The organism is Pseudomonas sp. PAMC 29040 (assembly GCF_003994535.1).
GTDB classification, from domain to species: domain Bacteria; phylum Pseudomonadota; class Gammaproteobacteria; order Pseudomonadales; family Pseudomonadaceae; genus Aquipseudomonas; species Aquipseudomonas paraversuta.
Map to the genome: position 1 here is coordinate 57,672 of NZ_RZAA01000011.1, position 57,671 is coordinate 115,342.

At 56.8% G+C, this 57,671-nt stretch carries 49 protein-coding genes (1 of these 49 only partly in view); 22 read left to right on the forward strand and 27 right to left on the reverse strand.

Going from position 1 to position 57,671, the window contains the following annotated elements; all coding sequences use genetic code 11:
• The first annotated feature begins 1 nt into the window (after position 1).
• Positions 2–358 (forward strand): MmcQ/YjbR family DNA-binding protein, encoded by a 357-nt coding sequence (locus WG29040_RS19110; protein ID WP_127196686.1) that lies wholly within the window; start codon positions 2–4, stop codon positions 356–358.
• A gap of 157 nt (positions 359–515) precedes the next feature.
• On the opposite strand, the gene WG29040_RS19115 is transcribed toward WG29040_RS19110, so the two are convergent.
• The gene (locus WG29040_RS19115; RefSeq protein WP_127196687.1) at positions 516–1,406 is read right to left on the reverse strand and encodes a LysR substrate-binding domain-containing protein; all 891 of its coding nucleotides are present in this window, start codon (positions 1,404–1,406) and stop codon (positions 516–518) included.
• Between the two features lie 115 nt (positions 1,407–1,521).
• Here WG29040_RS19115 and WG29040_RS19120 point away from each other — a divergent pair, with 115 nt between their 5' ends.
• Both WG29040_RS19120 and WG29040_RS19125 read left to right on the forward strand, forming a co-directional pair.
• Positions 1,522–1,962 (forward strand): PACE efflux transporter, encoded by a 441-nt coding sequence (locus tag WG29040_RS19120; protein WP_003447699.1) that lies wholly within the window; start codon positions 1,522–1,524, stop codon positions 1,960–1,962.
• A gap of 50 nt (positions 1,963–2,012) precedes the next feature.
• Positions 2,013–2,543: a hypothetical protein gene (locus WG29040_RS19125; protein WP_127196688.1), complete on the forward strand. Its 531-nt coding sequence runs from the start codon at positions 2,013–2,015 to the stop codon at positions 2,541–2,543.
• A 185-nt stretch (positions 2,544–2,728) separates the two neighbouring features.
• Here WG29040_RS19125 and WG29040_RS19130 read toward each other — a convergent pair whose 3' ends face one another.
• Together WG29040_RS19130 and WG29040_RS19135 are read right to left on the reverse strand one after the other, a co-directional pair.
• The gene (locus tag WG29040_RS19130; protein WP_127196689.1) at positions 2,729–3,151 is read right to left on the reverse strand and encodes a MarR family winged helix-turn-helix transcriptional regulator; all 423 of its coding nucleotides are present in this window, start codon (positions 3,149–3,151) and stop codon (positions 2,729–2,731) included.
• Complete coding sequence (locus WG29040_RS19135; RefSeq protein WP_127196690.1) at positions 3,141–4,019, reverse strand: alpha/beta fold hydrolase; 879 nt, start codon at positions 4,017–4,019, stop codon at positions 3,141–3,143. Before WG29040_RS19135 ends, WG29040_RS19130 begins: the two co-directional genes overlap by 11 nt.
• A gap of 484 nt (positions 4,020–4,503) precedes the next feature.
• Between WG29040_RS19135 and WG29040_RS19140 the strand changes: the two genes are divergently transcribed.
• Positions 4,504–4,956, forward strand: a complete 453-nt coding sequence (locus WG29040_RS19140) for a hypothetical protein (protein ID WP_003447689.1) — start codon at positions 4,504–4,506, stop codon at positions 4,954–4,956.
• 236 nt (positions 4,957–5,192) lie between these two features.
• On the opposite strand, the gene WG29040_RS19145 is transcribed toward WG29040_RS19140, so the two are convergent.
• Both WG29040_RS19145 and WG29040_RS19150 read right to left on the reverse strand, forming a co-directional pair.
• Entirely contained in the window at positions 5,193–6,239 is a 1,047-nt protein-coding gene (locus WG29040_RS19145; protein ID WP_127196691.1) for a S9 family peptidase, read from the reverse strand.
• A gap of 84 nt (positions 6,240–6,323) precedes the next feature.
• Complete coding sequence (locus tag WG29040_RS19150) at positions 6,324–7,217, reverse strand: LysR family transcriptional regulator (protein ID WP_003447685.1); 894 nt, start codon at positions 7,215–7,217, stop codon at positions 6,324–6,326.
• A gap of 128 nt (positions 7,218–7,345) precedes the next feature.
• Here WG29040_RS19150 and WG29040_RS19155 point away from each other — a divergent pair, with 128 nt between their 5' ends.
• Genes WG29040_RS19155 through WG29040_RS19165 form a run of 3 tightly spaced genes read left to right on the forward strand, consistent with a single transcriptional unit; the run spans position 7,346 to position 10,109 of the window.
• Positions 7,346–8,524 carry an MFS transporter gene (locus tag WG29040_RS19155; RefSeq protein ID WP_127196692.1) on the forward strand — a complete coding sequence of 393 codons (1,179 nt, stop codon included), beginning with the start codon at positions 7,346–7,348 and terminating at the stop codon, positions 8,522–8,524.
• 27 nt (positions 8,525–8,551) lie between these two features.
• Positions 8,552–9,055, forward strand: coding sequence for a cyclophilin-like fold protein (locus WG29040_RS19160; protein WP_127196693.1), 504 nt, complete (start codon positions 8,552–8,554; stop codon positions 9,053–9,055).
• Positions 9,056–9,080: 25 nt separating this feature from the next.
• A complete protein-coding gene (locus WG29040_RS19165) occupies positions 9,081–10,109 on the forward strand; it encodes an alpha/beta hydrolase (protein WP_127196694.1) in 1,029 nt (342 codons plus the stop codon).
• Positions 10,110–10,805: 696 nt separating this feature from the next.
• Here WG29040_RS19165 and WG29040_RS19170 read toward each other — a convergent pair.
• From WG29040_RS19170 to WG29040_RS19185, 3 genes are all read right to left on the reverse strand, one after another.
• The gene (locus WG29040_RS19170) at positions 10,806–11,105 is read right to left on the reverse strand and encodes a hypothetical protein (protein ID WP_003447680.1); all 300 of its coding nucleotides are present in this window, start codon (positions 11,103–11,105) and stop codon (positions 10,806–10,808) included.
• Between the two features lie 730 nt (positions 11,106–11,835).
• Positions 11,836–13,206, reverse strand: coding sequence for an aromatic acid/H+ symport family MFS transporter (locus tag WG29040_RS19180; protein WP_127196696.1), 1,371 nt, complete (start codon positions 13,204–13,206; stop codon positions 11,836–11,838).
• Positions 13,207–13,289: 83 nt separating this feature from the next.
• On the reverse strand, positions 13,290–15,665 hold the full coding sequence (locus WG29040_RS19185; protein WP_127196697.1) for a cytochrome P450/oxidoreductase: 2,376 nt from the start codon (positions 15,663–15,665) through the stop codon (positions 13,290–13,292).
• A gap of 106 nt (positions 15,666–15,771) precedes the next feature.
• Between WG29040_RS19185 and WG29040_RS19190 the strand changes: the two genes are divergently transcribed.
• The 3 genes from WG29040_RS19190 (at position 15,772) to umoC (ending at position 17,982) form a co-directional block, all read left to right on the forward strand.
• Positions 15,772–16,467, forward strand: coding sequence for an IclR family transcriptional regulator (locus tag WG29040_RS19190; RefSeq protein WP_003447676.1), 696 nt, complete (start codon positions 15,772–15,774; stop codon positions 16,465–16,467).
• 294 nt (positions 16,468–16,761) lie between these two features.
• Positions 16,762–17,103, forward strand: coding sequence for a hypothetical protein (locus WG29040_RS19195; protein WP_003447675.1), 342 nt, complete (start codon positions 16,762–16,764; stop codon positions 17,101–17,103).
• A 369-nt stretch (positions 17,104–17,472) separates the two neighbouring features.
• Positions 17,473–17,982, forward strand: coding sequence for a lysozyme inhibitor LprI family protein (gene umoC / locus WG29040_RS19205; RefSeq protein ID WP_127196699.1), 510 nt, complete (start codon positions 17,473–17,475; stop codon positions 17,980–17,982).
• Positions 17,983–18,203: 221 nt separating this feature from the next.
• On the opposite strand, the gene WG29040_RS19210 is transcribed toward umoC, so the two are convergent.
• Together WG29040_RS19210 and WG29040_RS19215 are read right to left on the reverse strand one after the other, a co-directional pair.
• Complete coding sequence (locus tag WG29040_RS19210) at positions 18,204–19,898, reverse strand: penicillin-binding protein 2 (protein WP_127196700.1); 1,695 nt, start codon at positions 19,896–19,898, stop codon at positions 18,204–18,206.
• Between the two features lie 252 nt (positions 19,899–20,150).
• Positions 20,151–21,044: a LysR substrate-binding domain-containing protein gene (locus WG29040_RS19215; protein WP_003447660.1), complete on the reverse strand. Its 894-nt coding sequence runs from the start codon at positions 21,042–21,044 to the stop codon at positions 20,151–20,153.
• 109 nt (positions 21,045–21,153) lie between these two features.
• Here WG29040_RS19215 and phnD point away from each other — a divergent pair, with 109 nt between their 5' ends.
• From phnD to WG29040_RS19240, 5 genes are all read left to right on the forward strand, one after another.
• Entirely contained in the window at positions 21,154–22,023 is an 870-nt protein-coding gene (gene phnD / locus WG29040_RS19220; protein ID WP_127196701.1) for a phosphonate ABC transporter substrate-binding protein, read from the forward strand.
• A complete protein-coding gene (gene phnC, locus WG29040_RS19225; RefSeq protein ID WP_010656068.1) occupies positions 22,020–22,823 on the forward strand; it encodes a phosphonate ABC transporter ATP-binding protein in 804 nt (267 codons plus the stop codon). Before phnD ends, phnC begins: the two co-directional genes overlap by 4 nt.
• Positions 22,820–23,638, forward strand: coding sequence for a phosphonate ABC transporter, permease protein PhnE (phnE, locus tag WG29040_RS19230; protein WP_127196702.1), 819 nt, complete (start codon positions 22,820–22,822; stop codon positions 23,636–23,638). Before phnC ends, phnE begins: the two co-directional genes overlap by 4 nt.
• A gap of 136 nt (positions 23,639–23,774) precedes the next feature.
• Positions 23,775–24,953 carry an iron-containing alcohol dehydrogenase PsrA gene (psrA, locus tag WG29040_RS19235; RefSeq protein ID WP_127196703.1) on the forward strand — a complete coding sequence of 393 codons (1,179 nt, stop codon included), beginning with the start codon at positions 23,775–23,777 and terminating at the stop codon, positions 24,951–24,953.
• Positions 24,954–25,285: 332 nt separating this feature from the next.
• Positions 25,286–25,855 carry a YceI family protein gene (locus WG29040_RS19240; RefSeq protein ID WP_003447651.1) on the forward strand — a complete coding sequence of 190 codons (570 nt, stop codon included), beginning with the start codon at positions 25,286–25,288 and terminating at the stop codon, positions 25,853–25,855.
• A 128-nt stretch (positions 25,856–25,983) separates the two neighbouring features.
• Here WG29040_RS19240 and WG29040_RS19245 read toward each other — a convergent pair whose 3' ends face one another.
• The 3 genes from WG29040_RS19245 to WG29040_RS19255 form a co-directional block, all read right to left on the reverse strand.
• On the reverse strand, positions 25,984–27,030 hold the full coding sequence (locus WG29040_RS19245) for an alpha/beta fold hydrolase (RefSeq protein ID WP_127196704.1): 1,047 nt from the start codon (positions 27,028–27,030) through the stop codon (positions 25,984–25,986).
• A 259-nt stretch (positions 27,031–27,289) separates the two neighbouring features.
• A complete protein-coding gene (locus WG29040_RS19250; RefSeq protein ID WP_127196705.1) occupies positions 27,290–27,562 on the reverse strand; it encodes a hypothetical protein in 273 nt (90 codons plus the stop codon).
• A gap of 122 nt (positions 27,563–27,684) precedes the next feature.
• The gene (locus WG29040_RS19255) at positions 27,685–28,254 is read right to left on the reverse strand and encodes a hypothetical protein (RefSeq protein ID WP_256681562.1); all 570 of its coding nucleotides are present in this window, start codon (positions 28,252–28,254) and stop codon (positions 27,685–27,687) included.
• Positions 28,255–28,600: 346 nt separating this feature from the next.
• Between WG29040_RS19255 and WG29040_RS19260 the strand changes: the two genes are divergently transcribed.
• The 3 genes from WG29040_RS19260 (at position 28,601) to WG29040_RS19270 (ending at position 32,128) form a co-directional block, all read left to right on the forward strand.
• Positions 28,601–30,082, forward strand: coding sequence for an MBL fold metallo-hydrolase (locus WG29040_RS19260; RefSeq protein WP_003447642.1), 1,482 nt, complete (start codon positions 28,601–28,603; stop codon positions 30,080–30,082).
• A 39-nt stretch (positions 30,083–30,121) separates the two neighbouring features.
• Positions 30,122–31,501 (forward strand): DUF1329 domain-containing protein, encoded by a 1,380-nt coding sequence (locus WG29040_RS19265; RefSeq protein ID WP_127196706.1) that lies wholly within the window; start codon positions 30,122–30,124, stop codon positions 31,499–31,501.
• 195 nt (positions 31,502–31,696) lie between these two features.
• Complete coding sequence (locus tag WG29040_RS19270; protein WP_127196707.1) at positions 31,697–32,128, forward strand: GFA family protein; 432 nt, start codon at positions 31,697–31,699, stop codon at positions 32,126–32,128.
• 325 nt (positions 32,129–32,453) lie between these two features.
• Here WG29040_RS19270 and WG29040_RS19275 read toward each other — a convergent pair whose 3' ends face one another.
• Both WG29040_RS19275 and WG29040_RS19280 read right to left on the reverse strand, forming a co-directional pair.
• Complete coding sequence (locus WG29040_RS19275) at positions 32,454–33,752, reverse strand: hypothetical protein (protein ID WP_256681563.1); 1,299 nt, start codon at positions 33,750–33,752, stop codon at positions 32,454–32,456.
• 402 nt (positions 33,753–34,154) lie between these two features.
• Positions 34,155–34,850 carry a tRNA (adenine(22)-N(1))-methyltransferase TrmK gene (locus WG29040_RS19280; protein ID WP_003447634.1) on the reverse strand — a complete coding sequence of 232 codons (696 nt, stop codon included), beginning with the start codon at positions 34,848–34,850 and terminating at the stop codon, positions 34,155–34,157.
• Positions 34,851–35,318: 468 nt separating this feature from the next.
• Here WG29040_RS19280 and WG29040_RS19285 point away from each other — a divergent pair, with 468 nt between their 5' ends.
• On the forward strand, positions 35,319–35,849 hold the full coding sequence (locus tag WG29040_RS19285) for a glyoxalase superfamily protein (protein ID WP_127196708.1): 531 nt from the start codon (positions 35,319–35,321) through the stop codon (positions 35,847–35,849).
• 434 nt (positions 35,850–36,283) lie between these two features.
• On the opposite strand, the gene WG29040_RS19290 is transcribed toward WG29040_RS19285, so the two are convergent.
• The 10 genes from WG29040_RS19290 to iolC form a co-directional block, all read right to left on the reverse strand.
• A complete protein-coding gene (locus WG29040_RS19290) occupies positions 36,284–37,312 on the reverse strand; it encodes an ABC transporter permease (RefSeq protein ID WP_003447631.1) in 1,029 nt (342 codons plus the stop codon).
• 61 nt (positions 37,313–37,373) lie between these two features.
• Positions 37,374–38,939, reverse strand: a complete 1,566-nt coding sequence (locus WG29040_RS19295; RefSeq protein ID WP_003447629.1) for a sugar ABC transporter ATP-binding protein — start codon at positions 38,937–38,939, stop codon at positions 37,374–37,376.
• 94 nt (positions 38,940–39,033) lie between these two features.
• Complete coding sequence (locus WG29040_RS19300) at positions 39,034–39,960, reverse strand: sugar ABC transporter substrate-binding protein (protein WP_003447628.1); 927 nt, start codon at positions 39,958–39,960, stop codon at positions 39,034–39,036.
• 152 nt (positions 39,961–40,112) lie between these two features.
• Positions 40,113–41,144: a Gfo/Idh/MocA family oxidoreductase gene (locus WG29040_RS19305; protein ID WP_003447626.1), complete on the reverse strand. Its 1,032-nt coding sequence runs from the start codon at positions 41,142–41,144 to the stop codon at positions 40,113–40,115.
• A 119-nt stretch (positions 41,145–41,263) separates the two neighbouring features.
• On the reverse strand, positions 41,264–42,301 hold the full coding sequence (locus WG29040_RS19310) for a Gfo/Idh/MocA family protein (RefSeq protein WP_003447624.1): 1,038 nt from the start codon (positions 42,299–42,301) through the stop codon (positions 41,264–41,266).
• A 39-nt stretch (positions 42,302–42,340) separates the two neighbouring features.
• Positions 42,341–44,278 (reverse strand): 3D-(3,5/4)-trihydroxycyclohexane-1,2-dione acylhydrolase (decyclizing), encoded by a 1,938-nt coding sequence (gene iolD, locus WG29040_RS19315; protein WP_127196709.1) that lies wholly within the window; start codon positions 44,276–44,278, stop codon positions 42,341–42,343.
• A 94-nt stretch (positions 44,279–44,372) separates the two neighbouring features.
• On the reverse strand, positions 44,373–45,875 hold the full coding sequence (locus tag WG29040_RS19320) for a CoA-acylating methylmalonate-semialdehyde dehydrogenase (RefSeq protein WP_127196710.1): 1,503 nt from the start codon (positions 45,873–45,875) through the stop codon (positions 44,373–44,375).
• A gap of 18 nt (positions 45,876–45,893) precedes the next feature.
• Complete coding sequence (iolB, locus tag WG29040_RS19325; protein ID WP_010656080.1) at positions 45,894–46,703, reverse strand: 5-deoxy-glucuronate isomerase; 810 nt, start codon at positions 46,701–46,703, stop codon at positions 45,894–45,896.
• Positions 46,700–47,593: a myo-inosose-2 dehydratase gene (gene iolE, locus WG29040_RS19330; RefSeq protein ID WP_003447616.1), complete on the reverse strand. Its 894-nt coding sequence runs from the start codon at positions 47,591–47,593 to the stop codon at positions 46,700–46,702. The genes iolB and iolE overlap by 4 nt, the downstream gene beginning before the upstream one ends.
• Before the next feature lie 301 nt (positions 47,594–47,894).
• On the reverse strand, positions 47,895–49,832 hold the full coding sequence (gene iolC / locus WG29040_RS19335; protein WP_003447611.1) for a 5-dehydro-2-deoxygluconokinase: 1,938 nt from the start codon (positions 49,830–49,832) through the stop codon (positions 47,895–47,897).
• 286 nt (positions 49,833–50,118) lie between these two features.
• Between iolC and WG29040_RS19340 the strand changes: the two genes are divergently transcribed.
• The 3 genes from WG29040_RS19340 to WG29040_RS19350 all read left to right on the forward strand — a co-directional run bounded on the left by WG29040_RS19340 (position 50,119) and on the right by WG29040_RS19350 (position 53,192).
• A complete protein-coding gene (locus WG29040_RS19340; protein WP_003447610.1) occupies positions 50,119–51,039 on the forward strand; it encodes a MurR/RpiR family transcriptional regulator in 921 nt (306 codons plus the stop codon).
• Positions 51,040–51,229: 190 nt separating this feature from the next.
• Entirely contained in the window at positions 51,230–51,940 is a 711-nt protein-coding gene (locus tag WG29040_RS19345) for an HPP family protein (RefSeq protein WP_127196711.1), read from the forward strand.
• A gap of 178 nt (positions 51,941–52,118) precedes the next feature.
• Positions 52,119–53,192, forward strand: coding sequence for a GGDEF domain-containing protein (locus WG29040_RS19350; RefSeq protein ID WP_029612454.1), 1,074 nt, complete (start codon positions 52,119–52,121; stop codon positions 53,190–53,192).
• A gap of 34 nt (positions 53,193–53,226) precedes the next feature.
• Here the strand turns inward: WG29040_RS19350 and WG29040_RS19355 are convergent, their stop codons facing one another.
• Together WG29040_RS19355 and WG29040_RS19360 are read right to left on the reverse strand one after the other, a co-directional pair.
• Positions 53,227–54,669, reverse strand: a complete 1,443-nt coding sequence (locus WG29040_RS19355; RefSeq protein WP_127196712.1) for an efflux transporter outer membrane subunit — start codon at positions 54,667–54,669, stop codon at positions 53,227–53,229.
• Positions 54,666–57,671, reverse strand: the 3' portion of a protein-coding gene (locus WG29040_RS19360) for an efflux RND transporter permease subunit (protein ID WP_003447604.1). The gene runs 102 nt beyond the window's last position; 3,006 of the gene's 3,108 nt are visible here — the last part of the coding sequence; its start codon lies beyond the right edge, outside the window — the gene reads right to left on this strand; its stop codon occupies positions 54,666–54,668. The genes WG29040_RS19355 and WG29040_RS19360 overlap by 4 nt, the downstream gene beginning before the upstream one ends.

Below are 57,671 nucleotides of genomic sequence, written 5' to 3' on the forward strand. Positions count from 1 at the left end.
CATGTCATCCAGAAAAGCAGTGTTGAGCCATGTTGCGAAAACGTTCGATATCCAGCCTGATTACCCCTGGATCAAATTCCCGAAATACGCCGTCCTGAGGGACCCGGGATCTGAGAAATGGTTTGGAATAGTGATGAACGTACCCAAGGAAAAGCTGGGGCTCGCAGGCGAGGGAGAGGTTGATATTCTGGATGTGAAATGCGATCCGGACAAAGCGGGTTCACTTCGTCAAATGGAGGGTATTCTTCCGGGTTACCACATGAACAAAGAGCACTGGATCAGTGTGGTGCTGGACGGCTCGGTAGCAACCGAACACCTACACGAACTCATTCAAGATAGTTACGAGTTAACTGAGTAGCGGTTCGAACTGACAAATCATGGTTACTCGGTTGCACAGATTTTATCTGCGCTCCCCCATCGGGTGGTGTTTGGCTATTTTGACCGATTGCAACCTTGCACGAACGTCTGCTTCTGGCCGATTGCAGCCTGTCGTAAGAGGCAGCAAAGAAGTGTCGTCATCCATCCTGTAGTGCGGCACCTGCCAGCCACAGCAAGAAAGCATTCACATGCATCTGCCGCTCCCACCCTGGCACGCACACAGCAACATAACGCGGCCCGGGCAGGCTTACTTCTGGTCTATAGGTCACTAATTTTCCATGCCTGAGGCTGTCGGCAACCAGTACATTGCTTGCCAGCACCAGTCCATGACCCGCGATAGCAGCGCTCAAAGCAAAATGCTCATCGTCTAACTCACGCATCTGCGCCGTTTCAAGCCAGGCCTGGCATTCTGCGGCCGCGCACCAGCTTTCCCAGTTGATTGAAAATACGCCCGGAGTTTTCCAGTGCACGTTGATCAGTTCGATCTGATTTACGTTTAGCGAGGCAACCAGATTCGGGGCACCGTAAACCGAAAATTGCTCGTTCATGAGTTCCTGACGGAACAACTTCGGGTCATCGCGGCTGACCGAGCGAATAGCAAGATCGATACTGGAATCACGCAGCAGATCGACTAGTTCGTTACGTGTATCAAGCCTCACATTGTATTGTGGAAAGCTCCGATAGAAACCACCCAACCGTGGAATCAGCCAGGCTGCCGCCAAGCCCGGAGTAGTAGAAATGGTCAGGGTTTGGGGAGCAGTGTCCGGATAGAAAGCCTCCAGACTGCGGCGAATGTCTGATAATGCGCGATGAGTCTGGCGATATAGCATCTCGCCCTCTTCGGTCAACACCACACCTTGTCCAGATCGCATGAACAGCATTGCTCCGAGGCGGGCTTCCAGTGTCCTGACCTGATGGGAAATGGCCGCGGGGGTGACTGAGAGCTCCTCAGCTGCCGCTTTAAAGCTGCCCAGTCGCGCAGCCGCCTCGAAGGTGCGCAGCGCGTTGAGTGGAAGAGTCGAAAACACGCCTAGTTTCCTGGATGAATTGAATTGATGAGTATTAAATTTATCTCATTTTCCGTGGTGCGTACGGAGCGATACCGTCGCAGATATTCGATCCACTGCCCCTTCGGAAAACACCATGCAAGGACCTTCGCGGAAAATTCTACAAGCCATCCTCTATGAATCAATCGCTGTTGCGGTGCTGTCGCCCAGCATCTCGTTTATATACGACGAAGGTCTGGCTCATGCGGGTGCGCTGTCGTTGATGTTGTCGGTATGCGCGCTGCTGTGGAACGTGCTGTTTAACTATGCTTTTGAGTTCTGGGAAGCGCATCAGCCACAGCGTGCTCGCACGTTGGGCAGACGTTTGCTCCACTCACTGGGTTTTGAGGGGGGGCTGGTTCTGCTGTTGGTGCCACTGGTGGCATGGTGGCTGAAGATTTCTTGGTGGGCTGCACTGGTCACCGATCTGGGGCTGTTCGTTTTCTTCTTTTTTTACGCGCTGGTGTTTCAGTGGGTCTTCGACAGAGTATTCGATGTACCAAACTCCGCGAAGGGGGAAGCTTCGGTTAACCCATAATCCGCTCGGAATTCCGATTAGCCTACCTGTAGCAAGACTAGGATTTGAGTATGAATAATGCCACTAAAGCGATTGAACACTACATCTTCGGCAAGGACGGAAATCGGCCTGACTTGTTGCGGCATGCTTTTAGTCTGGACGCATCTCTTAACGTGAGAGTGCAGACAAGCACCATCCTGTTTCCCCCTTGCGTCAGCGGGCGCGAAGCTATTGCTGAAGTACTGGTGCGCAGCTTTAGCCAGCAATATGAGAACGTTTATACATTCTGCTTCGGAGACCCTCCAAAGCCCGAGGCAAATGTTCATAAGTGCAAATGGCTGGTTGGCATGTCAACAAAAGCGACTGGAGAGTTACGTGTAGGCTGCGGGGAATATCATTGGGTCTTTTCACCGCAAAGCGGCCTGGCCATTCAACTGTCCATCACTATCGAACACATGCTGGAGTGCCCTTCTGAACATAGGCGAAAAATAATGGATTGGCTTCAAGGTCGCAGCTATCCATGGTGTGAGTCTACCGACATGCTTGATTCGGCACCTTCGCTCAATTGCCTCCAGCCGGTTCTTGTCTACGTTGCTACTTGACCCCTATCAATGTAAGCGTGCGCGAGCATTCGTGCTTGGCCGAGAACTGCCCATCACGAAGGGCAACTCCCGGCCAATAGCGGTCATTCAGCACAGCTGAAAATGGCCGGGAGCTGCCAATCGCAGCCCCATTGGCCTTGCTTTACGAATACGGGATTTTGGGTAGTTGCAGGCCGTGCATACAGTCATTGGCAACGTTGATGCACAGCGGTTAGCCAACGGGAAACTACCTCTAACTCCTTGTCGGTAAATTCTTCCGTCAATCTCGCGTTCAATGGGCCTAATTCGGTCGTCGCCAGTAATGCTGCTTCTAATCCTGCCTCTGTTAGCCAGAGCCGGTAGCTGCGCTTATCTTGTCCATCGACTCGACGATCGATCAACCCTGACTTCACCATTCGATCCGCTAACCCCGTCATGGCCGATGGCGCGATATCCAAGGCAGATGCCACTTCTCCGCTAAGTGCCCCATCTTGGGCGCGGATTACAAACAAAGCTCCGGCTTGAGTTGCACTGATGCCTGCGGTATTGGATACGTGCCGTTCAATATGCCTGGATAAACTTTTTTGAGCTGAGTTCAATAGATAAATGTAGCGACGATCATGTCTCATATTGATTTTCCGGCAATTGGGTATTCAGCCAAGCGACTACTATCGGCCACAGTTTGTCAGCATGCCGATGACGGAAGAACCCCAAATGGCCGATAGAAAATCCTTCACTGTCTTCGGGGCCTAATTGGCGGCGTTCAACAGTGCACTTAGTTAGATGCCCCATCATCAGGTCGATAGCTTGCGCCGGTGCCCAAAGATCATCATTGAAACCTAACGCCAGAATAGGTAACGAAGGTCGAGAAAATCTGGCAGCTGCGTTAACTGATGGGTCATCAAAAAAGTAATTGCGAAGGCTTGTCCAGCGTGACCACTCGAGCATGACATTCGCAGGAATATCCTCTCCGAGGCCCAGTCTGCGACCCGGAACGTAACCGAAGAGTTTGGCGGTTAGAGGCCCTATGATTTTCAGCAGAACCGATACTTTCAAGCGCTCCATGCCTGGCTTTATAAATCTGAGACAGCCTGCATGTGAGCATATAGTCACAGCTGCACGCAGCTTGCGACTGCTAGCACTCAACCCGATGGCGTGGCCACCAAAGCTGTGGCCTACAGCCAAATGGGCAAGGCTTGGGTAATGCTCAGACACCCACTGCGTTACGGCCTCGACATCGTTGTCAGCCCACGACGTAAATCCGGCTTTAACATCCTTCGGATGTGGCCCATCCCTACCGACGCCCCGGTAGTTGTATGTGATGACAGTGAAGCCATTCTCTGTCAAAAATTGTGCAAAAGCGAAATACATTCGTTCGGTGACAGCCGTCGCAGGATTGATTTGAACGACTGCTTTAGCAGCGCCAATCGCCTCGTGAACATGGAGCTTTACAGGACTACCATCAGGGCAAATAGCTGTGTTTTGTACTGGGCTCATAGGATTATTTCGCATGTGAAATAATATACTTAACATGCGAAATACACACTCATCAAGCCATTGCTACATGTCGCGCTTGTCTTAGGGCTTGTGGCAAGTTAGATCTGGCTAGTTTTTCTCACGACGGTTGCCGTTTGAATTGATCGCGGAAGGACGTTGGTGACCGCTTCTGGCCGATTGTAGTCCCTCGCAACAGGCTGCTATCGGCCACAAGCTGCCGGTCAGCACGGGCGGAAAGCGGCCAATAGCTGCCTCAAGCCCTTTCCGCGAATGCGTCGCCCGCGGCCTAATACTCACTCGCAGAGAACGATAACAATCAGCGTTGATGGAGGCTGTCGAGGTGCACATTCAGCCACGCATTACGAATAAATTCGCTCCTACTGCAGCGCGAGTGACTGCCAACAAAGCAGAACAGATATCTTGGACTAGCTTTATCTGAATCACTGAAGCCTCCGACCACAACTCAACCAGGCCAAAGTTCGTAATGCTCAAAAAAATCGATTTGACGATCACCCACGATTACCTCAATCCATTTGCCTCGCCGGACGCACCCAAACTTAGCCCGGAGCTGGCGGACTACCTGTTGGATAGTGCCTGGTACTACCCCAAGCTGTGCCTGCAGATCAACTGCCCCGAAAATGAGCGAGAACGCCTACAGCAAGCTATCAGCAATACCTTTGCAGAAAAGAGCGAGCAAGTCAGAGGGGATATTCTCATCCTACAGTTGGAAGCGCTGACACTCCTGGGCCTGGCACTGGCGGTGGGGCTGATAGGCAATGCTCTAGGCATTGAAAGCACCATCCCAGTGGCAGTATTTACCGTTACGGTGTGGATGCTGCTCTGGCGCAGCGCAGAGATATTTTTTCTGGATATCCGCAGCGCTTATCGGGAGTTGCGTAAGTACCGGCGTATAGCAAGCGCAACAAAGCAGTATTGATTGAAAGTGTTGATTCGCCGCTGATTTAATAAGTACCCTCGAAGACCAGCTCTTGGCAGATTTCAATCCCTCGTGGCAGACAGAAACGATACCATCAAGCAGTCCACGAAAATGGGAGTGGCCGATAGCAGCCTTTCATGACAGGCTGCTATCGGCCAGAAGCAGTCACTCAAGACTTTACAAAAGCAGGGGCGATTCACTTCAGGCCCACACTGAGTGAGTAGCGTATCTGCTGGTCAGCGTGCCTCCGTTATGCCCGCTCTTGCATGAACCCACTCGGTTATCGTTTCAAGGGCACCAGGGGCGTAGGCATGACGACCCTCCATCAGGAATCTCAGCATGGTTAGCCAGGTCCATTCGCTGGTTAGTTGTGTGTTATAGGGAACCGCCCTCAGGAGTCCATGACTTGCATCCGGTATGACTTCTATCCGATTGGCGGGATGGTTGCCCCCTACAGTCTTTCGGTAAATATCTGCATTGACCTCAGGATTAACATTCAGATCGTCCGCCCCCCACAACGCGAGCACTGGAACCTCGAGCTCTTTCAAATCTTGGGTTGCATCTTCGTGAAGATTTCGTCGCACAAAAGCCCACCGCTCCGGGCTCATATCGCCCAGAAGGGTTGCTGACGGCACTTGCGAAGAGGCAAACAAACGTTCGTCAGCTGCGGCTATCTCCGCCATCGCCCGTTCAATGTCAGCCGCAGACATCCCTGTGCGCTGCAACCGCTGCCTGGTGTAATAGTCTCCTTGCCGTTGCCAAGATACGGCGCCTCCGACAAGTACAATAAAGTCCGCACCATTGGGCCTAAGGCGGGGCACGACCCAACCGGCTTGCGAAAACCCAAGAACACCAACAGGGATCCCTTGCAACTTGCTGCGCAGGGTAGAAATCGCGCTGCGCACGTTAACAGAGCGGTCACTCATCGACTGATTGAGCCAATTCCCCTGCGAGTCGCCAATGCCCGGTTTATCCCACGATACAACCGCAATGCCTGCATCAAGAAGAGCGTTGATGAGTGGATCGTACCCCTGCTGCGATGTGCGATCTTGTGGGCCATCACCGTGAACCAGAACCACTGCCGCGGTTGCAGTTTGGTCAGGCAGCCAGAGCGTACCCGCCAGGAGCAGTCCATTTGCTTCGAATGTAAAAGGCTCACTTACTCTGCGATCCAGACCATAGGTATCAAGACGGGATAGAACAAAAAAAACGATGACCGTGGCGAGGCAAACGACAGAAATCAACCATCCGCGATTACGCTTCGTGCGGATTACTTTATGCATAGTCACTACCTTTTCGTTTCATGAGCTGCGGCCAACTTGCGCAGACTTCAGACCCACTGTATCTACACCAGAAGAGCGCCCTCTCTACCCGGCTTTGCGCAATGCGTTGGCAACCAGTGTGAAGGCGGGAGATGGCTGTCGACGGCTGGGGTAATACAAATAGTAGCCAGAGAACGGTGGGCACCAATCTTCCAGCACCCGCTCCAGCCTCCCTTCACGCAGGTGCGGCTCAAACTCCTCCTCTGGCAGGTACGCAATGCCCAGTCCGGCCAGGGCCGCATCCACGATATGGCTCGACGTGTTGAAAATGAGCTGGCCGTCTACACGCACGTTTACCTGCTTGCCGCGCTGCTCAAAGTCCCACACATAGAGCCCGCCAGATGTCTGCATACGCTGGTTGATACAGCTATGGTTCATCAGGTCGCGCGGGTTTTCGGGAGTGCCACGGCTGGCAAAGTACCCTGGCACGGCGACAACAGCCATCCGCAATGGCGGGCCTATCGGGACTGCGATCATGTCTTTGTCGATAGTGTCACCCAGGCGCACGCCTGCATCAAAACGATCCGCCACAATGTCCCTGAATCCGTAACTCACGTCGAACTCAACGTTGATGTCCGGGTATTCGTGGAGTAGCGCGGTGAGCTTGGGTAGCAACGTGGTACGCAGAACATGATCGCCGCAAGTGATGCGTACGGTGCCCGCAGGCTTGTCGCGCATTTGCGTCAGGTTATCCAGCTCTGCCTCGATTTCATCGAAGCGATTACCGATTGCTTGCAGCAGTCGCTCGCCCGCGACAGTCGGCGAAACGCTGCGGGTGGTACGCGTCAGTAACCTGATTTGCAGGCGCGCTTCCAGACCACTGATGGCCTGGCTCAGTGCCGACTGGGTAACGCCCAGTACCCCCGCGGCACGGGTGAAGCTACCTTCGCGCGCCACTGTCACGAATGAAAGCAGATCGTTGAGGTTTCCTCTGACCATGGTATGCAGCACCTTTCACAGCTATTAATTAGCTCAGCTTATAGCCTTGTTAAGTATTCATTAGCTAGTCCCGGGAGTGATCGTTCGTCACCATTACCGCTATGAATACGAATAACCGCGAGGCCCCGATGGGCACTGTTTCAACCAGCAACCAGGCGCCTGCCTACTGGAGCGGTGTCTTTGCGATGACGCTGTGTGTTTTCGCCCTGATCGCTTCTGAGTTCATGCCTGTCAGCCTGCTGACGCCGATGGCCGTTGATCTTCAGATTAGCGAAGGAATGGCCGGGCAAGGCATTGCGATTTCGGGGGCATTTGCCGTGCTGACCAGCCTGTCGATCTCGTGGCTTGCCAGAACCCTCGATCGCAAGCTGCTGCTGTTGGCACTGGCCGGGTTGATGGCTGTCTCGGGCTTGATCGTCGGGCTGGCCCCCGACTATCAAACTTACATGGTCGGCCGTGCGCTCATCGGTGTAGTCATTGGCGGTTTCTGGGCGATGTCCGCGGCGACGGCCATGCGCCTGGTACCCGCTGCGCAGGTGCCGAAGGCATTGGCCATCTTCAATGGCGGTAACGCGCTGGCGACCGTAGTTGCCGCACCGCTGGGCAGTTATCTGGGCTCCATTATTGGCTGGCGCGGGGCTTTTTTCTGTGTGGTACCCGTCGCGGCGATTGCTCTGGTCTGGATGCTCATCAGCCTGCCGCCCATGCCGGTGGAACCGCGCAAACCGGGCTCCGGAAATGTATTCAAACTGTTCAAAAATCTATCCGTGGCGCTGGGCATGGCCGGTTGCGCAGCCTTCTTCATGGGGCAGTTTGCGCTGTTTACCTACCTGCGGCCCTTCCTTGAAACGGTAACCCGTGTCGATGTATCCACGTTGTCGTTGATCTTGCTGGTGATCGGTGCGGCAGGCTTTATCGGCACCCTGATCATCGGCCGGGTTCTGAGGGGCCGCCTGTTCCAGACGTTGACAGTCATTCCGGTCTTGATGGCCTTGATCGCGCTGGCACTGATCCCTTTTGGCCACTCGATCATCGCTGTTGCTGCACTGCTGGGCTTATGGGGGCTGTTGGCGACTGCGGCCCCGGTGGGCTGGTGGAGCTGGATCGCACAGGCCATGCCGAATAATGCCGAGGCTGGCGGCGGCCTGATGGTAGCCGTGATTCAACTGTCCATTGCTCTGGGCTCAACCGTGGGTGGAATGCTGTTCGATAGTCACGGCTATCAGAGCACGTTTGTCGCTAGTGCAATTGTGCTGCTGGGTGCCACGGTGACCGTACTGGCGGCTACCCACGCTCGAACCGCTTGAACCACGCAACGATCCTGGAGACGGGTCATGACCGGGAGCATTCACCCCGCCGCAAATACCCCGCAGCGCGAAGGCTGGGGCAAGCGGTCATTTGGTTGGCCTGGCGTGCTGTATTCAGCTCTCGTGCTTGGCAGTTACATCCTAATGAATGATGCCGCGTCGGCGTCCTCGATCACGGAGAAATATCCCATGTGGATGACAGTCGGCGAACAACGCTTCGCCATCACCTTGGCCGACAACACAGCCGCTCGGACGTTTGCCACGCTCCTGCCACTCACGCTGGAGATGAACGATCTCAACAGCAATGAAAAATACGCCAGCCTTCCTGCAGCCCTGCCCTCCAATGCGAGCAAGCCGGGAACGATCCACGCGGGTGATCTGATGTTGTATGGCAATGACACCCTGGTTGTTTTCTATATGACCTTTGAATCGAGGTACGCATACACACGCCTTGGACATGTGGACGAAAACGCGAACCTTGCACAAGTGCTGGGCCGACATGCCGTGAAAGTAACTATCTCCCAAAACTGACTACTCTGCTTCGATAGGGCTACCAATGAAAAAGCTCATGGTTTTACTCACCCTTCTTGTCAGTTCACTCTCAGCAACAGGAGCCGATATGTCCAGAGGCGCGGATAATTTCTATACCAGCGACAAAGTGACAGTGCAGAAGGTCAATTTCAAAAACCAGTACCAAATGAACGTGTCAGGCAATCTGTTCATCCCTAAAAACCTCGACGCCAACACCAAAAGCCCTGCGATTGTTGTTGGTCACCCGATGGGCGCGGTCAAGGAGCAAAGCGCTAATCTGTATGCCACTAAATTGGCAGAAAAGGGCTTTGTGACACTGTCACTGGATCTTTCATTCTGGGGCGAAAGCGAGGGGCTGCCACGCAATGCAGTTTCGCCGGATATTTATGCCGAAGACTTCAGTGCCGCGGTGGATTTTCTTGGCACCCGGCCTTTTATCGATAAAGAGCGGATAGGCGCACTCGGCATCTGCGGGAGCGGCAGCTTTGTTATCAGCGCAGCCAAGATCGACCCACGCATGAAAGCCATTGCAACGGTCAGCATGTATGACATGGGCGCAGCCAATCGTAACGGCTTGAAGCATGGGCAGACGCTTGAGCAGCGCAAAGAGACCATCGCGCAAGCCGCACAGCAGCGGTATGTAGAGTTCACCGGCGGTGAAACGCTCTACACCAGCGGCACGGTCCACCAACTGGACGAAAATACTCACCCGATTCAGCGTGAGTTCTATGATTTCTATCGCACACCCCGTGGCGAATACACACCAGCCAGCTCGTCCAGAGAGCTGACCACGCACCCAACGCTTACTAGCAACATCAAATTCATGAACTTCTACCCTTTCAATGACATCGAGACGATTTCACCTCGTCCGATGCTATTCATTGCCGGAGCCGATGCCCACTCCAGAGAGTTCAGCGAAGAAGCTTACAAGCTTGCGGGTCAACCCAAGGAGCTCGTCATCATTCCTGGCGCTGGCCATGTTGACCTTTATGATCGCGTCGATCTCATTCCTTTTGAAAAACTGACGAGCTTTTTCCAGAGTAATTTGAAGTGATGACAGTGAAGTCGAATTAACCATTCGGCTTGAACGGTGTTTGTCCAAGGTCCGCTTCTGGCCGATTGTAGTCCTTCGCGACAGGCTGCTATCGGCCAATAGCGGACAGTTAAGATACGAGTTCAGCTACCGTTTTGCAGTAGTGCGGACAGCGCAATATGCCGGCTTGATCTACGCACTTGAGTGAGAGGTGGCGTCCTATGAAAAGGGGACACATTTATTTTTCTAACGGTTTTCGATATCAGGACAGGGATCATTGCCGACCAAGCAGCCTTGAGAGCGGTGCAGACGTATACCAGGGATGTCTGCCAGCGACCCTAAAAGGCCCGGGTTTCGCTTTGTCTTTTGCGGCCAGTTCATTTTGACGGTTCTTCTTATCCAACTGGCAGCCCAACCAGAGTGTTGCGATACCGAAAACAAACAGTAGTACTACCTGATATATGGGCACTATTTTCTCTCTGGAAAATTAGATGCGCAGAAAAATTTGGCTGCATCGTGCACTATTTTTTCGAAGCGCTCAAATGAGTGACGAGTGAGCAGCGTTTTGATGGTGGGCTGATAGGGCTTAAAGAAAATAAAGACCTGCGAGCAGGCCATGATGGCCTGCTGCAGTAATATTCAGGAGTAGCGAGGGCAATAGTGTTTTTGTTTTTGTAGAGTCCTGGGTCGCTACTCTCTTGTGTTGCTTTATTGTTTTTAAACTGCGCTTCGGCAGCTCTCGCAGCGCCATCCCTTATAACTTTCGGAATTCTCAAGCGCTGTAACCAAATCACGACCGCCTATACTATTTTTGCAGTTGTTATGTTTTTCATTTGGTTGTTTTATCCCCTCGCATTGTTTTTTCAGGAAGGGGTTTACCACCGCTTGCTGCCTTGACGAAAGTGCTCTAAATCCCTTGTCTACCGCTAGCTGGGCGAAGCTATGTACGCTTGGCTTTTCACCTTGAAATGCGTTCTGCGCGATAAGGGCCGAGAAAATCTCTCGCTCGATAGTCATTCGTTAATCCTTTATTCAATCAACAAGTTTGCTCATGTTTTTTCTTGTTCTGAGCAATGCGAAAGCATACGTTACCATTGGGTGTGGTTTTATTGAACTGGGTTTCCATCCAGCTATAAAAGGCAAGGCTTCTCCTTTTTGGTCGGTAAATATTGGTTTCTTGGTGTTTAGAATATTTCAACAGGCCTTTGTTGCAATTTATTTCTTGTTCGAGAGAGTGAGGAAGTTTCGCTTAGCACACAGTACCTGCCGTGGGAGACTCCTGTCTGTCGCACTAAATTTATGAATGACGATACTGCTTATGAAGTTCTATAAAGTTCGGCGATTCCCTATTCCGGGCTGTCGACAAAATCTCCACGGCAGGTACTGTGTGCGAAGCGACCTAAACGGCCTTGACTAACTAACAGGGGGGCGAAATTCTCAAGTCTCCACAGAAGTGGCGGTACGTTTGTGGCTAGAGGCTGAGTCTCTGGTCGAGTCGGTTCGGGAGTGCCAACACAAAGCCTTAAGCGATGAGGGCGCTACTCATCATTTAATCGGATGGATCCGCTCAGGATGAATTGCCCCGACTTTCCTGGACGCCTTTGAGCGACTGCTTCTGGCCGATTGTAGTCCCTCGCGACAGGCTGCTATCGGCCCATATCTGCCGGTCGCAGCCGGCAGATATTTACCCAACGAACCGTCGATGGATTTATGCCCCATTGGCCTCAAACCGCTCTTCGTGGCGACCTCAAAGCGGACTGCTTTCCTTGGCCTGTCCTTTCCACTCGCGGACTTCATCCTTCGCCTTGGGTGCCTTCACCTGAGATATGAACAGCGCCGCCAGAACTGCCGGAATAGCGCTGAGGATGAAAATTTGACTGACCGGCATCTGCATACCGATAAACAGGCTGCCGAACAGTGGCCCCAGAATCGAACCAAAGCGCCCTACTCCCAAGGCCCAACCGGCCCCTGTAGCGCGGCAATGGGCCGGGTAGAAGTTGCTGCTGAACGCGTTAAGTGTCAGTTGTCCGCCTATCACACACATACCGGTGGCGAAAACCAACCCGATCATCACGACCTTATTGTCGTGAAACAGCCCAATCAGGAAGGTGAACAATCCAGCTGCGGCAAGCACCACACACAATAGTTTTGCCTTGTTGGTGACACGGTCGGCAAAGTAGGACATCGCGCCTGCGCCGATCGTCCCGGCAAACAGGAACAATGACGTGATCAAGTTTGCTTCACTGAGGTTGACGCCGTTCTGTTTGAGCAAGGTCGGCAACCAGCTCACCATGAAGTACAGCAAGATCAACGCCATAAAGAACGTTGCCCAGATCATGAGCGTGGGGCGGGCATAGCCATTACGGAACAGCTCGACCACGGCAAAGCGACTGGGGGATTGAGACGCCTTCGACTGCGCATCCCATACCGGCACCGGCTCCCAGTCGAGTTTCATTCTGCGCGTCAACTTGCGCAACCGAACAAAAGGGGCTCCGTCTTTGAGCAACCTTGGCAACGACTCCGGCAGGAACAAGAGCAACGCCGGCAAGAGCATCAAGGGGGCGATACCGCCGGTGAGAAATACCGACTGCCAACCAAATCGGTCGATCAATGCTGCGGCCACGAAACCGCCCATTGCCCCGCCCAGGGAGAAGCCACATGCCGCCAGCGTTACCATCAATGTGCGCTGGCGAGGTGGCGAGTACTCGGACATGAGCGCCATTGCGCAGGGCATGGCACCACCCATGCCGATTCCGCAAATGAAGCGAACCCAGACCAACCCCTCGATGGAGTTGACCAGCGCCGTTGTCAACGTCAGCAGGCCATAGACCGATACGCAGCCTATGAGTACAACGCGAATGCCGATTCGATCGGCCAGGGGCGTGACCAGCAGTGATCCAAACGTCAGTCCCAGCAAGTTAGCGCTGAACACCGGGCCGAACAGTACTTTATCTACGTTCCATTCCTGAGCCAGTGCCGGCACGACGTAACCAAGCCCGAGCGCGTCGTAGCCGTCGGTGATCAACAGCAACGTCAGTAACAGTAATAGCCGCCATTGAAATCCTGAGATCGGGTGGCGATCCAGGGTCGCACGAAAATTCGAGATCTGATCCTGCATGGTTGTTTACCTGATTATTATTGTTTGGGTAAGCAATGGGTGACAGCGCGCGGGTGTGCGAATGCCAACCGCACCTTGAAGCCCTAAAGCTTCAATACCAGTCGGCCGGTCCTGGCTCTTGAACAGCAGGCCATCATTCGATCGTTTACCTGCCGTTCCGAGGGGGTCAAGACCTGATCCCGGTGATCCACTTCACCCTGAGCAACGCGCACCTCGCATGAGCCGCAGAGGCCTTCGCCACAGTCACTGGGAATATCCACGTTGAAGGCTTGAAGGGCCTGCAAAAGCGTTTGCTCGGGGGCCACCTGGATGGTCAGCCCGGAGTCTTGCAAATCGACCGTGAAGCCCTTTTCAGTGCTCGCATCAAGCGGCTTGAGCGCGGCACTGAAATGTTCGATGCGCAAGGTCAGGTCTGGCCTACAGAGCACCTGCTCTTGCAAGTGAGTCAGCAGCCGCTCTGGGCCGCAAGCGTATAGCTGGGTCCCAGCCGCAGCCGTATCCAGCAGCGAGCTGACCTGCAGCCGCCCCCCTTGTTCCGCGGAATAAAACTGCACACATTCCAGGTGGTCACGCGTGAGTCTCTCGATAAAAGCCATTGATTGCAGTGAGCGCCCGGCGTAATGAATGCGATATCGCTTACCCAATTGTTTGAGGCGGTCTGCCATGCTGATGATCGGTGTAATGCCGATACCGCCTGCTATCAGCAGGTAGTCATCCGCCGTCTCATCCAGTCGAAAGTGGTTCCTCGGGCCGCGAATTTTCAGCGCCATGCCTTCGGCGACCGTTTGATGGATAAAGGCAGAACCGCCTCTGCCGCTTCCCTCCTTGAGAACAGCAACTCTCAGTTCGTGGCCATTGTGCAAAATGCCACACAACGAATATTTACGAACATAGTCACCTGCGATCACATCGATGTGGGCGCCCGGCGTCCAACCCGGCAGCTTACTCCCGCCTGGATCGGCCAACGTGATACCCAAAACGCCGTCGGCTTCCTCCTTTACTTGCGTAACGATCACATGGCGGTAAATATCGGCCCGCGCGGGTGGACCTATTTTCAGTGGAAGGTGACTGTCAACGATCCCTGGTACGGCCCGTTCCGGATTGCGCTCTGGATCCCACTCAACCCACAAGTGCTCCGGCCCGTGGAATGAAATATTCGGGATGCCTTCAAACTTCTGGTTCTCCACCAGCCGCATGTGAGGCAGACGCTTGGTAAATTCTTCAATGAAAATGCGCATTTCCATACGCGCCAGATTCTTGCCCAGACACTGGTGGCTGCCATAACCAAACGATAGATGGTCGGTGGTGTTGTCTCGGTAGATATCCAGCTCGTCGGCGTTTTCGAAGTGTCGCTCATCATGGTTGGCGGAGGCCATGACCACCATCAACCTGGCACCTTTGGGGATCTCGACATTGCCAATGCGCGTCGATTCGGTCGCCAACCGCCGCCACGCGACAATCGAGCCGGAAAAACGCAGGCACTCCTCCACCGCATTGGGAATCAATGCGGGATCGGCGCACAGTTGATCCCAGGCCGTACGGTGGGTCAGCAATAACTTCAAGGCATTGGCTGAAGCATGCGCGGTGGTTTCATGCGCAGCGACGATACCGGCCATCATCATGGAGTGCAGATAAGAGTCGGTCACGATCTCGGGGATATCCTTCTGCCGCTGAAGGGCATAGCCCATCCAGCCTTCGCCCGAATCCTCCTTGCGCATTTTTTCCAGTACCTGGCCGGCATACCGCCAGAATTGTCCAACCGCTTCGGCGACGGCCACCTGCTCTTCTGGAGAGGGCCTGCCCCATGTGTTCACGGTATGGGCGATCGAGTACTTGCGCAGAGTGTCCATGTCCTCTTCGGGGACGCCCAGAAAATGCAGCGCTACCGTCAGCGGCAATTCCCAGAGCATTTGATCCACCAGATCGGCCTTGCCGGCATTGATGAAGCGATCGATGTAATCGCGCGTTAAACGCCGCACCATTGGCTCATGGTGGGCCAACTCCTCTACCGAAAACGACCCCATCAGCGCCCGGCGTCTATCCATGTGCGCCGGTTCATCTTCATTGACCAGTGTTCTATCCATGGCGTAACCGTGACCCATCAGCACGTCCTGTGCCTCCTGGGCAAAAGGTGTGACCTTTTCCAGTGCGTTGGCGGGCGAGTAAATCCGATTGTCACGAAATATCGCTTTCACATCCTCGTAGCGGCTGACAATCCAGTGACCCATCTTGTCACTGTAAAACACCGGCTCCTGATCCCTGAACCAGCGCAAGGCACTGGCAGGATCCAGCTGATACGGCTCGTCGAAAGGATCAAAGCTGGCCGCCGCCTCAGAGAACGGACACCCCGCACTTGCAGCGGGTTTCATCTGGCCATGATCGAACGGACATTTTCCGGCACTGACTGATTGACCGGCTTCACGGGATGCAGTCTTTTCCGGCGCACTGGGCTGAGACATGGTTGACCTCTTATTGTTTTACTTTTATCGCACAACTGTGTACTAATATAGAAAAAGAGCATATGCCGTTCTTTTGTTTGCGTCAAAGAACCTGGAGCGTCCTCCTATGGAAAAGAGCAAGAACACCCTGCAAACCCTCGATCGAGGGCTTCAGGCTTTAAGCATCATTGCTCAACAGGACAGCGGTATATCCATCGCCGAACTGGCCGCTCGCCTTGAGGTGCATCGGGCCATTGCCTATCGAATCGTGACCACGCTGGAGGATCACTTTCTGATCAGTCGCGGGGCTGAAGGTGTTATCCGTCTTGGCGCTGGAGCAACTCTCCTTGCAGCTCGCTTCGAACCCCGGTTGAGGGCTGTAGCACAGCAACCGCTGTTCGACCTGGCCAAACAGTCGCAAGCCAGTGCTTTCATTTCCGTTACTCAGGGCAATGAATGCATGGTGATCATGGTTGCCGACCCCGAAGAGTCGTTGATGCGCGTCGGGTATCGAATCGGTAGCCGCCACCCTCTTCACCAGGGCGCGGCCGGGATTGCGATTCTTTCTGGCCGCAAGGCGCATCCCGAAGACTCGGAGGCCGTCATACAGGGGCGTGAACTGGGCTATAGCCTGACTCACGGTCAATTGCAGCCCGGGGCCATTGGCGTGGCGAGCCCGATCAGTCGCCCTCACAACCAGCATTTTTTTGAAGCCTGCGTGGGTGTTGTTGCCTTGAACTCGCTGGATCTGGATATCGCCACTCAAGCTGTACCTGAAGCGGCGGCGATCATTAGTCAATTGCTCGGTGCTGCCACGGCATAAGCTGCACAGACGTAACTCGGCAAGGCCGCGCCACGGTCTGTCAGAGAACGCTTCTGGCCGTAAGCAGTCCTGCGTGAAAGGCTGCTTGCGGCCAACAGAAGACGTTCGCAAAGCCGTAGAAGCGCGCTGGCTAAATCCTTACACTTGAAGCCAGCTACAACAGCGTCCCCACCCAACCGGCCCAACGAACTTGAACTGGCGGTGGCGCGTTTCAGAATGCAACGCGTGCCCGATACTCTTTGAGCAGTTGTTGAGACGAACTGTGCTTGATTGATCCTTCTTGAGGCAGTGAACATGCAAAAATTATGGATGCGCTACTCGCAATTGCTCGACAAGGATCTCAATGCCAAGATCTTCGACAATTTCAAAAATATGGTTCTGTGCGCGCTTCTGTTTGCAGCGGGTACGAACGCTTTGCACAGTGATCACAAGCTCTTTATGAGCATCACGGCCACCAACATGGCTGGGTGGGGGGTGATCACCATATCTGGAATACTCATGCTGCTGAACGTCAGTGATGGTATTCGCCGCCTGGCCCAACTGCGCTACCACCTCGTCTTTCAGCTTTTGATAGTGCTCGTCTATATATTGATTTCCGCACGGGTGGTGGAAATGGTCTGGAGCTACCGCGCGTAACGGATGGAGCTCTCCCGGCCCCGAGATTTGAAGTGCAGCACACTGCTGTGTGGGTGGCTGATTAAATCCACGGGCCCCCTCGCAACATCAAGAGCCAGAGCAGATTCAACTCTGCCCCTCTCTGCGACCATGGTTGACCCAAAGGCTGACCCTGCCACTTCAGTCCGCCCATCCAATGATGCTTCACCCTGATTTGCAATTCCCGGCATCTCCCCCCGACCTTTATGAACAGTTTGCCCAAGATGCAGTCAAACAGGCCTTGGGCTGTGAACGCCATTAGAGCTAGTCTTGCAGACGCAGTACACAATTGGCCAAGCATCAAAAGTTGTTTCTTGCCCCTCGAAAAACGCCTTCCAAAGGATAGATAAATTGAGAAAACTCATTTCGGTGGTTGCTGTAGCGACTACATTTGCCATGGGTACTGCATTCGCTCAATCCCCCGCGAAACCAGATGTAAACCCAATCGCAAATAGCGCTATCAATACCGCAGTTGCGCCTGGTACTGGCGCAGCAAAAATTGCAGTGGCCAACGATGCTCAAACCGGAGCACTGAACGAATGCAACAACTCCATCGGCGATCAGCCCCGGACAGCTTTGCAAAGCTGCCTTGAGGGCAAGACTCGCGAAATCACTTCACAAATGAATATCGCCTACAAAAAACTGGAAGCTCAAACAAAAGAAATCGATTCGAGTGCGACGGCCAAAGCCCTTGAATCGCTGCTCGCCTCTCAGAAGGCCTTTGAAAAATTCAAGGATGCACAGTGCCAATGGGAAAGTGATTCCATGATGGGGGGATCGGGCTCTGGAGATATTTTAAGTGCTTGCAAAGTCGATTTGATGCGCTGGAGAACGAAGCAACTTTCCGAGCCAGGGGCGTAGTCAAGCTCACAGGTCGTGAGCCACTCCATGCGGGCATGGCCAGTATCGCAGTCAAGGCTCAACTCAATCCATCTGCAGTCAGGTGACTGTCAATACTGGTCCAGGGCAAATAAACCGCATTCAATCAAGGGCAGTAGCAGCTGCTCACACTCAGTTTTGCCAAAAGCAGCAGTCGTACGGGGTATTAAAGCCGACCCTGACTGCTGCAACAGAGACAGCGCCTACTGAACGATTGGGGCCAGTGCTGCTGGAAAGACTTCACTTGCATTGCCAGGTATATTCCTGACCCGAAGCACATCTTCAATTATTTCCTTGAAAATCGGCGCTGCAATAGCGCCCCCAAAGTAACCATTTGCAGTTGGCTCATCCACGACTACAGCCATAATGAATTCAGGCGCGTTGGCCGGAGCGATACCTACGAACATGGCTCTATATTCATTACTTTTATATCCACCGCTGGATGCCTTGCGTGAGGTCCCGCTTTTACCCGCAATGACATAACCTTCGATTGCTGCGCGCTTTCCACCTGCTCCGGGTCCATCCACGGCATGTACCATCATGTCCAGAATGTTGTTGGCGACCTCCGGGCTTATGACATTGCGTGGCGGCTGCCTCTTACCCTTGATTAGCGATAGCGGTATCAGATCCCCATCATTGGCAAATACGGTATAGGCTTGAACCAGTTGCGCCAAGTTGACCGACAAACTATACCCGTATGAGAGACTCGCCGTAGCGATATCTGACCATACCCTCCTGACGGGAACTGTCCCAATACTTTCCCCTGGAAAGTAAATCGCAGTATTGTTTCCGAACCCCAGATCAGTAAGCAATTGCGAAATCACTGCTCCTCCTGTCGGAATAGCCACCTTGCTCATGCCGACATTTGAAGAGCGACGGATGATTCCCGCCAAGTCTAACTGGCTGTCTCTGCCTACATCCCGAATGGTATATCCATTGATTTTTATGAAACCCGGCGCTATTGGGATAATGGCATTTTTGTCAATTACATTAGCTGTCAGAACGGCGGCCATACTGAATGGTTTTATTACCGAGCCTGGCTCATACACATCAGTAAACACACGATTTCGAATAAGCTCCGCGTTGAAACCTCTACGTGCGTTTGGATTGAAGGAAGGCATCGTAGACAGTGCCAGTATTTCTCCTGTTCTGGCGTGTATGAGAATTGCACTTGCCGACCTGGCTGCATTGTTCTTTACCCCTTTGAGCAAAGCTTTTTCAACATAATATTGAAGTGTCGAGTCAATTGTTAAATGCAGATTTTCTCCGGGGGTAACGGGCTTGTGCACCAGGATCTCACGGGTGACTCGCTTGTGTAAGTTCAAGGTACGTTCTTCCAGGCCAGGCTTGCCAGAAAGCTTTTGGTTGTACATCAACTCGATGCCTTCGATACCCTGCTGGTCAATATTAGTGAAGCCTAATGTCTGGGCAAGCATCGACGTTTGAGGGTAAAACCTTTTGTATTCCTGGCGCTCATAAACACCTGGAATAGATAACTTCATGATCTTGTTCGCGCGCTCAGGATTAATTCTTCTGGCCAAATAGGCAAAAGATTTACCTTGTTCACTCAATGTTAACGCCCTGATCCGCGAGGCATCAATATCAAGCTGTTCATCCAGGATGACTGCCTGCCGATTCGTTGGGGCAAACTGCCTGGGATTTACCCATAAGGTACTCACGGGTGTGGAAACTGCCAGGGGCTGATTAAACCTGTCAAATATAGTCCCGCGAACGGGAGCTGTTTCAATCAACCGCATTGAGCGTTTACGACCCTCATTGCTCAAGAACTCATGAGAAAAAACCATGAGGTAAGTTATTTTGGCCGCAAGCGCCATTGAGAGGGAACAAAAGATAGCGATCACGATGGTAAATCTTGGATTTGTTGCTAGGGAACTCACGCTGTACATCCTGATTTATACGTTCAAAACAAAACCACCCTAACTAAATTATTATCATCCTGCTTTGTAATATTAAGAAACATCATTGCGTCAGCGATTGATCTCCAGTGTATTCGGTGGAAAATCTGGCTGTAAGATTTAGCACCACTGGATAGTTATCATTGGCGCGACTGTTGGCAAAACAAGCTCCTTGCCAGGTTTTACTAATTCTCCTGATTTTCCTGGCGCCTCCAATCGGCCAATCGCGGACTTTCAATATTCGCCAGCCGAATGTGAGTCGTTCACCTGCGCCGAAAGAACCACATCAAAAAACGATGTAATGAGTCGACTGGAGCGACGCTCGGCCAGGCAATAAAGATAGGTTTCGGTGTAGAGCGGATCCCCCTCGATGCGGATCGTGCGAATACGAGGATCGGCGATGAACTCCGCTTCGGAGACCACCCCCAGCCCGATCCCACGCACCACAGCTTCGCGCAATGCCTCGCGGCTGCCGATTTCCATGGCGATGCGGGGCACAACTTGTGCCGCCAACAAGGCCTGTTCCAGGACCAGACGAGTAGTGGAACCGGGCTCCCGTTGCAGTAGCCGCTGGCCGTCCAGTTCCTCGAGTCGTACTGACTCGCGTTTTGCGAAAGGATGCTCATGGTGGGCAAACAGGATGATGGCGTGACGTGCGTAATGCACGGCGCAGAGTCCTGGATCTTCGTGCCATCCGGCCAATACCGCAATATCGGTCACGTAACTCTCAAGATCGGCCAGCACCTGCGCCGAGTTGCCAACCCGTATCGAAACATCGATACGCGGATGCTGCTGAAAGTAATTGTCGACCATCTCGATCACATGAAAAGGCCCCACCGCCCCTATCTTGAGCTGGCCACTGTCAAGCCGCCCGGAGTCACGCAGCAAGTTGTGCGCGTCCAGATCCAGCGCAGCCATCGCTTGCGCAATGGGCAGTAATTGCCGGCCGACATCGGACAACTCAATGCGCCGCCCGCGACGGTGAAACAGCTCCAGATTGTATTGCCGCTCCATGCTCTGGACTTGTGTGGTGAGCGTCGGCTGGCTGAGCCCAAGGGCCCGTGCGCCGGCACTGAAACTTCCGTGACGTGCCACGGCGAGGAAGGCACGCATCCTGGCGGTCGACATCCATAGACTCCATCAATACTTAGCTGCGAAAACCTATATTGAATTGATCGTATGACTGTCACGTGACATTTCTAGCCTGAGGTCACTCCAACCAATCGCCTGGAATGCCATGAACAATTTCTCCGGATTTTTGCGTGTCGCCGCTATTGCCTGCCTCTCCATAAGCGCTGTCTGCCAAGCAGGAGCGAACGAGAAATTGAGAATTGGCCTGATCCCGTCGGAAGACTCCCAGGCGATGATCGAGTCGAGCAAGCAAGTGCTCAGCAGCCTTGAAGCCAAACTGGGCATGCCCGTCGAACCCTTTGTCGCCACGGACTACAACGGCATCATCGAAGCGCTGCGTGCAGGCAAACTGGATGTGGCCTACCTTGGCCCTTTCTCCTATGTTCTGGCAACGTCGGTAGCAGAGGTCGAAGCGTTCGCAGTAGCCGTCACCCAAAAAACCGGGCAAAGCGCCTACAAGAGCGTGATCCTTGCTCGCAAGGACAGCGGCATTCAGCAATTGTCCGATCTGAAAAATCACACCTTCGCGTTTGTCGACCCCAGCTCTGCTTCTGGCCATCTGTTCCCCAAAGCCGGGCTGGAACAGGCCGGTTTTGATCCCGCAACATTGTTTTCGCGAGTGGTGTTCTCCGGTTCCCATGACGCAAGCATCCTCGCTGTAGCCAACGGCAAGGTAGATGCTGGCGCCGTCGCCGACCGCATTCTGACCAACGCCGTGGCCAGAGGACTGGTGAAGCAGGATGACTTCCAGGTGGTGTGGAGTTCGCGTCCGATCCCGGAGTCTCCAATGGTCTGGCGGCAAAACCTCGACCCGGCACTCAAGAAAAAAGTCGCTGCCGCCCTGGCTTCGGTGAAGGACGTGCCTTGGGGTGACCAGGGCCAATTGGATGGCTTCCAGCCCACTACCGATGCGGCTTACGACGTCGTCCGCGAAACCGCCAAGGTGCTCAATCTCGATTTGCGGAGGCTCAAATGATCAGCATCCGCCAACTGACCAAGCACTACGGCCCAAACCCGGTTCTACGCGGGATCGACCTAGAGGTGGCAGCAGGGGAATTCGTGGTGGTGCTGGGCCAGTCCGGTGCGGGTAAATCTACTTTGCTGCGGTGTATCAACCGACTGGTCCAGGCCGATTCCGGAACACTCTCAGTGGCAGGCATTGACGCACTGGCCTGCCGCGACACCAGCGTTCTGCGACGTCAGGCGGCAATGATTTTTCAGCACCACAACGTCGTACCGCGTCTGAGCGTACTGAAGAATGTACTCACCGGATGCCTGGGCGCGGTGTCAACGCTCACCTCCATCATGCAGTTGTTTCGGCGCGAGGACGTGGCGCTGGCCATGCAATGCCTGGAGCGCGTCGAGCTGGCGCACAAAGCCCGCGAACGGACCGATTCGCTCTCCGGGGGGCAGATGCAACGCGTGGGCATCGCACGTGCCCTGGCGCAGCGCCCAAAAGTGATTCTGGCCGACGAGCCGGTGGCCAGTCTCGACCCGAAGACTGCGCGCCTGGTGCTGCAATATTTGCGCGACGCCACGCGGGAGCTGGGTATCACGGTGTTGTGCAACCTGCACCAGGTCGATTACGCCCGGGAGTTTGGAGACCGGATCGTAGGCCTGGCCCACGGAAAACTGGTGTATGACGGTAGCGCTTGCAGCATGACCGAAGACGACTTGCAGCGCATATACCCCGGCCAGACAACGGCCCCCCAGGGCGCCACTGCGAGAGCGGACGAACTGATAACCCCCGTCGCGCAAGTGAGGGCTCAAGCATGAAACAGCAAAGTTATCTGTGGACCGTGAGACTGCCTCGCGGACCGCGTGGGTGGCTGTCCACTGGCGCAATCGTGCTGGCGGTCATTCTGACACTGCACTGGAGTGCCACTGGCGCGCAATTAAGCGTGGCTGAACTGGCGGCAGGGTTGCCACAAATTGGTGATTTCCTTGCACGCACCGTCCCACCCGACCTGAGCATTGTTCCTCGACTGTTGGCGCCTGCCGTGGAGACGCTGCAAATTGCCATTTGGGGCACATTGCTCGGCGTGTTGATGGCCATTCCGCTGTCATTTCTTGCGGCCCGCAATCTGAACAAAAACCGGTTGGTGTTCCACGCAACCCGGCAGTTTCTTAATTTCACTCGCAGCATAAATGAGCTGATTCTGGCCCTGATATTTGTCTCGGCGGTAGGCCTTGGGCCCTTCCCCGGCGTGCTGGCGCTGGCGTTGCATGGCCTGGGCATGCTTGGAAAATTCTTTGCCGAGAGTATCGAGGAGATCGACCAAGGCCCGATTGAAGCACTCCAGGCCACCGGCGCACGGCCCTTGCAGGTCATCGTTTTCGGGGTACTGCCGCAGGTCATCACGGCCTGGATTGCAGTGGTCCTTTACCGCTTCGAAGTCAATTTACGCTCGGCGACCGTACTCGGCATGGTGGGTGCGGGGGGGCTTGGTTTTGAGCTGGTGAGCAGCCTGAAACTGTTCAAGTACCAGGAGACTGCCACCTGCATCATCGTCATCACGCTGATGGTGATCGTCGCTGATGCGGTGTCGGGTCGATTGCGCAACGCGATCCAGCGTGGCGCTCACAACTGAACATCCCTGCCCCAGGCACTCACATTGAATCAAGTATCGGTTCTGCCGATTAATGCCTGCGAATTATCGATTTGAGCTGTTGGAAAAGCCCCCCGAGTATGGGGCCACTTCCAACAACAAAAATAAAGGACCCGCCATGATTGCCCGATTCCACAATCCCGTTGATACACGATTCGGCTGGGGCAGCCTGCTTGAGCTTGCCGACATCACTGAAAACCAGAAAGTCGCGCTAGTGACCTTTCCCGAAGCGCGCGGGCTGGGATTGGTTGATCGCATTCAGGATCTGCTGGGCGACCGTCTGGTGTATGTGATTGAAGATGTCCAGCCTAATCCTGACGTGGCCCGGCTACGGGACACCTATGAGCGATTCTGGCAGCAAGCCGGCGATTGCCATGCGGTCATCGCAGTAGGCGGCGGCAGTGCCATCGACACCGCCAAGGCGTTGATCGTGGGCACTGAATCGGGGCACTTTGATGAATTGCTCGCATTGCTGGCAACCGGCAAACCCTTCGTCCCGGCGCGCAGCAAAATACTGATCGCGGCGCCCACCACGGCGGGTACCGGCAGCGAGGTGACGCCCTGGGCGACGATCTGGGATTCGGCCAGCCATAAAAAATACTCGCTGCACCTTGAATGCACCTGGCCGAAAGTCGCGATTATCGACCCGCAACTGATGCTGACCGTGCCTGGCGGCGTCACCGTTTCTACCGGGCTGGATGCCTTGTCCCATGCGCTGGAGTCGGTCTGGAACATCAATGCCAATCCGGTTTCCGACACCTTCGCCATCTCCGCCATTGCGGACATTTTCGAATGCCTGCCGCAGCTGCGTCGTGATCTCACCAACAAGGAACTGCGTTCGCGCATGGCACTGGCCGCCCTCAAGGCAGGATTGGCGTTTTCCAACACCAAAACCGCCCTTGCCCACTCGATCTCTTACGAGATGACGCTGCAATACGGCCTGGCGCATGGCATTGCCTGCTCCTTTACATTGCCGCTGGTGCTGGGCCTGGCCTGGGGTCGCGACGCAGCGCGCGACCGTACTCTGCAACGAATTTTCGGCAACGACCTGGACAAAGCTCAGGATCAGTTGCGCGAATTCCTGCATAGCCTGGGTGTGAAAACGGAATTTTCCGACTATGACGTAACGGCGGAGCAAGCCGAGCAAATGATTCTGTGCGCCATGCAGGGCGCAAGGGGCAAAAACTTTATCGGCTCTCAAGCCGCCTGGCCCCTGCCAACACTCGACAAGTACTGTCAGCGGCATGACGAGCCGCGACGATTTCCTGCTGCCCTCGCAAAAGAGAGCGGCCGCTAATTGACAGTGGCAGTCCCCGGACAGCTGCAACCAAAAGCAGCAAGCGAGGTGCGTCATGCTCGACGCCCCTCCTTCTCCCCGGCGCCATTGGCTGCCACTCGTTACTGAGGGCATCGGGGCCTGAGTGTTTAAAACGCTTTCTCGAACACTGCTAAGATTCCTGAAGGGCGCATTCCGAGGATAGCGTCACCCCTGCCAACACCCGGCAGGCGTTGGTACGCAGCCAGGTAAAAGTTGAGCCCTCTGCGGGTTGCAACAAACGGCCAGTCTTTGCTTCACCTCAGCTACTGCCACACCTTTCGACCCATAAGGGGCCAGTCCTGGAGAGTGCAATGAGTCCTCGATCTCTACGTACCACCGCACTGGCTGTCACTTTTACCCTCGGCTTTTTTCCCGGAGCTGATGCCGTCGAATACACCCACGTCAATCCCGCCGCCAGTACCATAAGTTTTACCTACCACCAGATGGGCTCGAAGGTGTATGGCACGTTTGGCAAGTTTGTCGGGACCCTCGGTTTCGACACCGAACACCCCGAGGCGGCTCAGGCCAAACTGACCATCTACCTCGACAGCATCGACGCCGGCAGCGAAGACGCCAACACTGAATTGCAAAAACCTGCCTGGTTCGACACCACTGCTTATCCAGTGGCGACCTTTGAATCGACGCGCATTAAAGACCTGGGCAACAACCGCTACCAGATCATTGGCAACCTTACACTCAGGGGCCTTACCAGGGAGGTAACAGTGCCGATGCTTCTGAAATCAGAGCGAAGCATCGGCATTTTCGACGCAGAGCTGGTGCTCAAACGCAGTGATTTCAACGTCGGGGCTGGTGAGTGGTCTGACAGTCTGGTTTCCAACGATATAGACATACAGTTTCGGATGGTTGCACCGGAACATTGATTAGACTGCGGCCTGAGACCCTGGCTCGCATTCCTCAAGTCAATATCCCTTGATTTGTGGTGGCTGGCGTCCGGTCTCCGCTGCCCTCATCACCGGCAGTATCAACTGCCTGCAATGAGGGCAATCCTTCAGCCTGCTTTTTGCCAGGCGCATATATCCAGGGTTGCGCCCCGGGTGATTTTTTGTTGCGCCACCTCTTCAGGCAGCAAGAGTGACTGCCCCTGATCACAGATCAGCAGGCGCTTACCCTGATAAGCGATGTCGCTGAGAATCTGGCCCCAGTGCCGGTACTGCACGTCATGCCCCTCCCCCGGATAAGCGCGTACGGCAGCAATGTTTGAATAATGCCCGGCCCAGAAATCCTTGTGCTCCATGGGCACTACGCTATCGGCGGTGCCCGCATAAATGAACACCGGTGACTTGACTGCCGCCCCGGAAGCCACCGGTTGCTGGCAATACAGGCGCCACTCATGCAACAGGGGTTTCACGTCCTGGGTGCCTTTCATGAAGAAGGTGCGCAGACCATCATCGTAGGCCGCATCTTGCCAGCCGCGGATGTGTTTGATTGAACTGTCGGCAGGCATGGCCCACCACTGCGTGGGCACCGTATAAGCCAGGGCAGTCGTCGCCAATTGCTCATCGGACAGCTTGCAACGCTCAGCGGGCTTGCCCACCCCCGGCTGTGAATAGGCCGCAGCGTAGTGAATCGAACGCACCCGGGGCGCAAGGTCTGCTCCAATCCGGGCGACATAAGGACCACCACCGGAGATCGCCAGCAAGGAAAATTCATCAACACCCAGATGGTCAAGCAAGGCATGGACATCGGCACTGTAGCTGCCGTAATCGCCTTTCGGATCGAAGGCACTCTGGCCAAAACCGTTACGTTCCAATGTGATGAACCGCAGCTTTAATTGCTCGCGGGTAGAGCGCAGAAAATTGGTCAGTTCCAGGGCTCTTGCACTGGTGCCGTTGCCCCCGACAAACACAACCGCGATCCCGTCTTCAGGGCCCTCGTCGATATAAAACAGCTCTTTTCCCTTGTCCGACCATTGATGCACCGGGGTCGCCATCTGATCAAAATCGCTCTGTACGACAACTGGCTGCTCAGTGCTCGCGAGTGCAGCGCAGACGGTAAAAGGCAGGCAGAGCACAGTGACAAATCGTTTTTTCAACATGACATCCTCTTGTACTTATTATGAAAGCCGAGCCCGACTACAGGCGCGAACACCGCCCCTCAGGGCACGTACTTGCCGCTGCGTCGCACAACGCCGTGATCGGTACCGCCAGCCAGCCGGGCTCCTGCAAGGCACCTTTACTATACGCATCAGGTCCCGGGGGTCTTTGTCGAGAACGGGCCAGCCACCAGAAGTCAGTAACTGGAGCGATAGCAACCGCGCCGGCAAACCTTCCGGGAGCCTGTAACAGAGGGGGGTTTTAAGATTTTTTCCGGCGTAACAGCAAAATTAAAAAGCCGACCACCTGCATCGCGATCACTCCTGCCACCAGTCCCTGTACCCACGGGCCCAGGATGCTCAGCCATTGCAGCACATAGATCAAAAACACTGCCGAAGCGAGGATCCAGCAAATGTTGAGCACACTGCGGATCAGTTTTGGATGGCGTCGATACCATCTGGAAGGGCCTTGTGCTCTGACCCGGGAATCAATCAGGCCCAGCAATTCGAGGATGGCGCAAAGAAAGTCGATCATGTCGTCCTTTAACGCAACGGGGTTGTTTGCAGGGCACGGAAGCCGTCAGGCGGATTAAATATAGCAGCCGGCCGCGCAAAGTCTTTTGCACAGCGTCGGGACGATTTTAATTGCTTGTTTTTTTACAACTTCCTGTACATGAACAGCAGCACCAAACCAACTCCCACAAACAACACTGTATAGATGGTTTGCCTCATTGCCCTGGCGTCTGATTCAACCACCTTGATTTGACACTCCCAGGAAGTAAAGCACCGCGGTATACAAAACTCCACACCTTCTATACGACATGCTATAACCCTGCCTTCGTAATGCCTGACCACAATAGCTTTACCAAGATTAGAACCAAATCCCTCGATGAGGCGGGTATAATCAGGCACCGCTGTTAACTTGATCAGCTTGCCACTGTTTTCTTTAACCAGAAACGAAGTCGAATACTGAGAGCTGTCCGCATACGCATATAGTGCACCTTCCGTCGTGACTAATACCCTTTCTACCGGCCTTGGTTCATCCCAGTAACAGTACAGATAAAAAACGCTCAGCGAACATGCGATCACAAAGCAATAGCCCGCACTGCCAAGCAATTTACTGGATTTGAAATTTTTCCAAAAGGCGCCAATCACACCACCCCCCCGGGCCACACAAGCCTCGTTAAAAAAATCACTCCCGCTCGCTCTGCCCCCGCCCATCATCATGTCTTGAGCACGCCTTGCATAATAGATCAACCTGCCGGCAGCCCTTTGTTTTTCAATGCATCTGCCATCCGTGACCACGACTCAAAGAAAAAACTTGCACCGCTGTTTTATAAACAGTCTTTTTTCTGTGACATCCGTCACACTCTATAGAAATAGCCCTATGACTAATGACGATAATCAATTTCAGGTTATCGGCAATATCATCTAGTCCGCACGGACGATGCTGCCCCTCTTCAAATATTTATAGTCAAGGCCGCCATCCTGTGGCCCGACTTATTTCAATGTCTGCAGTAACTATTGACAGCCATTATTGATTTATCTTATCAATCAAAGGTTATTTATAAACATGCATAACAATTATAAGAAAGCATTACTGGTAATGGGTTTGAGTGTGATCGCGGGGGGGCTGCAGGCTGCGCCTCAAGTGCCAATATCCGCCGCACCGCCAGACCCTAAAGCCATTGAACGGTTTGAACTACGCACCGACCTGATGAAGCAATACCCCAACATATTGAATACCCTGCGCTCCAATCCGAACGCCGGTTTTGGCGGCCCTGTATCCGCGGCCATTGCCAATCATATGTACAGTAGAACCAACCAGGCCGCGATTGACGATGCGCGCTCAAAGCTGACCATAGAGCCACAGGGCAAGGGGACCTGGTTGTTACGCCTGCCCTTTGTCAATGTCGCGGTATTCGAAACGGCCGAGGGCCTGGTGCTGGTCGATAGCGGTTATGCACCCGCAGGGCCGGCTCTGCTTGAGGCGCTGCGCAAGATCAGTGACAAGCCGGTTAACACCATTATTATCACCCACCACCATGCCGACCATGCATTTGGTGCCTGGGCGCTGCTCGCGGCCGGAGAGAAGCCGCGCATCATTACCACTGACACTTTTCTTTCCGAACTGGCCACTGACATCAGGCTGGTCAACTTCTCCATGGTGCGCCTCAACAATCAGGACCCGCGGGATGTTCCGCGGCGCATGGAAGATACCATCCTGCCCACCGAAACCTTCCACGGCACCAAAACCCTTAGCATTGGCGGCGAAGACTTCGTATTGACCCAGGCCCGCGGAGAGTCTGCCGACCAGCTTTGGGTGAGCGTACCTTCACGCAAAGTGGTGGTCAGCGCCGACTTTTGGCAACCCTTCCTGCTCAATGCCGGCAATGGCAAGCGCCGTCAGCGCCATGTCGCCGAATGGGCACAGGCATTACGCGATATGGCCGCAACCAGACCGCAACGGGTACTGCCCATGCATGGCGCGGCAATGGTCTCTGGCGCTGAAGCTCAAGACAAGCTGCTGGCAGCTGCCCAGATGCTGGATTCGGCTGTCACCCAAGTGGCCAACGGGCTCAATGACGATAAACGTCCAGATGAAATCGTGGATGCCGTCAAGCTGCCTGAAAAACTGCAAGGGCGCACGGACATGGCGCAGACATACAACCGCTTTCAAGACGTTGCAAAAATGGTCTTGAAAGAAGATGGCGGCTGGTGGAATGGCGTGCCTTCGGATTGGTCCCCTGCCCCGCTCTCGGCCTTTGGCAGTGAAATAGTCGACCTGAGCGGCGGAATCGACAAATTGACCGCCCGAATTAGGGTATTGCAGGACGTTAATCCGGCCCTGGCCTGCAAACTGGCAGACATGGCCTACTTTGCGGCACCGGATAATAAAGACGTCCTGCAAGCATCTCTGGATGCGTACTCCAGACGCATTGTGCCAGGCGTTCCCACTCAAGAAGTGACGGTTTACCTGGAACACATGCTCACGCTCAAGCAACGTTTGAAGCATCTGAATAACCCGCCAGACCAGAGTAGCGCATCCCTCTGACCCACCTCTTTTTCAACGCACCAGTTCCTGCAGGTTAAAATGAAAACCAATAAAAAAAATATGGCATTGACCTTATCTTTACTGGCCGGACTCACCGCCTCTTGCACTGCGTTTTCCAAAGTCACACCTGAGGAAGCCGCTCAACTGGGGAAAAATCTTACCTGCCTGGGTGCAGAACGTGCAGGGAACGCTGCCGGCAGCATTCCCGCATTTACCGGCGAGTATGTAGATCAAGTACCGGGCTGGAATCACACCTTGTATTCCGGTGACCAACCCGTAGACCCGTTCAAGGATGAAGTGCCCGTTCTGGTGCTCACTTCAAGCAACTACAAGGAACACGCGGCCAATCTGACCGAGGGCCAGAAAGTCCTGTTCGAGAAATACCCTGACAGCTACAAAATGAACATTTATGCGGGCAAGCGGATCTTTGGAGTACCCGATTATGTCTGCCAGCACGCTCAGTGGAATGCCCTGAACGCCGAACTGGTGAATGACGGAATGGGTATCAAGGGCCTGGGGCAAGTGCCTTTCCCTATTCCTAAAAGCGGCCTGGAATTGCTGTGGAACCATATGCTGATCGCCGGGCCCTGGACCCAGGACATCACCCGTTCAAACGCATCGGTACTGCCTAACGGCAGTATTGGCTGGGGTAAAACCCGTCTTCGCGGCTTGTCACCTGCCAATAATCCGAACGAGCTACCGGTCTCCGAGGGCGTGCGTGCATTTTCCTGGAACTTCACCATGCAGCCACAACGGGATGCAGGTGTCAGCACGGTTTCACAGGACTACTACGACTGGAGCAAACAGGGACGTCTGGCCTGGAGTTATAACCCCGGGACTCGACGGGTTCGACAGTTGCCGGGGTTTGGCTTCGACCAGCCGATGATTGGCACCAATGGCACCATGGTCGTGGATGACGACCGCCTGTTCAACGGCTCGCCTGAACGTTACGAGTGGAAAAACCTGGGTAAAAAAGAGATCTACATCCCGGTCAACGCCTTTCGCGTCAACAGTGGTGCAGTTAAATACAGTGACTTGCTGACCCCCTCTCACCCTGATCCTGACTACCTGCGCTTTGAGCTGCGTCGAGTCTGGGTGCTGGAGGCCAACTTGAAAGCAGGCTATCGCCATTTGTACAGCAAGCGGGTCATTTACCTGGATGAGGATACCTGGGCCGGCACACTGGCGGACAACTACGATGCCCGCGGAAAAATCTGGAAGCACGCCATGATGAATTACTTCCAGCATCCTGACGCCAAGCTGGCGATTTCCGGGGTGCAGTTTTTCTATGACCTGAGTTCGAGGCAGTACACCGCTTACGGGCTGACCAACGAAGAGCGCAAAGGCCCGATCATGAACAATCTGAAGCTGACGGCCGATATGTACACCCCCGATGCATTGAGAGCGAGCGGCCGCTAAGCCTGCTCCCGGCCACAGAGCACTGCCTGCCCGTCGGTAAATGCGGGCATTGGCACTGCTCTTTGTACGCCTGCCAATCACCAGCCGTGAGCGGATGCAAGCTCACCCTTTTCTTGCACCGTCCGGTCAAGGCACTATGCATGGCGACGACTTTCAGTCAGACACCAAGCCGGGATCTTTTTCAGGGACGACGACATGACCAGGGTCTACCAGGGCAACTGCCTTTGCGCAGCCGTCAGCTATGAACTGCTTACAGCGCCAAAGGCCGTCAGTCATTGCCATTGCAGCCAGTGTCGCAAAGGCCATGGTGCCGCATTCGCGTCTTATGCCAGCGTGCCCCGCAGCGCACTGCGGATACTCAGCGGCAGCACCAGCATCACGGGCTATTGCTCGTCGGCCTCGGTGCTGCGCGAATTCTGCATGCACTGTGGCTCGACCTTGTTCTGGTCACGCTCTGAAGGCCAATTCAGCGAATGGGTCTCCATAGCGCTGGGCACTCTGGACACGCCCTTTACGCCGCCAAAGCAACAACACCTGTATGTCGCTTCTGCCGTTCACTGGTACACACCCTTGCAAACATGCCCCCGGGAACCCATCGACGGGCAGACCGTCAACCAGCCCGAATGACCGGCCAGTGGCGTCAGCTTGGGAACTGCAAAGGTACGAACGGGCCAGCCGGACTGACCCATGGTGGCTACTGCCCGAGTCGCGGCAAATAGATAGCAATACGGATAACAAAGAGGGTCAGGGCGCATCCGGCAGAACTACCGGCTGCGCCCTGACCCCAGGATGCCTGCATCCACAACATACAGGTGGTTTGCTTGACGAGGGCTAAGGAGTGGCGGGGCAAATATGCTCAAGCTATTGCAAGCACCGCGAACGGATCATGATTCGCGAAGGAACAATCCCTTGGGCAAGCGTGACCGCCGCCACTTGATCCCACTCCGACAAATTAAACTTTATTCAACATCAAATAATTATGGGTGGACACCAGCCCGACTCGAAGACGGTGTTCGGTGCCATAAATATCCATCACGTGGAGCGGCATCATCATTTTATTCGGCACCTGATGCTCGGCCCCGTTCTGTGCCCGATAATAAAATTGATGATTCTGGTCAGTGAGAAAATGCCCGATCACAACTTCACCGGCACGCGGGTGAAAGATACGCGGTGTAAAGTTTGGGAAGGCTGTGGCCAAGAGACTGTGCACCCGATAAAAATAGCCATCGGAGCCATACCAATTAGGTGGCTCCTGCATTCGTACGTGGGTTTCGCCAGGATAGGAAATATAGGTAAACGTTGTTTTTGAGCGAGTCACAGGGCCTCGAGATGCCCACATCATCTCGCCCCCTATCGCTCCATCAGCACCGCTCGGGTGAGAAGTGACCGATTTGATTGGCACTTTACGGCCGTTGGGCATGCGGATATTAACGTGTTGCTCAAATGCACGATACTCGCCCCAAGAAAACTTGTTCGATGCAACCAGCGTATCCCTCAGATAACCTGAGCCGTCGGCTTTTCGATCACCAAAGTTCTCGTTCGGCAAGGACGGGAAGCTGACAGGCTCCACCTCGAACGAAGAGTTGAAGCGCCCGCGTTTATCACCCTCACCCAGGTCGTCGGTCACATCGCTGTAGTTGCTGCGAAATACCGTGCCATCACCGTTGGTAATGCGTGCCGCCAATCGGCGCGCAGCGCGGGCGCCGGTTGAAACATAAAAAGTGACGCACTGGTAGCCGCCGGGGCAGTCCGCCAGGGTTGCGTCCATCGAAGGAGAGATTAGAACCGGGCCGAAAGATTCAGATGTTGGCTCAATAGGCTCGGAGACTTTCGCGTCTGGATCATCTGCATAATCTGCATCATCTGCGCTGCTGTCACTGGTTTCAAACAGCTGCGGCTGTTCCAACCTCAGGGATCTGATTGAATCAAGAAAGCCTCGATCCCAGATAAAGCCTCGATGGTGCCATGAACTGGTCCAGTCTCCGGAAAAGTTATCATTATAATCAATCAGGGCCGACGTGTTGTAATCAATCAGTCGAATCTGATCCAGATCACTTTTCGGGATAGTTGCAACATTACCTGCCGCATCTTTCGCCGCCAGACGCACGGTAACGCGTAACTGCTGGCGCTTATTGTTCAGCAGCGGATAACGGGCATTTTGCAGGTGCGCGTCGTTCTCGACAAACACTCGGAAGTACGAAAGCTGTTTCCAATTAGTCGCCTGTGTTGGCGACGAGTCAATAATAGACATGGGTTCATCCTTTATAATGAATAAACTAATTTAAGTAATGGACTGAACAATGAATATCCTGGCTGCACCCTACCCATCGGCACATCAAGATATCAATACAACTTGCGAGGGCAGCCACCTCTTTATGCAAGTTACGAAATAAAGTGTATAGCGGCCTGTTTACGTCGAACACAACCAGCCCGTGTAGACGGCGACATTACAAAAGCCATAGGGTCTTTATCTGTTTGTGAACACAGTGGTTAATTCGAACTTTGTTGTGGCCCGCGAAGGTACATAACTATTGGGGAGCCGGCCCGGGGTAAAAAAAGCTGCTCTTGAGCCGGGAATGGAACTGCGCTGAGCAAGTGCCTGGTTCTATGTCATGCGGGCCACTGGTATTGGCCCGCGCTGGATCCGGCGGATTCAAGCCAGCAGTTCGATGATCCACTGCGCTTGCCGGGCGATCTCCTGCACCTTGTGCTCTGGCACGGCCTGCTGCGCCCGTGCCAGGTTGGCCAGGTTCTGCTGCTTGTGGCGCAGGATGCGCTGCCACTTGAGCAGGAACGCCGGGCTGCGGGCCTGCATCTGCAACGGTCCGAAGAACAGTTGCTCAGGGCTGTACAACACCGGCCCGTCGTGTTCGGCAACGATGATTTCGTAATCGAACCGGTTTTCCTGGAGCAATTCCTCGTGATGGATCCGGTAGCCGTTCTCCATCAGCCATTGGCGCAATGGTTGTTCGCCGCCGTTGGGCTGCAGGATCAGCCGTTCCTGGCCGCTGAGGCGCGCCTTGCCACTGTCGAGGATGTCACGGATGGTTTCACCGCCCATGCCGCAGATACTGATGGCAGTGATTGCGTCGCCCGGGGCGATTGCCGCCAGCCCGCTGGCCAGACGCACAGTAATGCGTTGCTCCATTGCGTTCTCGCGCACGGTACGTTCGGCTGCACTGAAAGGCGTCAATGCCACCTCGCCGGCCACCGCAAAGGTGATCAGGCCACGGCGCATCAACGCCACCGGCAAATAGCCATGGTCCGAGCCGATATCGGCCAGACGCGCACCCGCCGGCACATGCGCCGCGACACGCTCCAGGCGCATGGACAATGTATGTTGGTTCAACTGCAGTTCCTTATCACCACGAATGTCCGACCCCTCTGGCTGGCTCACGCCTCTATCGGGGGAGCAGCTTTGCATGCCAGCGTTGGTCGTCATGCCCCCTGCCCATTGTGACAAAAGCTGAGCGCCAAGCATAACCGGCGTACTGGCCGCGGGTGGCCAGTGCCCATGATTTTGGCGGTTTGATTAAAGCTGACGGGAGCAAGGGCTCGAGCGCCTTGCATATGGAGCGCCTGAACCAGCCTGCAGGGCCGTTACCGCTCGAAGTCGCTAGCGCCTGGCGATAGATACGGCTTGCCCTTTCGCGCTCGTTGCGCGCTATGTAATATCAGCGCAGGCTGATACTGCCTGCCGCTCGCGTCCGCAAGGAAAGGTGAAAGTATTGTTTCTGTTCCCGAATCCTCCCGTTTCTTTTGACAGTCGAGGTTTGGCAATGCGGGCACCGTGCGCCTCGACCTCAGGAGAACAACCATGATTTCGATCGAACAAGCCAAACAGATGGCCAGGCGGCTGCGTGCCTCCCGAGAACTGTTCGCGCAAGAGCTGACTCATGCCACGGCGCTGGAAACGGTGGCGCACTTGCTGGGCTACAAGGACTGGAACACTGCGTCAGCAATACTGCCCGCCGAGAATCCCTTGCCGGTCATCAGGTTCGACAAGGCCATCCCGATCCTGCGGATGTTTGACGAAGCCAAGGCCCGGGAGTTCTATCTGGATTTTCTGGGATTCAGCGTCGAATTCGAGCACCGCTTCGAAGCGGATCTGCCGCTGTATCTGGGGATCAGCCGCAACGGTCTGCAACTGCATCTCTCCGAGCACCATGGCGATGCGAGCCCCGGGGCGACCCTATTTGTGCCGATGCACAATATTCAGTTGTTGCATGACGAACTCCAGGGCAAGCGCTACGGCTACGGACGCCCGGAGATTGTTCAGCAGGGCTGGGGGCAGGTTCTGGAAGTCCATGACCCCTTCGGCAACCGCATCCGCTTCTGTCAGGACTAAGACGTTGTCGGATTGAGCGTGAGCTTGGCAATGCGGCTGCCGGGCACATGATTAACTGTAGGAGCGAGCTTGCTCGCGAGCTCTTCGGGGTGCATCGGAAAAGCTCGCGAGACAAGCTCGCTCCTACAGGGGTGTGGGCTATCGATTCGGCTGCCGGGTACATGAATTATCTGTAGGAGCGAGCTTGCTCGCGAGCTGTTCGGGGTGTATCGGAAAAGCTCGCGAGACAAGCTCGCTCCTACAGGGGTGTGGGCTATCGATTCGGCTGTCGGGTACATGAATTATCTGTAGGAGCGAGCTTGCTCGCGAGCTCTTCGGGGTGCATCGGAAAGCTCGCGAGACAAGCTCGCTCCTACAGGGGTGTGGGCTATCGATGCGGCTGCCGGGTACATGAATTATCTGTAGGAGCAAGCTCGCTCCTACAGGGCGTGGGGTTAGCGCTTGAGCTTGCGCTTGTTGCGGTACTGGTCGATCACCACCGCCACCACGATGATCAGGCCCTTGATGATGTCCTGGATGTAGGCGTCAACCCCGACAAAGGTGAAACCACTGGCCATGACGCCAAGGATCAGTGCGCCGATCACCGTACCGGTAATGCGCCCTACTCCGCCCGCCAGGCTGGTGCCGCCAATCACTGCCGCGGCAATTGCATCCAGTTCATAGGACATGCCCATGCCCGCCTGCCCGGTGGCAGCCCGTGCCGACGCCACGACGCCGGCCAGACCCGCCAGCAGACCGGCGATGCTGTAGACGATGATCAGGTGACGCTTGACGTTGATCCCCGAGGTACGCGCCGCCTGCATGTTGCCGCCGATGGCGTAGGTGTACTTGCCATATTTGGTGTAGCGCAGGGCAATGTGGAATATCAGCGCCACCACCAGGAAGATGATGACCGGCATCGCCCCATGTCCGATGGCGGTGTAGGAGTCCGAGAGCATGCTCACCGGCTGGCCTTCGGTGTAGTAACGCGCCAGGCCACGGGCCGACACCATCATGCCCAGGGTGGCAATAAAGGGCGGAATCCCGGTAATCGCAATGATGCTGCCGTTGATCGCCCCCGCCAGCAGCCCCACGCCAAGCCCGGCCAGCACCGGGATCCACACCGGCAGGTCGGTCAGCGACGGGAATACCGCCCGGGTGAAATCAGAGGTTTGCGCCAGGCTGGCGGCAATCATCGCCGACAGCGCCAGCACCGAGCCCGATGACAGGTCGATACCGGTGGTGATGATCACCTGGGTGACACCAATGGCCAGCAAGCCAATCACCGACACTTGCAGGATCATCAGCACCAGACGCTGGGAGTTCATCAGGAAACTCTGGTCACGCACGATCCAGCCAAATACTTCAAACACCAGACCAATGCCGATCAGCACCAGAAAGATGCTCAGCTCGGTGGGGAACCGACGACGGCTTTTGGTTTTAGGCGGGGCCACGGCAGGCTTGTTTTCAGTTATTGCGTTCATGGACGTTTTCTCTCTTGTTCTGCTGCGCCACTGACCCTGTCGGGCCGCTGCACTGAAGTCATTAATGAATCGCGGTAATACCGGAGGCCAATTGCATGATTCGCTCCTGGGTCGCCTCGCTGCGGTCCAGGGTGCCCATCAGTTCACCTTCGTGCATGACCATGACCCGGTCGCTCATACCCAGCACTTCAGGCAGTTCCGATGAAATCATGATCACCGCCATGCCTTCGCTGGCGAGAAAGGAGATCAGCCGGTAAATCTCGACCTTGGCCCCGACGTCGATACCCCGGGTCGGCTCATCCAGAATCAATACCCGGGGGTTGGTCATCAGCCAGCGGGCCAGCAAGGCCTTTTGCTGATTGCCGCCGGACAGGGTGTCGATGCATTGCTCAAGGGAAGGGGTTTTGACCCGCAACTTTTTGCACATGTCTTCGCACAGGGCGCGCAGGGCTTTTTGCTGGATAAAACCATTGCCGGCGTAATGCGGCAGAATCGCCATTTCCATGTTTTCCAGCACCGACAGGCAGGGGAAAAGTCCGGTCAGCTTGCGGTCTTCGGTCAACAGGGCGAAGCCCTTCTCGATGGCCATGTTGGGACTGGTTATACGCACGGGCAGCCCGTCCAGCTGGATTTCTCCACCACTGCTCGGGGTGATGCCGAAAATGGTTTCGGCGATGTTGGTTCGTCCCGAGCCCATCAAACCGGCAATGCCCATGATCTCGCCTGCGTGCAGGTCAAACGTAACCCCCTTGAACACGCCGTCCAGACTCAGGTCGCGGACCGACAACAGCAGTTCGCCCAGCGGGTTTTCCCGCACCGGAAACAGCTGGTTCAATTCGCGCCCCACCATCATCGAGATCAGGCTGTCGCCGTCCATGCTGTCGGCCCGCTGCAGGCCGATATAGGCACCATCGCGAAACACTGCCACTTCGTCGGCGATGCTGAACACTTCGTTCATTTTATGGGTGATGTAGATGATGCCTTTACCCTGGGACTTGAGGTCGGCAATAATCGAAAACAGGTGGGCGACTTCCTTGTCGGTAATGGCCGAGGTCGGTTCATCCATGATCAGGATGTCCGAGTTGTACGACACGGCCTTGGCAATTTCCACCATCTGCCGCTCGGCGATGCTGAGGTTGCCTACCAGTTCCTGGGGGTCGAGGTTGATGCGCAGACGCTCCAGCAGTTGCGCAGTGCAACGGAACATCTCGCGATGGTCGATCATGTGCAGCGCGTTGAGCTGCTCGCGGCCGATCCAGATATTTTCCGCAATGTTCATGTGCGGCATCAGGTTCAGTTCCTGATGGATCATGGCTATCCCTGCCTGCAAAGCCGCCAGGGGACCGGCGAAGGTCACGGGTTTGCCCCGCAGTCGCAACTCGCCGGAGTCGGGTTGATAGATACCGGCGATGATTTTCATCAGGGTCGACTTGCCGGCGCCGTTCTCCCCCATCAGGGCCAGAACCGAACCCGGACGTACCCGCAGTTGCACGTCATCAAGCGCCACTACGCCGGGAAAACCCTTGCTGACGTTGACCACCTCCAGCAGATAAGGAACCTCTTGAGGGAGAGCCGCAGGCGCGGGCGCCATGGTCGAGGTGCTTGAAACAGTCGCTGACGCGAGCATAGCCAGTACTCCTCAGATGCCTCGGTGAATGTCCGAGACAGCGGGCAAGGCTTGAGCCCTGCCGCATATTGTTGTTATTGGATTGAGATGACGACTACTTGAAATCCTTGGCATTGTCTTTGGTGATCAGCTGGAAAGGCACCCAGACCGCCTGCTCTACCGGTTCTTTCTTGATCATTTTCAGGGCGGTATCGACCGAGCCGTAGGCCTGGCCCTTGGCGTCCTGGAACACCGTGAGCGCCAGCTCGCCCTTCTCCACCGCACGCACGCCGTCGGGGGTGCCGTCGACACCGGCAATCAGCACAGTGCCGGGCTCGATGCCGGCCTGCTTCAAAGCCATTGCCGCACCGATGGCCATCTCGTCGTTGTTGGAGACCACCGCATCAAACTTGCGGCCCTGGGTCAGCCAGTCGTTGGTCAGGGTCATGCCTTTGTCTCGCAGCCAGATCCCGGTCTGCTCCTGGTCAACCTTGATATCGGGGTACTTGGTCAGTTCCTCTTTCACGCCTTTGGTGCGGTTGGTGGTGGCGTTGTTGGCCAGATCGCCCAACAGGATGACGATATCGCCCTTGCCACCCATTTTTTTCGCCAGGTATTCCATCTGCATCTGACCGGCTTCTATATCTTTGGAGGCCACGGTGGCAACGCCCGGCGGCAGTTTTTCATCATCCGGGCGGCGATTGACGTAGACCAGCGGAATCCCCGCCTTGACCGCTGCTTCGGTGATTTTGCGGGTCGCGGCGGTGTCCACCGGGTTAACCACAATGGCGTCGACTTTCTGGCTGATAAAATTTTCGACCTGACTCAGCTGCTTGACCACGTCAGCGCGGGCATCTTCAAACTGCAACTGCACGCCTTCGGGGTTGCTCTTGGCTCTTTCGTTCATCGACTCACGCAAGTAAGTCAGATACGTGTCATCGAACTGGGACATGCTCACACCGATTTTTACGTCGGCCATGGCTGCGCCGCTGGCCAGCATCATCGACAGTGCAAGGGAAGCAAAACGTAGGCGGTGTTTCATTAGGGCAGTCTCCACATTCTTGTTGGTTTTATAGATGCGGTACGTACTTGAATGACAGCTGAGGTCAGGTCTCGCTGACCTGGAATTGACTCTATTGGAAAATAATTTCTATATCAACCGTATTTAGAATTTATTAAAAAAATAATTCTATTTTAGCTTGCCTGATCGAGCCGGATGACTTGCCTGCGCTCGGCACTCAGGCGTGCCGCGTCCAGCACCCGCAGGGCTTGCAACGCATCCTGCGGGTCCACCGGCACTGCCCCCTGGTGTTTTACCGCGTCGATCATTTGCAGATAAAACTGCTGCCAGCGGCCATGTTCGGTGGGTACCCGCTCACGCTCGGCCCCCTGCTCGAACCAGCCCCAGCGCCGATGCTCTTCGGCGCCCCAACGCTCACCTTCGGTTTTGGGCGACAACCCGGCGAGCACTGCCGCCTCTTGTCCGTCAAAGCCTTCAACGCTGTAGCTGCCCAGGCTGCCGGTCACCCGAAACCTGGGGCGTGGACTGCTTTGCAGGCAACTGCCACCGATGTGGGAAACCACGCCATTGGCGTGGGTCAGGGCGATGAAGAACGTGTGATCGATGCCGGGGTGCCCGGGGCTATCGGCCAGTTCGGCGTAAACCGTCTGCACCGGGCCGAACAGCTGCAGCGCCTGGTCAACCAGATGGCTGCCCAGATCCCGCAGCCAGCCACCGCCGCTGGCATCCCCCACCGAATCGGGAGCAAAGCGCTCAACGAATGATTCAAAGCGGGTGACCTGGCCCAGGGCAGCGGCATCCAGCAATTTGCGGATGGTCAGAAAATCCGAGTCCCAGCGCCGGTTTTGATACACGCTCAACAGCACGTTCTGACGTTGAGCTGCGGCCACTAATTGTTCGGCCTGATGGGTATCGGCGGCGAAAGGCTTGTCACTGACCACCGGCACACCCAGCTCGATGGCCTGCATGACCAGCTCCGGGCGGCCTTGCAGCGGGGTAGAAATCACCAGTAGATCAACCCCGGCTTCGACCATCTGGCCCAGGCTGTCCCAGGCCTTGACCCCGGGGTATTCGCTGGCCAACAAGCGGCGCCGCTCAGGCGAGCGGGTAACAACCCCCGCGAACGTGATGCCGGGCAAACTGGCAATCAGCGGAGCATGAAAAAAACGGCCACCGTGGCCAAAACCGACAAGTCCAATACGCATAAAGCCTCCATGTACCCGGGCGAACCTGTCTCCTGCAGGAGCGAGCTCGCCTCGCGAGCTTTTGATCTTGAAGAACTCGCGAGGCAAGCTCGCTCCTACAGGTTTTTCTGGTATTTGGTTTATTGGGCGTGCGGGCCGTAAAACCCCGGACGCTCCGGCAACTGCACTTTGACGATTGCCCCGCTCTGCTGCGCTTCGATGCAGGCATCCGCTGCCACCGCAGCAGCAAAACCGTCCCATGCCGAGGGGCCGCCTACCCGGCCTGCACGCACGGCGTCGATGAACGCTTGCAACTCAACGTCGTAGGCGCCGATGAAACGGTCTTTCCAGTCCATCAAAATGGCGTTGGACAGCTTGGCGCCGCTGCGCAGTTGCACTTGCGACGGCTCCGGAAGTTTGGCAATCCCGGTCTCGCCCACCACTTCGCACTGAATGTCATAGCCGTATTGGCAGTTAACAAACACCTCAACATCGATCCGCGTGCCCTTGGCCGTTTCCAGCAGCACGATTTGCGGGTCTTTGAGATGGGCCAGGGCTTTGCTGGTCTTGCGCGGGAACACCACTTGCACCGAAACGTAGTCGTCATCCAGCAACCAGCGCAGCACGTCCAGTTCATGGATCAGGGTGTCGGTGATCGCCATGTCTGTCTTGTAGTTCTCGCCCACCGTCGGGTTGCGGTGCGCGCAGTGCAGCATCAACGGCTCGCCGATCTGGCCGCTGTCGATCACGGCTTTGAGTGCGCGGTAGCCCTCGTCATACGGACGCATGAAGCCGACCTGGACCAGACGCTTGCCATGGGCAACTTCTGCATCAACGATGGCCCGGCAGCCGGCGGCCGTCACTGCCAACGGCTTCTCGCAGAACACCGGCTTGCCGGCCTTGATCGCGGCCAGCACAAACTCTTCATGGCTTGGCCCCCAGGATGTCACCAGCACCGCATCGACTTCCGGTGCATTGATCAGGGCATGCCCGTCCGGGTACACCTCGGCGCTCAGCCCCAGATCAGCCACCACCTGGGCGGCTTGCAGCAGATTGATATCGGTAACGGCCACCACCTGGCTGTTGAGCAAGGTCTGGCTGCACCGACGGATATGGTCACGACCGATGGCGCCGGTACCGATCACGCCAAGCTTCAGGGAATTAGTGTTCAACGACATATGCCTGCTCCTGTTGGATTTTTTGTCAGAGGTTTGCGATCAGTACTGCCGGGCTTTGGAAAGTGCGAGGTTGAGCTTTTGTGCCGCCGCATCGGTCCGCGGGCTGGTGGACACCTGGGCCACACCCACGCGCCACCAGGTCAGGTAGCTGTGGATCATGGTTTTGGGCAGCACCTTGATGTCGATCAGGGTCGAGACCGTTTGCAAACGTGCATCGGCCAGTGCCATATGCAACTGTTCAAGGGTGCTGACCTTGTAGGTTTTACAACCGTAGGCCGCCGCGCTCATGGCGAAGTCCACCGGCACAAAACCACCGTCGAGCTTGCCGGTTTGCGCATTGCGATAACGGAATTCGGTGCCGAAGCTGTCCATCCCGTTGCCCATCTGCAAGTTGTTGATGCAGCCGAAGGTCATGTTGTCGAACAGCACCACGTTGATCTTGCGCCGCTCCTGAATCGAGGTCGGCAGCTCGGAGTGCAGCATCATGTAGGAACCGTCGCCCACCAGCGCGTAGACCTCACGCCCGGGTTCGGCGAGCTTGACCCCCAGCGCCGCGTTGACTTCGTAGCCCATGCACGAGTAGCCGTATTCCAGGTGATAGGTGTTGACCCCCTTGCTGCGCCAGGCCCGTTGCAAGTCACCGGGCAGGCTACCTGCCGCGGCCACGATCACCGCGTCGTCGGCCAGGCTGTGGTTGAGCACGCCCAGCACCTGGCTTTGGGTCAGGCATGAACCGGTCAGCTCGATAAACTCGCGCAGCACCGCCGGGTCAAGGTGGTCGGTGATCTCGGGGGCGAAGTCCGGCTGCTGATAGTCGACCTGATAAACCCGGTCGACTTCCGCGTCCAGTTGCGCCCTGGCCAATTTGGGGGCATCACCCCAGTCTGAGCGATAGCCCTGTTGCCCGAGGATCTCGCCCAGGGCTTGCAGCGCGGCCCGGGCATCGGCCAGCACTTGCACGCCATCGAGTTTCAGGGCATCGCAAGGGCTGATGTTGAGGTTGAGAAACTCCACCTCAGGGTGCTGAAACAAGGATTTCGACGAGGTGGTGAAGTCGGTATAGCGGGTGCCGATGCCGATGATCAGATCGGCTTGTGCGGCCAGCAAGTTGGCGGCCAGGCAACCGGTCTCGCCGATCCCGCCGACGTTCAGCGGGTGCGCCGAGACAATCGCGCTTTTGCCGGCCTGGGTTTCGGCGAACGGAATATCAAAGCGCTCGGCAAAGGCCTGCAGGGCTGCGTTGGCCGCGGAGTACTTGACCCCGCCCCCGCAGATGATCAGCGGCTTGCGTTTACGCGCAACGATGGCCTGGGCGTCGGCCAGCATCGCCGGGGTCGGCAAGCGACGGTCGATGCGGTGCACGCGTTTTTGCAGGAAGTAATCCGGGTAATCGTAGGCTTCGGCCTGAACGTCCTGTGGCAGGGCCAGGGTGACGGCGCCGGTTTCAGCCGGGTCGGTGAGCACGCGCATGGCCTGGATGGCCGCGCTCATCAACTGCTCGGGACGGTTGATGCGATCCCAGTATTTACTCACGGCCTTGAATGCATCGTTGGTGCTGATGCTCAGGTCGTGGAACTGCTCGATCTGCTGCAGTACCGGGTCAGGCTGACGGCTGGCATAGACATCGCCCGGCAGCAGCAACAACGGGATCCGGTTGGCGGTGGCAGTGGCCGCGGCGGTGAGCATATTGGCAGCCCCGGGGCCGACCGACGAGGTGCAGGCGTAAATCTTGCGTCGCAGGTTCTGCTTGGCGAAGCCGATCGCGGCATGGGCCATGCCCTGCTCGTTGCGGCCTTGATGCACCACCAGATCGCCGCTGTCCTGCTCCAGCGCCTGGCCCAGCCCCAACACGTTGCCGTGACCAAAAATGGTGAAAATCCCGGCGATAAACTTGCTCTCGACCCCATCGACTTCGACGTATTGGTTATCGAGAAATTTCACCAGGGCCTGGGCCATGGTCAGTCGTGTCGTACTCATGTTTTCACCCTGAAAAAATACCTGTCCCGACTACTTGCTGCCCGCTGCAGGAGCAAGCTCGCTCCTGCAGGTCAGGTGGGAGTTGTGGGGTTGGCTATTTGGCCGTCGGCATGCTGAATTCCGGACCCTTGGCGATGCTGTCCGGCCAGCGCTGCATCACGCTTTTGTAACGGCTGTAGAAGCGGATACCTTCTTCGCCGTAGGCGTGGTGATCACCAAACAGCGAACGTTTCCAGCCCCCAAATGAATGCCAGGCCATCGGCACCGGAATCGGCACATTGATGCCCACCATGCCGACCTTGATCGTGCGGGCAAAGGCCCGGGCCACGCCGCCGTCGCTGGTGAAGCAGGACACGCCGTTGCCGAATTCATGGGCATTGATCAACGCCACGGCACTGGCAAAGTCAGGCACCCGGACAATCCCCAGTACCGGGCCGAAAATCTCTTGCTGGTAGATACTCATCTCAGGGGTGACCTGGTCGAACAGGGTGGCGCCAACAAAGAACCCCTGCTCTGCGCCCGGCACTATCAGGTCGCGACCGTCGACAATCAACTGTGCGCCCTGGGCCACGCCCTGATCGATGAAACCGATGACCTTGGCCTTGTGCTCAGCGGTCACCAGCGGCCCCATTTCGCTGTCCGGCTGCAAGCCATTGCCGACCTTGAGCCGGTCGATGCGCGGCAGCAGTTTTTCGATCAATTTGTCGGCCACATCACCCACGGTCACGGCAATCGAGATCGCCATGCAACGCTCGCCTGCCGAGCCGTAAGCTGCACCGATCAGTGCATCCGCCGCCTGATCCAGATCGGCATCGGGCATCACGATCATGTGGTTCTTTGCCCCGCCCAATGCCTGAACCCGTTTGCCACGCGCGGTGCCCTGCTGATAGATGTACTCGGCAATCGGCGTGGAGCCGACAAACGACATGGCTTCGATGTGCGGATGCTGCAACAGCGCATCGACCGCGCTCTTGTCGCCTTGCACCACGTTGAATACACCATCCGGCAGGCCGGCCTCAGTCAGCAGGCGCGCCATCAGCAGGCTGGCTGACGGATCACGCTCCGAAGGCTTGAGGATGAAGCAGTTGCCCGTGACCAGCGCCAGCGGAATCATCCACAGCGGCACCATGACCGGGAAGTTGAACGGGGTGACCCCGGCGCACACGCCCAGGGGCTGGCGCAGGTTCCAGTTATCGATACCGCCACCGATGTTGTCGCTGAAATCGGTTTTCAGCAGAGCCGGCGCACCGCAGGCATATTCAACAATTTCAATGCCGCGGGTCACTTCGCCCTTGGCATCGGAAAACACCTTGCCGTGTTCGCGGCAGATGATTTCAGCCAGTTCATCGTGGTGTTCGTCGAGCAGTTGCTTGAACTTGAACATCACCCGCGACCGGCGCAAGGACGACTGTTCGGACCAGGCCGGAAATGCCTTGAGTGCCGAAGCCACGGCCTCGTCTACGGTGTGCTGGCTGGCCAGTGCCACCCGTGCCTGCACGGCGCCGGTGGCTGGATTGAATACGTCGCTGAAACGCTCGCCGCCTGTGTCCTGGAGCTGGCCGTTGAGGTAGTGACCGATAACCGGGGTAGTGCTCATTATTGTTCTCCGAAAACGTTAAAGATCCATCAGCCAGCTGTGCTGCGGGTCGTTGTGAAATTGCCAGACGCGTTTGGGGCCGGCCATGACGTTGAGGTAATAGGATTCATAGCCATAGGGCACGCTGACCGGGTGGTAGCCCTTGGGCACCACCACCAGGTCGCTGTTCTCCACTGCCATGGCCTGATCGAGGCTGCGGTCATCGGTGTAGACCCGCTGGAACACGAAGCCCTGGGGCGGGTTGATCCGGTGGTAATAGGTTTCTTCGAGAAAGCTCTGGTGCGGCAGATCGTCGGTGTCGTGTTTGTGCGGTGGATAGCTGGACGAGTGCCCGGACGGGGTACGCACCTCCACCACCAGCAGCGAATGCGCAGGCTCGGTGTCGGGCAGAATGTCGCAGACATAGCGGGTATTGGCGCCTTTGCCGCGCACGCTGCGCTTCATGGCCTCGGGTTTGATCAGACGTGCACCCAGCCCGGCGGTGGCCGAACCCGGTGCGGCACAGACAGCGATTTGCACCTCGCCCAAGGCCAGTACCCGGGCCTGACTGCCTGGCGGCAGGTAGGCAGCGAACGGCGATTTGTCCTCGAATACCGAGTCGCGATCGCCAATATCGGCCCAGCTGAAAGCGCCCTTGCCCGGCTCTTCGCCACTGATGGTGACCCGCCCGCTGAGCAGCACCAGGCACAGCTCCTGATCGCCGGCGCTGACCGGCAGATGTTCGCCGGCGGCCAGGCGATAAGCGCTAAAACCCACGTACTCCAGCGCACCCTGTGGCAGTTCGACCATGGTTTTACCCGTGGCCTGACTCTTGATCAGCAAGCTCATTTTCCGGTCCTCGCATCCAGCAGGCCGCGCAGGGTTTGATAGCCCTTTTGCGCATAGGCAAAACTCGGCGCCACGGCCGGGTCCTGTTCGGCTTCAACCACCAGCCAGCCGTGGTAATCGGCAGCCAGCAACACATCGAGCAATGCCGCGAAATCAATGTCGCCATCGCCGGGCACGGTGAAGGTGCCGTTGATGATGCAGTCCGGGAAGCTCCACAGGTTGTTGCGTGCCAGTTGCACCACGGCCTTGCGCACATCCTTGAAGTGCACGTGGCAGACGCGGTCAATATGTTTGCGCAACACCTCGAGCGGCTCGCCACCGCCCATGTAGCAATGGCCGGCGTCGAACAGCAGACCCACTTCGGGGCCGGTCAGGCTCATCAGGGTGTCGATGTCCGACGGCGACTCTACATAGGCGCCCATGTGATGGTGATAAGCCAGGCGCACGCCCTGGGACAGGGTGAACTGTGCCAGTTCATTGAGCTTGTCGGCATAGGCTTGCCACGCCTGTTCGGTGTGAAAGCGCGGGCGCTCGACCAATGGAATGCGCTGGCCCTGGATCGAGTCGGCGACTTCGCCATAGACCAGCACTCTGGCTCCGTTTTCGGCCAGCAACTGCACGTGACTGGCGATTGCATCGATCTCCTCGGCTGCCGAGCGCCGGGCCAGGCGGCTGGAATACCAGCCCGAGACCAGTGCCAGATCGTAGGGACGCAGCACATCGCCGACGCCCTTGGCGTCCTTGGGGAATTTGCCGTTGAGTTCGAAACCCTCGTAACCGATTTGCTTGCCTTCACTGAGCGCCGTGCTCAATGGCGTCTCGCCGCCCAATGACGGCAAGTCATCGTTACTCCAGGAAATCGGGTTGATGCCAATACGAATAGCGGGCATGGCTGCACCTATTATTGTTTTCTGAATTAAACAGCACCCTGCGGCTGTACTTGAACCTGTGCCTGAAGCTGGATCTGAACCTCTGAACCTGAACCTGAATCTGAACCTGGACCTGGACCTGGACCTGTACCTGTACCTGAACCTGAACCTGTAGGAGCGAGCTTGCTCGCGAGCTTTTGATCTTGAAGAGCTCGCGAGCAAGCTCGCTCCTACAGATGCAGATGTATGCGCAGATGCAGATGCAGGTACAGGTGCCGATGTAGATACAGGTGCCGATACAAGGACAGATACAGGAACCGGGTTAGCGGCGGGCCGCTTGCCAGGATTCGATAAGCTGCACAAACGTGCCCTGCACCTGTTCAATCAATGTTTGATCATTGATCTCCCCCGCCAACCAGGCACGGCTTGGCTCCTGGAAGATCGTGCGGCCCACGGCAAAACCGCGGCAGGTGCTGCTGTGACGTGCCTGGCGGAAACCTTCTGCCAGTGCTTGTGCCGGGGCATTCAGGCCCAGCAGCACCACGCCCCGGCAATAGGGGTCGCGCTCCTGAATCAGCGCATCAAGCTGCTCCCAGACCTCTGGCGTCTGGGCCTCGATTTTCCACCAGGCCGGGTAAATCCCCAGGTTGTACAAGCGCTTCAACGCGCGGTACAGCACATCGGGATGAGTCGAAGGGTGATCCTTGGGCGGGATGATCTCCAGCAACAGTTCATGGCCGCTGACCAGGGATGCCTCATACAGCCCCTTGATCTGCGCTTCCTGCTCCAGGCGCAGCAGCGGCTCGTCGTCGGGGTGAAACTGCACCAGACACTTGATGATGTGTTCCTGGGGCCAGCCAATCAGGTTGCTGCCAATCGAGCGACCATGCTCAAAGGCCAGTGGCCGTGAACCCTGGACCTCTACCGGGCGGGCAATCCACCAGCCGCGACCGGTGGCGGCATTCAGTGAGTCCTGGGCAAAACGCTGGTCGGCCAGCAACCCGACATCGGCGTCGATGCCCTGACGCCGCAGGTCAGTTTCAACCCGCTCGACCGCGCGAATAAACAGCTGTTTGAGCGCGCAGATACTGTTGTGATCGCGGCCATACTGCTGGGCCACTTCAACCAGCTGCCAGCGGTGATCGAAGGCGAACACAAACAGTTGTTTCCACTGCTTGCGCGGCACACTGACCCGGTGCAAGCGCTGTAATGCCACGTCCTGATCCGGGCGGGTGATCGGCACCGGGCTACTGAACAGGTAGTCGAGTTCGGCAGGCGTCGGCATCGCCGGAGCACAGGCATGGCGCGACACCACCAGGCCGCCGCAGGCATTGGCCAGCTGGCTGCAGCGCTCATCGCTGGCATCCTTGAGCCAGCCGCTGAGGAAACCGGACATAAAGGCATCCCCGGCCCCCAGCACATTCAGTACCTCAACCCGCACGCCGGGATAAATGGCACCGTCTTCAAGCCGGGCCGGGATCTGGCCCTGGATCACCGTACAGCCCTGGGAACCGAGCTTGACCACCAGCGTTGCTGCGGTCAGCGCCCGTACCGCACGCAATGCCGCCAGCAGGTCGGTGCCGCCGCCGGCAATCAGAAATTCTTCTTCAGTGCCCACGATCAGGTCGAAGCGCGGCAGGATCGATTGCACGTGGGCGGTGACTTTGCTGTCTTCGACAAAGCGTGTTTCGCCATCGGCCTTGCCCGCCAGGCCCCAAAGCACCGGCCGGTAATCGATATCCAGAATACGTTTGACGTTGTGCTGTTCGGCGTATTCCAGCGCCTGGACGCTGGCCTGATACACGCCTTCGGTGGAGAAATGGGTACCGGTAATCAGCAGGGCCTTGCTCGAGGCTATGAAGGCCGGGTCGATGTCTTCTGCGCGCAACGCCATGTCGGCGCAATTTTCGCGGTAGAACACCAGCGGGAAGGTTTCGCGGTCTTTAAGGCCCAGCAGCACCAGGGCGGTCAGACGCTGCGGATCAACAGTGATGGCGCTGACGTCACAGCCTTCACGAGCCAGTGACTCGGTGAGAAAGCGCCCCATATGGTCATCCCCCACCCGGCTCAGCATGGCCGAGCGCAAGCCCAGGCGCGCAGTACCAAAGGCAATGTTGGCCGATGAGCCACCCAGGTATTTGGCAAAGCTGCTGACATCCTCCAGCCGCGCGCCGACTTGCTGCGAGTAGAGGTCGACGCCCAGGCGTCCAAGGCAGATCAAATCCAAATCACGCCCTGTGGCAAAACGAGTCTGTCCCATGCTGGCTCCTGTTATTTTTATCAGCCTGCACTCATCACCCCGAAGGTTGAGCGCTCTTTGTGAGATGAAGACTAAAACGTCCGGACACAATAAACAATATTTATTCCATAATTTTTTAATGTAGAATTTTTGTTCCATATTGATCCAAAGGGATCAATTTTCGACCCTGTAACGATTCAGCCACAGGGTCTTTGAACGGCCGGTCAGGATTTATTGCGCACCTACCCTGTAGACTTTGCAGGCTAAACTGCCCCATGACCTGAAGAGCCATCCATAAGGACTCCCTATGCCCTCCCCTGATCAGCCGGCACCGATCGAGCAAACGCCAGAGAGCGAACAGGCCGGCCCACCGATCAATGCCGAACGCCTGTTGCAGCTCATTACCGAGGAATACGAGAGCCTGCCACGTCAGCTCAAACGTATTGCCAGCTATATGAGCCAGCAAAGCGACCGGATCATGGTTGACCGGATCAGTGATATTGCCCGCGAGTGCGAAGTCCACCCTTCGGCCATCGTGCGCTTCTCGCAACGCTTCGGTTTCAGTGGTTTCAGTGAAATGCAGGCGCTGTTTCGCGAGGCCTACACCCACAAGGCCACGCCGGCGCAGAATTACCAGCAACGTATTCGCAGCATGATTGCCAACAAGTCGCAAAAAGCCAGCGGCGGCGATCTGGCCCGTGAGTGCATCAACGCGACCCTATCGGGTATCGAACGTCTGGGGCTGGAACTGGATGACCAGTCCTTCGACAAGGCCGTGGACCTGGTGGTCAACGCTGACAATATCTATGTGGTGGGGGTGCGCCGCTCTTTCGCCGTGGCCGACTACCTGGTGTACAACCTGCAGCACACCAACAAGCGCATTCATCTGGTGTCCGGGCTGGGGGGCAGTTATCGCGAGCAAATGCGCAGCGTGCGGGCCAACGACCTGGTGATTGCCATCAGCTTTACCCCCTATGGCAAGGAAACCCAGCATTGCCTGCGCATTGCCCAGCTGCATCAGGCCAAAACCCTGATCATCACCGACAGCAACCTGTCACCGCTGGCCAAACGCGCCAACAGCGTGCTGCTGGTCAATGAGGGCAGTTCGTTCGCGTTTCGCTCGTTGAGCGCAACCCTGTGCCTGTGCCAGGCCCTGTTTATTGCCGTGGCCTACCGGCTGGAACTCAAAGTGGATGAAATCCACGAGCAAGTGGGCTTTGACGACTAGGACAAACAGCTCCAAACATCAAAATTAATGCAGTTAATCAGCATTATTATGAATTTGCGGACTGTTACCAGCTGTTGCACACTGCTCCCGTTCCTCCCCCAAATGAAGGGACATTTTCAAGGGCTTGCCGGGAAACCCGCACAGCCCTTTTTTTATCCTTTCAATCGCCAACCCCCGGATTTTCCTCACCATGCATACCCGCTGGATCAGCCGCCTATTGCCTGCGGCCACCAATACCCGTCCCACCGAATGGAGCCGCGCCGCCATTGGCGTATCCCTTGGCACGCTCTTGAGTGTCTGGGTCTGCAGCCTGTTTTTCGGCCTGCCGGTCGCCATGCATTTGATTGGCCCGCTGGGGGCCAGTGCGGTTCTGCTGTTTGCCGTGTCTTCAGGGGCGCTGGCGCAACCCTGGTCGATTATGGGCGGCTACCTCTGTGCAACCCTGGTGTCATTGGCGGTGGCGCACTTCTTTGGGCGCAATCTGGACAGCGCCTGCCTGGCGGTAGGCCTGGCGCTGATTGTCATGTGCCTGTTGCGCTGCCTGCACCCGCCCGCCGGGGCGCTGGCCTTGCTGGTGGTCCTGGCAGATCCGGACAGCGCCAGTCTGGGCTGGGGCCTGCTGGCGCCGGTAATGCTCGCGGCGGCGTGCATGCTGGTGGCAGCACTGGCCTATAACAATCTGACCCGGGTGCGCTACCCGAACCCCCCCCCGGAGCCGAATCCGGTCGCCCCCCAGGTCGCGGGCGACCCGGGCATTACCGCCCAGGACCTGCAACAAGCCCTGGAGCAAATGGATGCGTTCATTGACGTGACCCCCGAAGACCTTGAACAGCTGATCCGCGCCAGCGAGCACTATGCACGCCGGCGCAGTATCGGTGAGGTGCTCGCCCAGGCCCGTTAACCGCCAGACGCAAGCGCCCCGGCCGTTGCACTGATGCCCGAAACTCCTGCTAGGGTTATCCGTGCAGCGCCCGGGTGCAGCCACTGTCAGAGTGTCTGCCGGCCCGGACGTAGAGGCCCCCTTGGCACAGTCCCACAGGTGGCCCGAATCCCGTCGGTTGATCCTGATCAAGGCCGCCATGCTCAAGACCATTGAAAAAGAGATTTCCAAGCAAGCGGCGCCCCACGCCTTGCGAGCTGAATTCGCCCAACATGACTTCGAAAAACTGCGTAACTTCTGCCGCCTCACCTTCAGCGCAAGCATCTTCATGTGGCTGTTGTTCAACCTGATCGTCAGCATCAAGGGCCGCCAGGGGTTCACCGCCCTGTCCATCCTGTTTCTGAGCACCCTGGTGGTGCTCACCATCATTCTGGGCTTCATTCGCAAGTCCTGGCATTTCGACATACTCAATGCCCTGTTCGTGGCAGTGATTGCCATCGGTATCCGCCTGATCATTTTTGGCCTGCCGGCCGATGCCCAGCCGATCTGGCTGATTCTGGCCTGCTCCAGCATCCTCTACGGCGCCTCCGTGATGCCGCTGGGCCATCGGGGGTTTATCGCAGTGGTGGCCATCACCTGGCTGACCCTCAACCCTTTCCTGATGACTCAAGTGTCGGTCACCGATCTGCGGGGCACCCTGATCCTGTGCTATCTGGCCTTTCTCAGCAGCCTGACGATCTACAACTTTTTCAAGTTGCGCAAAATCAAGCTCTACAACTTCACCATGTTCAGACTGCTGGTGAGCCAGGCCTACATTGACCCCTTGACCGAGATTCCCAATCGCCGCTCCTTCATGACCCAGGCCGGCAATGTATTGGCGACCCGGCCACGGGAGCAGGATCACTACCTGGCGATGATCGACATCGACAACTTCAAGAAGGTGAATGATCTTTACGGCCATGATATTGGCGATGAGGTGCTCAAGCGCACTGCAGCCAGCATCCAGGCGGTGATGGCTGACCATGAGTATGCGCGGCTGGGCGGCGAGGAGTTCGCGGTGTACCTGGCGGGTGTGCGGCGCAGCGATGTCGAGGCGTTGATGGACGAGTTGTGCCGGCTAGTGCGCGTAGACCCGCACCCTTACCCGGTGACCGTCAGCATCGGGCTGACCCGGGTCGAAGACGATGACAGCCTGAACCAGGCCCTGGCCAAGGCGGACAAGGCGCTGTATGTGTCCAAGCACAGCGGCAAGGACCGGTTTACCTTTTATTAGGGCCGGTGCCTCGCTGCTGCAAGGTTCAGGCTGATTAGCGGTCCTGGCTTAAATCGGTATTGCCGTCCCAGCCACCACCCAGTGCGGCAATCAGTTTGACGCTGGCGATCAGGCGGCTTTGTCGCAAGTTGAGTACGTTGCGCTCGGTGTTCAGGGCAGTGGCCTGGACCACCACAACGTCCAGGTAAGCGATCAGGCCGGCCTTGTACTGGTTGCTGGTCAGGCGTAATGACTCGCGGGCCGACTCCAGTGCCTGCTCCTGGACCACGGCCTCATCCCCCAGCACCTTCAGCTGCACCAGGTAGTTTTCCACTTCGCGCAAGCCATCGAGCACGGTCTGGCGGTATTTGGCCACGGTCTGGTCATACAGCGCCTCGTTACGGTCAACCTCGGCCGAACGCTGGCCACCATCGAACAGCGGCAAGGAGACTTTTGGCCCGACCGACCAGAAACGGTTCGGTACGCTGATCCAGTCCTGATACTGACTGCTGCTGTAACCGCCCTGCAGGCTCAGGCTGAAGTCGGGATAGTAAGCGGCTTTGGCCACCCCGATATTGGCGTTGGCGGCAATGATCGAGCGCTCCGCCGAGGCGATGTCCGGACGCCGTTCCAGTAACTGCGAAGGCAGGCTCAGCGGGATTTGCGGCAGCGCCGGAACGGTTGTGGTTTCAGCCAGGCTGAACCCGGAAGGCGCCTGCCCGGTCAGCACGGCAATGGCGTTCTCGAATTGCGCCCGCTGCCAGATCAGGTCGATCATGTTGGCCTGGGTGTTACGCAACTGGGTTTGCGCCTGGGCCACGGCGTCCTTGCCGGAAATCCCGGCCTTGTACTGGTTTTCGCTCATTTTCAACGAACGCTGATAAGCCTCGACCGTGGCTTGCAGCAGGCGTTTTTGCTCATCGATCACCCGCAGTTGCAGGTAGTTCTGCACCAGCTCCGACTGTTGGCTCAAACGCATGGCGGCCAGGTCGGCCAGGCTGGCCTCGGCACTGGCTTCGTTGGCTTCCAGCCCGCGACGCAATTTGCCCCAGACATCGGCTTCCCAGCTGACCCCCACCTGGGCGTTCAAGGTGTCGCGAATGCCGCTGCTGGAACTGGTCAGGCTGGAGTTGGAGCTACCGGTGCCCTGGCTGGAGCGGGTTTTGCCCACGCTCAAGTCGGCGCTTGGCAGAAAGGCCCCACGGGCGCTGCGCACCAGGGCCTGGGCCTGACGGAACTGGGCCTCGGACTGGGCCACTGTCTGGTTGCTGCTGTTGAGTTTCTCCACCAGGCCATTGAGCTGCGTATCGCCATACAGCTCCCACCAGGCACCACGGGCCAGCGCATCGCTGGGGTTGGCCCGGGTCCAGCCGGCAGCCTCTTTGTAATCCGCTGCTGCCGCCGATTCGGGACGCTGGTAGTCCGGACCTATTGCACAGGCGCTGAGCAACAAGCCAGATAACAGCAGCGGAGCGAGTTTAAGCAAACGAGAAGTCATAGCGGAGTGTCCAGAGCAGCATCAGTGCGCACGCCACGCCATTTGTTGAAACGATGGCGTGCGCGGTCAAGATAGAGGTAAACCACCGGGGTGGTGTAAAGGGTCAGGATCTGGCTGAAGATCAGCCCGCCGATAATGGTCAGGCCCAGGGGCTGGCGCATTTCTGCCCCTTCGGCGGTGCTCAGCATGAGGGGCACGGCCCCCAGGATGGCCGCCAGGGTGGTCATCAGGATCGGGCGCAAACGTTGCAGGCAAGCGCTGCGAATTGACGCCTCGGGGCTGAACCCGGCGGTCCGTTCCAGTTGCAGCGCGAGGTCGATCATCAAGATCGCGTTTTTCTTCACCACCCCGATCAGCAGGAACAGACCCAGCAGGGAAATCAGGCTGAACTCGCCCCCCGTGAGGTAGATGCTCAGCAAGGCGCCGACCCCGGCCGAGGGCAGGGTCGAGAGAATGGTCAAGGGGTGGATATAGCTCTCATAGAGAATCCCCAGCACCAGATACACCGCCAGCAGCGCACCGAGAATCATGAACGGCTGACTCTTTTGGGTGGCGGCAAAGGCATCGCCGGTGCCGGCCATTTTGGCAATCACGTCTTCGGGCAGGCCCAGCTTGGCAATGGCCCGCTCAATCGCGGCGGTGCCCTGCTCGGTCGATACCCCGGGGGCCATGTCAAAGGAAACGGTCTCCGAGGCAAACTGGCCTTCATGCTCCACCCGGTCGTCCTGCAGACTGTTCTCGTAATGGGCAATAGCCGACAACGGGATGCGCTGGCCTTCGGCAGTGATCACTTGCACCTGCTCCAGGGTTTGCGGGTCCTGGGCGTACTTGGGATTGACCTCCATCACCACCTGATACTGGTTCAGGCTGTCGTAGATAGTGGAAATCTGCCGCTGGCTGTAGGCGTTGTTGAGCACGGCGGTGACCATATCCATGTCCACCCCCAGGCGCTTGGCCTGATCGCGGTCTACCACCAGCGTTACCTGCTGTGCGCCCCGTCCTTCACGGGCATCGATGGCCGTCAGCTCGGGCAGGGCCTTGAGCGCAGCCACCACTTTCGGGTACCAGATGCGCAGTTCACCAAGGTCACCGCTTTGCAGGATGTAGGAGTACTGCGAACTGGTTTGCTCGCGTCCGCCGCCAAATTGCAGATCCTGGTCGGCCATCAGCATCAGGCGCCCGCCGGGTACTTTGGGCATGGTTTCACGCAGGCGTTCAATGACCTTCTGCGCCGAAATCCTGCGCTCGGAAATGGGCTTGAGGCGCACGATCATGATTGCGTTGTTGGTGCCGCCATTGCCGCCAATAAAGCCGGCAACACTCTCCACCGCCGGATCGGCCAGTACTGCCTTGCGGAAGATTTCCATCTTCGGCTGCATCACGCTGAATGACAGGCCGTCGTCACCGCGGACAAAGCCGATCAACTGCCCGGTGTCCTGTTGCGGCATGAAGGTCTTGGGCACCACCACGTACAGCGCCACGTTGACGCCAATGGTCACCAGCAGGCTCAACAGGGTCAGGCGCTTGTGGCGCAATACCCAGTCCAGGCTGCGGGCATAGCCGGCGACCATGCGCTCGTTAAGGCCCATGCTCCAGCGTTGCATGGCGTTCTCGGTACCCGGCACATGGGGCTTGAGCCAGCGCGCGCAGAGCATCGGGGTGAGGGTCAGCGACACCACCAGCGACACCACGATCGAGGCCGCCAGGGTGATGGAAAATTCACGGAACAGGCTTTCGACAATCCCCCCCATAAACAGGATCGAGAGAAATACCGCCACCAGCGAAACGTTCATCGACAGCAGGGTAAAACCGACTTCCCTGGCCCCCAGCATCGCCGCTTTCATCGGCGCAATACCGGCATCGATATGCCGCGAGATGTTCTCCAGCACCACGATGGCATCGTCCACCACCAGCCCGGTGGCCAGAATCAGCGCCATCAGCGACAGGTTGTTCAGCGAGAAGCCGTACAGGTACATGATGGCAAAGGTGCCCACCAGCGATACCGGCACCGCCAGGGTCGGGATCAGTGACGCCCGGAAGTTACCCAGAAACAGGAACACCACCAGAATCACCAGCGCCACGGCAATCAGCAGGGTCATTTCGGCTTCGTGCAAGGTGGCCTTGATCACCGGCGAGCGGTCCATGGCCAGGTTCAGTTTGACGCTGGCCGGCAACACCGCCTGCAGCGCCGGCAACTGGGCCTTGATCGCGTTCACAGTCTCGATGATGTTGGCCCCGGCCTGGCGGTTGACCACCAGCAATACGGCCGCATCATTGTTGAAAAAACCACTGTTGTAGCGGTCTTCAACGCTGTCCTGAACCTTGGCCACATGGCTCAGGCGCAAGGCCGCGCCGTCCTGGTAGCGAATGATCAGCGGCTCGTAATCCTTGGCCTTTTCCAGCTGGTCGTTGGCCTGGATCTGCCAGTTGCGATCGCCATCGGACACCGCGCCCTTGGGCCGGCGCACGTTGGCGTTGGCAATGGTATTGCGCACGTCGTCCAGGGCCACGCCGTACTGGTTGAGCAGTTGCGGCTCCAGTTCGATGCGCACCGCCGGCAGCGAGCTGCCGCCGATCTGCACTTCACCTACCCCCGGGACCTGGGACAGGCTCTGGGACAGGATGGTGGAGGCCAGGTCGTACAGTTCGCCCTTGGACAGCACGTCGGAGGTCAGCGACAGCACCATGATCGGTGCCTGGGACGGGTTGACCTTTTTGTAGGTCGGCATGCTTTTCATGCCGCTGGGCAACAGGTTGCGCGAAGCGTTGATCGCCGCCTGCACCTCACGGGCGGCGCCGTTGATGTCGCGGTCCTGATCGAACTGCAGGATGACCCGGGTAGAACCCTGGCTCGAGCGGCTGCTCATGGTGTTGATCCCGGCAATCGCGCCGAAGGAACGCTCCAGCGGGGTAGCCACGGTGGATGCCATCACCTCGGGGCTGGCACCCGGCAAACTGGCCGAGACCACGATCACCGGGAAATCCATCTGCGGCAGCGGCGA

Excerpts from the sequence above, each read along its gene's own strand:
- WG29040_RS19110 (WP_127196686.1), top strand. The coding sequence starts at position 2 with ATGTCATCCAGAAAAGCAGTGTTGAGCCATGTTGCGAAAACGTTCGAT.
- WG29040_RS19120 (WP_003447699.1), top strand. The coding sequence starts at position 1,522 with ATGCAAGGACCTTCGCGGAAAATTCTACAAGCCATCCTCTATGAATCA.
- WG29040_RS19125 (WP_127196688.1), top strand. The coding sequence starts at position 2,013 with ATGAATAATGCCACTAAAGCGATTGAACACTACATCTTCGGCAAGGAC.
- WG29040_RS19130 (WP_127196689.1), bottom strand. The coding sequence starts at position 3,151 with ATGAGACATGATCGTCGCTACATTTATCTATTGAACTCAGCTCAAAAA.
- WG29040_RS19135 (WP_127196690.1), bottom strand. The coding sequence starts at position 4,019 with ATGAGCCCAGTACAAAACACAGCTATTTGCCCTGATGGTAGTCCTGTA.
- WG29040_RS19140 (WP_003447689.1), top strand. The coding sequence starts at position 4,504 with ATGCTCAAAAAAATCGATTTGACGATCACCCACGATTACCTCAATCCA.
- WG29040_RS19145 (WP_127196691.1), bottom strand. The coding sequence starts at position 6,239 with ATGCATAAAGTAATCCGCACGAAGCGTAATCGCGGATGGTTGATTTCT.
- WG29040_RS19150 (WP_003447685.1), bottom strand. The coding sequence starts at position 7,217 with ATGGTCAGAGGAAACCTCAACGATCTGCTTTCATTCGTGACAGTGGCG.
- WG29040_RS19155 (WP_127196692.1), top strand. The coding sequence starts at position 7,346 with ATGGGCACTGTTTCAACCAGCAACCAGGCGCCTGCCTACTGGAGCGGT.
- WG29040_RS19160 (WP_127196693.1), top strand. The coding sequence starts at position 8,552 with ATGACCGGGAGCATTCACCCCGCCGCAAATACCCCGCAGCGCGAAGGC.
- WG29040_RS19165 (WP_127196694.1), top strand. The coding sequence starts at position 9,081 with ATGAAAAAGCTCATGGTTTTACTCACCCTTCTTGTCAGTTCACTCTCA.
- WG29040_RS19170 (WP_003447680.1), bottom strand. The coding sequence starts at position 11,105 with ATGACTATCGAGCGAGAGATTTTCTCGGCCCTTATCGCGCAGAACGCA.
- WG29040_RS19180 (WP_127196696.1), bottom strand. The coding sequence starts at position 13,206 with ATGCAGGATCAGATCTCGAATTTTCGTGCGACCCTGGATCGCCACCCG.
- WG29040_RS19185 (WP_127196697.1), bottom strand. The coding sequence starts at position 15,665 with ATGTCTCAGCCCAGTGCGCCGGAAAAGACTGCATCCCGTGAAGCCGGT.
- WG29040_RS19190 (WP_003447676.1), top strand. The coding sequence starts at position 15,772 with ATGGAAAAGAGCAAGAACACCCTGCAAACCCTCGATCGAGGGCTTCAG.
- WG29040_RS19195 (WP_003447675.1), top strand. The coding sequence starts at position 16,762 with ATGCAAAAATTATGGATGCGCTACTCGCAATTGCTCGACAAGGATCTC.
- WG29040_RS19215 (WP_003447660.1), bottom strand. The coding sequence starts at position 21,044 with ATGTCGACCGCCAGGATGCGTGCCTTCCTCGCCGTGGCACGTCACGGA.
- phnD (WP_127196701.1), top strand. The coding sequence starts at position 21,154 with ATGAACAATTTCTCCGGATTTTTGCGTGTCGCCGCTATTGCCTGCCTC.
- phnC (WP_010656068.1), top strand. The coding sequence starts at position 22,020 with ATGATCAGCATCCGCCAACTGACCAAGCACTACGGCCCAAACCCGGTT.
- phnE (WP_127196702.1), top strand. The coding sequence starts at position 22,820 with ATGAAACAGCAAAGTTATCTGTGGACCGTGAGACTGCCTCGCGGACCG.
- psrA (WP_127196703.1), top strand. The coding sequence starts at position 23,775 with ATGATTGCCCGATTCCACAATCCCGTTGATACACGATTCGGCTGGGGC.
- WG29040_RS19240 (WP_003447651.1), top strand. The coding sequence starts at position 25,286 with ATGAGTCCTCGATCTCTACGTACCACCGCACTGGCTGTCACTTTTACC.
- WG29040_RS19245 (WP_127196704.1), bottom strand. The coding sequence starts at position 27,030 with ATGTTGAAAAAACGATTTGTCACTGTGCTCTGCCTGCCTTTTACCGTC.
- WG29040_RS19250 (WP_127196705.1), bottom strand. The coding sequence starts at position 27,562 with ATGATCGACTTTCTTTGCGCCATCCTCGAATTGCTGGGCCTGATTGAT.
- WG29040_RS19255 (WP_256681562.1), bottom strand. The coding sequence starts at position 28,254 with ATGATGATGGGCGGGGGCAGAGCGAGCGGGAGTGATTTTTTTAACGAG.
- WG29040_RS19260 (WP_003447642.1), top strand. The coding sequence starts at position 28,601 with ATGCATAACAATTATAAGAAAGCATTACTGGTAATGGGTTTGAGTGTG.
- WG29040_RS19265 (WP_127196706.1), top strand. The coding sequence starts at position 30,122 with ATGAAAACCAATAAAAAAAATATGGCATTGACCTTATCTTTACTGGCC.
- WG29040_RS19270 (WP_127196707.1), top strand. The coding sequence starts at position 31,697 with ATGACCAGGGTCTACCAGGGCAACTGCCTTTGCGCAGCCGTCAGCTAT.
- WG29040_RS19275 (WP_256681563.1), bottom strand. The coding sequence starts at position 33,752 with ATGTCTATTATTGACTCGTCGCCAACACAGGCGACTAATTGGAAACAG.
- WG29040_RS19285 (WP_127196708.1), top strand. The coding sequence starts at position 35,319 with ATGATTTCGATCGAACAAGCCAAACAGATGGCCAGGCGGCTGCGTGCC.
- WG29040_RS19290 (WP_003447631.1), bottom strand. The coding sequence starts at position 37,312 with ATGAACGCAATAACTGAAAACAAGCCTGCCGTGGCCCCGCCTAAAACC.
- WG29040_RS19295 (WP_003447629.1), bottom strand. The coding sequence starts at position 38,939 with ATGCTCGCGTCAGCGACTGTTTCAAGCACCTCGACCATGGCGCCCGCG.
- WG29040_RS19300 (WP_003447628.1), bottom strand. The coding sequence starts at position 39,960 with ATGAAACACCGCCTACGTTTTGCTTCCCTTGCACTGTCGATGATGCTG.
- WG29040_RS19305 (WP_003447626.1), bottom strand. The coding sequence starts at position 41,144 with ATGCGTATTGGACTTGTCGGTTTTGGCCACGGTGGCCGTTTTTTTCAT.
- WG29040_RS19310 (WP_003447624.1), bottom strand. The coding sequence starts at position 42,301 with ATGTCGTTGAACACTAATTCCCTGAAGCTTGGCGTGATCGGTACCGGC.
- iolD (WP_127196709.1), bottom strand. The coding sequence starts at position 44,278 with ATGAGTACGACACGACTGACCATGGCCCAGGCCCTGGTGAAATTTCTC.
- WG29040_RS19320 (WP_127196710.1), bottom strand. The coding sequence starts at position 45,875 with ATGAGCACTACCCCGGTTATCGGTCACTACCTCAACGGCCAGCTCCAG.
- iolB (WP_010656080.1), bottom strand. The coding sequence starts at position 46,703 with ATGAGCTTGCTGATCAAGAGTCAGGCCACGGGTAAAACCATGGTCGAA.
- iolE (WP_003447616.1), bottom strand. The coding sequence starts at position 47,593 with ATGCCCGCTATTCGTATTGGCATCAACCCGATTTCCTGGAGTAACGAT.
- iolC (WP_003447611.1), bottom strand. The coding sequence starts at position 49,832 with ATGGGACAGACTCGTTTTGCCACAGGGCGTGATTTGGATTTGATCTGC.
- WG29040_RS19340 (WP_003447610.1), top strand. The coding sequence starts at position 50,119 with ATGCCCTCCCCTGATCAGCCGGCACCGATCGAGCAAACGCCAGAGAGC.
- WG29040_RS19345 (WP_127196711.1), top strand. The coding sequence starts at position 51,230 with ATGCATACCCGCTGGATCAGCCGCCTATTGCCTGCGGCCACCAATACC.
- WG29040_RS19350 (WP_029612454.1), top strand. The coding sequence starts at position 52,119 with ATGCTCAAGACCATTGAAAAAGAGATTTCCAAGCAAGCGGCGCCCCAC.
- WG29040_RS19355 (WP_127196712.1), bottom strand. The coding sequence starts at position 54,669 with ATGACTTCTCGTTTGCTTAAACTCGCTCCGCTGCTGTTATCTGGCTTG.